This window comes from Martinezella sp. CNPSo 3732, assembly GCF_057784515.1.
Genome location: NZ_JBXSOO010000009.1, coordinates 1 through 57,671 on the forward strand (window position 1 = coordinate 1; position 57,671 = coordinate 57,671).

At 58.7% G+C, this 57,671-nt stretch carries 48 protein-coding genes and 2 pseudogenes (1 of these 50 running past the window's edge); 17 read left to right on the forward strand and 33 right to left on the reverse strand.

Annotated elements, in window-relative coordinates:
* The 5 genes and pseudogenes from purU to AC13RM_RS16590 form a co-directional block, all read right to left on the reverse strand.
* Positions 1-94: pseudogene (purU, locus tag AC13RM_RS16570) on the reverse strand (formyltetrahydrofolate deformylase); the annotation flags it as partial.
* A gap of 52 nt (positions 95-146) precedes the next feature.
* Positions 147-953 carry a 3-methyl-2-oxobutanoate hydroxymethyltransferase gene (locus AC13RM_RS16575; protein ID WP_374820286.1) on the reverse strand — a complete coding sequence of 269 codons (807 nt, stop codon included), beginning with the start codon at positions 951-953 and terminating at the stop codon, positions 147-149.
* Positions 954-976: 23 nt separating this feature from the next.
* Positions 977-2,203 carry an NAD(P)/FAD-dependent oxidoreductase gene (locus tag AC13RM_RS16580; RefSeq protein ID WP_488555315.1) on the reverse strand — a complete coding sequence of 409 codons (1,227 nt, stop codon included), beginning with the start codon at positions 2,201-2,203 and terminating at the stop codon, positions 977-979.
* Between the two features lie 10 nt (positions 2,204-2,213).
* Positions 2,214-2,525: a MocE family 2Fe-2S type ferredoxin gene (locus tag AC13RM_RS16585; protein WP_374820290.1), complete on the reverse strand. Its 312-nt coding sequence runs from the start codon at positions 2,523-2,525 to the stop codon at positions 2,214-2,216.
* 25 nt (positions 2,526-2,550) lie between these two features.
* Positions 2,551-3,636 carry a fatty acid desaturase family protein gene (locus tag AC13RM_RS16590; RefSeq protein WP_374820292.1) on the reverse strand — a complete coding sequence of 362 codons (1,086 nt, stop codon included), beginning with the start codon at positions 3,634-3,636 and terminating at the stop codon, positions 2,551-2,553.
* A gap of 148 nt (positions 3,637-3,784) precedes the next feature.
* Here AC13RM_RS16590 and AC13RM_RS16595 point away from each other — a divergent pair, with 148 nt between their 5' ends.
* A complete protein-coding gene (locus AC13RM_RS16595) occupies positions 3,785-4,813 on the forward strand; it encodes a LacI family DNA-binding transcriptional regulator (RefSeq protein WP_285174928.1) in 1,029 nt (342 codons plus the stop codon).
* A 153-nt stretch (positions 4,814-4,966) separates the two neighbouring features.
* On the opposite strand, the gene AC13RM_RS16600 is transcribed toward AC13RM_RS16595, so the two are convergent.
* The 3 genes from AC13RM_RS16600 to AC13RM_RS16610 all read right to left on the reverse strand — a co-directional run bounded on the left by AC13RM_RS16600 (position 4,967) and on the right by AC13RM_RS16610 (position 8,815).
* Positions 4,967-5,776: a TIM barrel protein gene (locus AC13RM_RS16600; RefSeq protein WP_374820294.1), complete on the reverse strand. Its 810-nt coding sequence runs from the start codon at positions 5,774-5,776 to the stop codon at positions 4,967-4,969.
* Between the two features lie 157 nt (positions 5,777-5,933).
* Positions 5,934-6,962, reverse strand: a complete 1,029-nt coding sequence (locus AC13RM_RS16605; protein WP_374820296.1) for a LacI family DNA-binding transcriptional regulator — start codon at positions 6,960-6,962, stop codon at positions 5,934-5,936.
* Positions 6,963-7,423: 461 nt separating this feature from the next.
* Entirely contained in the window at positions 7,424-8,815 is a 1,392-nt protein-coding gene (locus AC13RM_RS16610) for an MFS transporter (protein WP_374820298.1), read from the reverse strand.
* A gap of 309 nt (positions 8,816-9,124) precedes the next feature.
* Here AC13RM_RS16610 and AC13RM_RS16615 point away from each other — a divergent pair, with 309 nt between their 5' ends.
* Complete coding sequence (locus tag AC13RM_RS16615; protein ID WP_374820300.1) at positions 9,125-9,838, forward strand: GntR family transcriptional regulator; 714 nt, start codon at positions 9,125-9,127, stop codon at positions 9,836-9,838.
* Between the two features lie 338 nt (positions 9,839-10,176).
* Positions 10,177-10,665: an RrF2 family transcriptional regulator gene (locus tag AC13RM_RS16620; RefSeq protein ID WP_374820302.1), complete on the forward strand. Its 489-nt coding sequence runs from the start codon at positions 10,177-10,179 to the stop codon at positions 10,663-10,665.
* Here AC13RM_RS16620 and AC13RM_RS16625 read toward each other — a convergent pair.
* From AC13RM_RS16625 to AC13RM_RS16645, 5 genes are all read right to left on the reverse strand, one after another.
* Entirely contained in the window at positions 10,648-11,670 is a 1,023-nt protein-coding gene (locus AC13RM_RS16625; protein WP_374820304.1) for a mechanosensitive ion channel family protein, read from the reverse strand. The genes AC13RM_RS16620 and AC13RM_RS16625 overlap by 18 nt on opposite strands.
* 73 nt (positions 11,671-11,743) lie before the next feature.
* Positions 11,744-12,160, reverse strand: a complete 417-nt coding sequence (locus tag AC13RM_RS16630; protein ID WP_374820306.1) for a cupin domain-containing protein — start codon at positions 12,158-12,160, stop codon at positions 11,744-11,746.
* 60 nt (positions 12,161-12,220) lie between these two features.
* Positions 12,221-12,973: an SDR family oxidoreductase gene (locus AC13RM_RS16635; protein ID WP_374820308.1), complete on the reverse strand. Its 753-nt coding sequence runs from the start codon at positions 12,971-12,973 to the stop codon at positions 12,221-12,223.
* A 161-nt stretch (positions 12,974-13,134) separates the two neighbouring features.
* The gene (locus AC13RM_RS16640) at positions 13,135-14,049 is read right to left on the reverse strand and encodes an MBL fold metallo-hydrolase (RefSeq protein ID WP_374820310.1); all 915 of its coding nucleotides are present in this window, start codon (positions 14,047-14,049) and stop codon (positions 13,135-13,137) included.
* A gap of 132 nt (positions 14,050-14,181) precedes the next feature.
* Entirely contained in the window at positions 14,182-14,661 is a 480-nt protein-coding gene (locus AC13RM_RS16645; protein ID WP_374820312.1) for a carboxymuconolactone decarboxylase family protein, read from the reverse strand.
* A gap of 127 nt (positions 14,662-14,788) precedes the next feature.
* Between AC13RM_RS16645 and AC13RM_RS16650 the strand changes: the two genes are divergently transcribed.
* Entirely contained in the window at positions 14,789-15,700 is a 912-nt protein-coding gene (locus AC13RM_RS16650) for a LysR family transcriptional regulator (RefSeq protein ID WP_374820314.1), read from the forward strand.
* Positions 15,701-15,752: 52 nt separating this feature from the next.
* Here AC13RM_RS16650 and AC13RM_RS16655 read toward each other — a convergent pair whose 3' ends face one another.
* Complete coding sequence (locus tag AC13RM_RS16655) at positions 15,753-17,123, reverse strand: MFS transporter (protein WP_374820316.1); 1,371 nt, start codon at positions 17,121-17,123, stop codon at positions 15,753-15,755.
* Positions 17,124-17,254: 131 nt separating this feature from the next.
* Here AC13RM_RS16655 and AC13RM_RS16660 point away from each other — a divergent pair, with 131 nt between their 5' ends.
* From AC13RM_RS16660 to ku (AC13RM_RS16670), 3 genes are all read left to right on the forward strand, one after another.
* Positions 17,255-17,812 carry a NuoB/complex I 20 kDa subunit family protein gene (locus AC13RM_RS16660; protein WP_069615666.1) on the forward strand — a complete coding sequence of 186 codons (558 nt, stop codon included), beginning with the start codon at positions 17,255-17,257 and terminating at the stop codon, positions 17,810-17,812.
* Between the two features lie 446 nt (positions 17,813-18,258).
* Positions 18,259-18,534, forward strand: coding sequence for a DUF982 domain-containing protein (locus tag AC13RM_RS16665; RefSeq protein WP_113228823.1), 276 nt, complete (start codon positions 18,259-18,261; stop codon positions 18,532-18,534).
* Positions 18,535-18,811: 277 nt separating this feature from the next.
* Positions 18,812-19,618, forward strand: a complete 807-nt coding sequence (gene ku / locus AC13RM_RS16670; protein WP_374820320.1) for a non-homologous end joining protein Ku — start codon at positions 18,812-18,814, stop codon at positions 19,616-19,618.
* 38 nt (positions 19,619-19,656) lie between these two features.
* On the opposite strand, the gene ligD is transcribed toward ku (AC13RM_RS16670), so the two are convergent.
* The 4 genes from ligD to AC13RM_RS16690 all read right to left on the reverse strand — a co-directional run bounded on the left by ligD (position 19,657) and on the right by AC13RM_RS16690 (position 24,225).
* Entirely contained in the window at positions 19,657-22,257 is a 2,601-nt protein-coding gene (gene ligD / locus AC13RM_RS16675; protein ID WP_374820322.1) for a DNA ligase D, read from the reverse strand.
* A gap of 2 nt (positions 22,258-22,259) precedes the next feature.
* Positions 22,260-23,147 (reverse strand): non-homologous end joining protein Ku, encoded by an 888-nt coding sequence (ku, locus tag AC13RM_RS16680; protein WP_488555316.1) that lies wholly within the window; start codon positions 23,145-23,147, stop codon positions 22,260-22,262.
* A gap of 317 nt (positions 23,148-23,464) precedes the next feature.
* The gene (locus tag AC13RM_RS16685; RefSeq protein ID WP_069615659.1) at positions 23,465-23,626 is read right to left on the reverse strand and encodes a DUF1328 domain-containing protein; all 162 of its coding nucleotides are present in this window, start codon (positions 23,624-23,626) and stop codon (positions 23,465-23,467) included.
* A 71-nt stretch (positions 23,627-23,697) separates the two neighbouring features.
* Positions 23,698-24,225 (reverse strand): hypothetical protein, encoded by a 528-nt coding sequence (locus AC13RM_RS16690; protein ID WP_113228826.1) that lies wholly within the window; start codon positions 24,223-24,225, stop codon positions 23,698-23,700.
* A gap of 237 nt (positions 24,226-24,462) precedes the next feature.
* Between AC13RM_RS16690 and AC13RM_RS16695 the strand changes: the two genes are divergently transcribed.
* Together AC13RM_RS16695 and AC13RM_RS16700 are read left to right on the forward strand one after the other, a co-directional pair.
* Entirely contained in the window at positions 24,463-24,882 is a 420-nt protein-coding gene (locus AC13RM_RS16695) for an HD domain-containing protein (RefSeq protein ID WP_113228827.1), read from the forward strand.
* Positions 24,883-24,984: 102 nt separating this feature from the next.
* The gene (locus AC13RM_RS16700) at positions 24,985-25,599 is read left to right on the forward strand and encodes a flavodoxin family protein (RefSeq protein WP_440478946.1); all 615 of its coding nucleotides are present in this window, start codon (positions 24,985-24,987) and stop codon (positions 25,597-25,599) included.
* Positions 25,600-25,634: 35 nt separating this feature from the next.
* Here the strand turns inward: AC13RM_RS16700 and AC13RM_RS16705 are convergent, their stop codons facing one another.
* Positions 25,635-25,922, reverse strand: a complete 288-nt coding sequence (locus AC13RM_RS16705) for a DUF3175 domain-containing protein (RefSeq protein ID WP_113228829.1) — start codon at positions 25,920-25,922, stop codon at positions 25,635-25,637.
* A gap of 236 nt (positions 25,923-26,158) precedes the next feature.
* Here AC13RM_RS16705 and treS point away from each other — a divergent pair.
* A pseudogene (treS, locus tag AC13RM_RS16710) lies at positions 26,159-27,805 on the forward strand (maltose alpha-D-glucosyltransferase); the annotation flags it as partial.
* Positions 27,806-27,967: 162 nt separating this feature from the next.
* On the opposite strand, the gene AC13RM_RS16715 reads toward treS, so the two are convergent.
* From AC13RM_RS16715 to AC13RM_RS16745, 7 genes are all read right to left on the reverse strand, one after another.
* A complete protein-coding gene (locus tag AC13RM_RS16715) occupies positions 27,968-29,293 on the reverse strand; it encodes an NtaA/DmoA family FMN-dependent monooxygenase (protein ID WP_440478947.1) in 1,326 nt (441 codons plus the stop codon).
* Positions 29,294-29,351: 58 nt separating this feature from the next.
* On the reverse strand, positions 29,352-31,019 hold the full coding sequence (locus AC13RM_RS16720; RefSeq protein ID WP_374820547.1) for a dipeptide ABC transporter ATP-binding protein: 1,668 nt from the start codon (positions 31,017-31,019) through the stop codon (positions 29,352-29,354).
* A complete protein-coding gene (locus AC13RM_RS16725) occupies positions 31,013-31,882 on the reverse strand; it encodes an ABC transporter permease (RefSeq protein WP_374820328.1) in 870 nt (289 codons plus the stop codon). Before AC13RM_RS16725 ends, AC13RM_RS16720 begins: the two co-directional genes overlap by 7 nt.
* Positions 31,879-32,895: an ABC transporter permease gene (locus AC13RM_RS16730; RefSeq protein WP_440478948.1), complete on the reverse strand. Its 1,017-nt coding sequence runs from the start codon at positions 32,893-32,895 to the stop codon at positions 31,879-31,881. The genes AC13RM_RS16725 and AC13RM_RS16730 overlap by 4 nt, the downstream gene beginning before the upstream one ends.
* A gap of 63 nt (positions 32,896-32,958) precedes the next feature.
* A complete protein-coding gene (locus tag AC13RM_RS16735) occupies positions 32,959-34,581 on the reverse strand; it encodes an ABC transporter substrate-binding protein (RefSeq protein ID WP_488555317.1) in 1,623 nt (540 codons plus the stop codon).
* Between the two features lie 47 nt (positions 34,582-34,628).
* Positions 34,629-36,281 carry an ABC transporter substrate-binding protein gene (locus tag AC13RM_RS16740; RefSeq protein ID WP_374820334.1) on the reverse strand — a complete coding sequence of 551 codons (1,653 nt, stop codon included), beginning with the start codon at positions 36,279-36,281 and terminating at the stop codon, positions 34,629-34,631.
* 37 nt (positions 36,282-36,318) lie between these two features.
* The gene (locus tag AC13RM_RS16745) at positions 36,319-37,320 is read right to left on the reverse strand and encodes an MsnO8 family LLM class oxidoreductase (protein ID WP_285174982.1); all 1,002 of its coding nucleotides are present in this window, start codon (positions 37,318-37,320) and stop codon (positions 36,319-36,321) included.
* Between the two features lie 913 nt (positions 37,321-38,233).
* On the opposite strand from AC13RM_RS16745, the gene AC13RM_RS16750 reads away from it, so the two are divergent.
* Positions 38,234-39,229, forward strand: a complete 996-nt coding sequence (locus tag AC13RM_RS16750) for a GntR family transcriptional regulator (RefSeq protein ID WP_285174984.1) — start codon at positions 38,234-38,236, stop codon at positions 39,227-39,229.
* A 12-nt stretch (positions 39,230-39,241) separates the two neighbouring features.
* Here AC13RM_RS16750 and AC13RM_RS16755 read toward each other — a convergent pair whose 3' ends face one another.
* The 3 genes from AC13RM_RS16755 to AC13RM_RS16765 form a co-directional block, all read right to left on the reverse strand.
* Entirely contained in the window at positions 39,242-40,771 is a 1,530-nt protein-coding gene (locus AC13RM_RS16755) for a UxaA family hydrolase (protein WP_440478951.1), read from the reverse strand.
* A 100-nt stretch (positions 40,772-40,871) separates the two neighbouring features.
* Positions 40,872-41,603: a response regulator gene (locus AC13RM_RS16760; protein WP_374820339.1), complete on the reverse strand. Its 732-nt coding sequence runs from the start codon at positions 41,601-41,603 to the stop codon at positions 40,872-40,874.
* On the reverse strand, positions 41,600-42,838 hold the full coding sequence (locus AC13RM_RS16765; RefSeq protein ID WP_488555318.1) for a GAF domain-containing sensor histidine kinase: 1,239 nt from the start codon (positions 42,836-42,838) through the stop codon (positions 41,600-41,602). The genes AC13RM_RS16760 and AC13RM_RS16765 overlap by 4 nt, the downstream gene beginning before the upstream one ends.
* Positions 42,839-43,135: 297 nt before the next feature.
* Here AC13RM_RS16765 and AC13RM_RS16770 point away from each other — a divergent pair, with 297 nt between their 5' ends.
* The 6 genes from AC13RM_RS16770 (at position 43,136) to AC13RM_RS16795 (ending at position 50,835) form a co-directional block, all read left to right on the forward strand.
* A complete protein-coding gene (locus tag AC13RM_RS16770) occupies positions 43,136-44,152 on the forward strand; it encodes an ABC transporter substrate-binding protein (RefSeq protein WP_374820343.1) in 1,017 nt (338 codons plus the stop codon).
* A gap of 80 nt (positions 44,153-44,232) precedes the next feature.
* Positions 44,233-45,723 carry a sugar ABC transporter ATP-binding protein gene (locus AC13RM_RS16775; protein ID WP_374820345.1) on the forward strand — a complete coding sequence of 497 codons (1,491 nt, stop codon included), beginning with the start codon at positions 44,233-44,235 and terminating at the stop codon, positions 45,721-45,723.
* Positions 45,720-46,664 carry an ABC transporter permease gene (locus tag AC13RM_RS16780; protein WP_374820347.1) on the forward strand — a complete coding sequence of 315 codons (945 nt, stop codon included), beginning with the start codon at positions 45,720-45,722 and terminating at the stop codon, positions 46,662-46,664. The genes AC13RM_RS16775 and AC13RM_RS16780 overlap by 4 nt, the downstream gene beginning before the upstream one ends.
* The gene (locus tag AC13RM_RS16785; RefSeq protein WP_374820349.1) at positions 46,661-47,611 is read left to right on the forward strand and encodes an ABC transporter permease; all 951 of its coding nucleotides are present in this window, start codon (positions 46,661-46,663) and stop codon (positions 47,609-47,611) included. The genes AC13RM_RS16780 and AC13RM_RS16785 overlap by 4 nt, the downstream gene beginning before the upstream one ends.
* Positions 47,612-47,646: 35 nt before the next feature.
* Positions 47,647-48,564, forward strand: coding sequence for an SMP-30/gluconolactonase/LRE family protein (locus AC13RM_RS16790; RefSeq protein WP_374820351.1), 918 nt, complete (start codon positions 47,647-47,649; stop codon positions 48,562-48,564).
* 405 nt (positions 48,565-48,969) lie between these two features.
* Positions 48,970-50,835, forward strand: coding sequence for a hypothetical protein (locus AC13RM_RS16795; protein ID WP_440478953.1), 1,866 nt, complete (start codon positions 48,970-48,972; stop codon positions 50,833-50,835).
* A gap of 168 nt (positions 50,836-51,003) precedes the next feature.
* Here AC13RM_RS16795 and AC13RM_RS16800 read toward each other — a convergent pair whose 3' ends face one another.
* The 4 genes in view from AC13RM_RS16800 to bcsA are tightly spaced (each overlapping or abutting the next) and all read right to left on the reverse strand, a layout consistent with a single transcriptional unit that may run on beyond the window.
* Complete coding sequence (locus tag AC13RM_RS16800) at positions 51,004-53,424, reverse strand: cellulose synthase (protein WP_374820355.1); 2,421 nt, start codon at positions 53,422-53,424, stop codon at positions 51,004-51,006.
* Positions 53,415-54,464: a family 8 glycosyl hydrolase gene (locus AC13RM_RS16805; protein ID WP_374820357.1), complete on the reverse strand. Its 1,050-nt coding sequence runs from the start codon at positions 54,462-54,464 to the stop codon at positions 53,415-53,417. Before AC13RM_RS16805 ends, AC13RM_RS16800 begins: the two co-directional genes overlap by 10 nt.
* Positions 54,461-56,971, reverse strand: coding sequence for a cellulose biosynthesis cyclic di-GMP-binding regulatory protein BcsB (locus tag AC13RM_RS16810; protein WP_374820359.1), 2,511 nt, complete (start codon positions 56,969-56,971; stop codon positions 54,461-54,463). The genes AC13RM_RS16805 and AC13RM_RS16810 overlap by 4 nt, the downstream gene beginning before the upstream one ends.
* Positions 56,971-57,671 carry the 3' portion of a UDP-forming cellulose synthase catalytic subunit gene (gene bcsA, locus AC13RM_RS16815; protein ID WP_285175008.1) on the reverse strand. The gene runs 1,489 nt beyond the window's last position, so the window shows 701 of its 2,190 coding nt (coding positions 1,490-2,190); its start codon lies off the right edge, out of view — the gene reads right to left on this strand; the stop codon is at positions 56,971-56,973. Before bcsA ends, AC13RM_RS16810 begins: the two co-directional genes overlap by 1 nt.

Below are 57,671 nucleotides of genomic sequence, written 5' to 3' on the forward strand. Positions count from 1 at the left end.
GGATGTTGCAGCCCTCACCGGCCAGATAGTTCGAGATCGCCGCAACAATCCCACGCGTCGATTTGCACGCAACTGTCAATACATAGGTTTTCATTCGAAATAGCCCAATTTTGTGATAGATGCTTCACCCGAAGTCCAGGGTGCGATTAAAGGGTTTGCGCAGCGAGCATGTGCAGGAACGCCTCAAGCTCTTGCCTGTCGATCCCGACCTGGTGCTTCTTCTCCGGATAGACGCCGGAACGAACGTCCCCGGCAAATTCGGCAAAGGCGGCAACGCGCTCATTCTGCAGCCGGTCGAACTCTGCCGCGAAATCGCGGTAGACCTTCGCATGGCGGGGGCGATGGCCGCGATTGCTGCCAAGGACATCATCGGCAAACAGATATTGCGCGTCACATCCTGTTCCCGCACCCATCGAAATCATCAGCATCGATGTCCTTTGGCTGATGGCGGCCGCAACGTCACCAGGCACAACCTCGATTTCGACGGCAAAAGCGCCGGCTTCTTCCAACGCCTTGGTCTGGCGCCAAATTTCAAAAGCGCTGATCGATGTTTTTCCGACGGCACGGAAGCCACCCGTCCATGTCGCTTTCGAAGGAATGAGGCCAACGTGGCTACAGACGGGAATTCCCTCATCCCGCATCCGTCGAATGATCGCGAGACTTGCAGCGCAATAAACGGCATCGCCTCCGGCTTTCAATGCCTTGAATGCCTCCCGCATATATTCTTCCGCCGAAACATAGTCGCCATATTCCAGGCCCGGTATTGCAAAGGGGCTCGGTGCGGCTTCACGGAATGAGGGGCCCAAAAGTGCTGGTGGGACAGAAAGCATATCGATGCCAGCTCTCTCGGCGGCTTCCGCTTCCTCAAGCGACGTGACGCGCAGCATTGTCAATTGTCGCTTTCCTTTGAGCGACAGGAGATCGGCAACCGTCGGACGATTGTGCTTTTGCATTGGATGTTCCTCGATATGGATGGTTAGGCCGCAAGCAGCGACTTCAGCTTGACCGTGCTTGCCGCCAGAGCAGCTTGATCCGGATGCGCGCGGGCGGCGATCAGCATCTCGGCAAGGCGGATATCACGCGCTATGGCATTGCCGCGTCCGATACCGCTGGCGGCGAGCAGCCTTCCGTCCGCGCCGAGATGGAAGAGGATGAACGCCCCGTCATCGAGGTCGCGCCGTACATGGGCGACCGCTTCATCCGCAAGGCCGGCAATCTGCAATGTCAGATCATATTGATCGGACCAGAACCACGGCACCGAGGATATCTCCGCACCTTCTCCCAGCATGTTGGCGGCGGCGAGATTGGCCTGCTCCTGCGCATTGCGCCAGGATTCGAGGCGAACACGCCTTCCGCCATAGAGCGCCAGCGGAAAGGAGCAGCAATCGCCCGCCGCATAGATGTCGGCAACGGAGGTTTCCAGCCGCTCGTTGACGGCAATGCCGTTGTTGATCGTAAGGCCCGCTTCGGCAGCGGGCGCGGCATTCGGCAGGGCACCGATACCGACGAGCAGCAGATCGGCAGAGATCACGTCTCCGGTCGCCATACGAACGACGACCTTGTCGGCGTCCTCCTGCACCGCTTCGATGACCTGACCGCAGCGTATATCGGCACCCTCCTGACGATGCCGCTCGGTAATTGCCTCGGCGATTTCCTCCGGCACGCCGCGTTTCAACACCCGCTGCAGACCCTCGATGACCGTGACGTCGGCGCCGCGCTTGCGTGCCGTCGCTGCCAGTTCCAGACCGATGAAGCCGCCGCCAATGATGGCAATGTGCTGTCCGGGATTGAGCGCGGCATGCAATGCCACCGCATCCGCATGGGTCCGCAGCATGCGGATGCGACGAGAGGTGCCGTCGGTGCCGGGAAGGCTGCGTGCCGAGGCTCCGGTTGCAAGCAGCAGTTTGTCGTAGCTAAGCGTTTCTCCATCCGCGAGCCTGATGGTCTTCGTGGAAGGAGCGATCGCTGTCACCGTCGTATCGAGCCTCAGGTCGATCGATTGCTCCTGGTAACGCTCCAATGCGGCGACGAATTTTGGCTCGAGCGCCGCATCCGATCCGCCCTTCGAAAGCGGTGGGCGTTCGTATGGGGCCAGCGGCTCGGCGCCGATGAGGGTGATGTAGCCCTCAAATCCCTTTTCGCGAAGTGCGAAGGCAGCGCGGGCGCCGCATTCTCCGGCTCCGACAATGACGAAATGCGCCACGATAGTCTCCTCAGAGCTCGATGAAGACGGTGCCGTTTTCGATCTTGACCGGATAAGTCTGCAGATTGACGCAGACCGGAGCACCTTTGGCTTCGCCGGTACGGTAGTCGAAGCGGCCGTTGTGCTTGGGACATTCGATGATGTTGTCCATGACAAGGCCATCGGCGAGATGGATTTTCTCGTGCGTGCATAAGCCGTCGGTCGCGAAATAATCATCCTCGGGGCTGCGATAGACGGCGAAGGTCCGTCCGTCATGATCGAAACGGATGACATCCTCCTCGTCGATTGCATCAGCGGCGCAGACTTCGATCCAATTGCTCATGTTTTCCTCCCTTGCAATGTCGATGTTATTGAGCCGCGGCCGGTAGCTCGCCGTGGAATTCCTCGCGATAAGGCCGCGCCGTTGGCGGCAGCTCACGCTTCAGGAAATAGTCCTCGTTGCGCAATTGCCGCAGGAAAGCGGGGATCATCTCGCGATAGCCGGACCAGATGGACGGATTGGCGGCCGGCAGATCATGCTTGATCATCGCATGCAGCTTCGGCAGCGCATGATAGGGCACCATCGGGAACATGTGATGTTCGACATGGTAGTTCATGTTCCAGTAGATGAAGCGGCTGACCGGGTTCATCATGACGGTGCGGCTGTTCAGGCGATGATCGATGACATTGTCGGCAAGGCCGCCATGCTGCAGCAGGCCGGTCAGAACGTGGTGCCAGGCGCCATAGAGCCGGGGAAGGCCTATCAGCATCAGCGGCAGGATCGAGCCCATGGCGATCGCTGATGCGATGGTGACGATGTAGATGGCAAGCCAGATGCGGGCGATGCGGATCGCTTTCGGCTGCTCCATCTCGGGAATGAAGGTCTTTTCCGCAGCACTGACGAAGCCGGCAGAATTGCGCAGCATGTCGATCATGGCGTACCAGGCATCGAGGATGCCGAAGAAATTCAGGACGAGGCGGAGAAGATCCGGCGGCCTCATGACGGCAATTTCCGGGTCGCGACCGACGATGACGGTATCGGTGTGATGGCGCGCGTGGCTCCAGCGCCATGTCACCGGATTGCGCATGATCATGAAGCAGGCGATCTGATAGACCGTGTCGTTCATCCAGCGTGTCTTGAATGCTGTGCCGTGACCGCATTCATGCCAGCGGCTGTCCGAGGCCGAGCCGTAGAGCACGCCATAGGCCAGGAAGAAAGGAACGCAGATCCACGACCCCCAGAAGTAGACGCCAAGTGTTGCGAAGACCGCCATGCTGCCAAGCCAGATGATGGTGTCGCGGATCGCTGGCGCATCCGAGCGCTGCATCAGCGCCTTCATATCCTTGCGCGCAACATCTGTATGATACCATTCGGCGGCGGCCAGCCCCGTTTCCACCGCCAGTCTGCCGCTTGCGCCGAGCAGATCATAGTCACGCCTGATTATCGTCGTCATCCCTGCCTCCCGCGATGCGCAGAGCGCCTCGTCCTCAATGCCGGAACGATAGATCGACTTTTTGCTTGCCTCAATGCAGGAATGATGGAATCTATCAAAATCTATCATCAAGATAACGCAGAAATGATGAATTCCATCAGGAGCAGCCATGCGTCGCCCCACCATATCGGATCTCGCCAAGGCGTCCGGCGTCAGTGTCGCCACCATCGATCGTGTGCTGAACGGCCGCCTTCCGGTCCGCGAGCAGACGGCACGGCGCGTCTATGAAGCGGCGCAGGACATCGGTTATCATGCCGTCGGCCTCCTGCGTCAGCGCGTCTTCGAAGACGTGCCACGCTATCAGCTCGCATTCCTGTTGCAGAAGCCTACGCAATCATTTTATCAAGCCTTTGCCAAAGAGATCGAAGCCGCTGCGGCGGCGACGACGACAGCGAAGCTGCAGGTGCAAATCGACTATCCGGCTGTCTCGACACCGAGCGTGATCGCGGAGAAAATGCGAGCGCTGGCAGCGCGTAATCAGGCCGTGGCCGTCGTCGCCCCTGATTATCCAGCTGTCGAGGCGATCGTCGACGAGCTCAAGGAAAAGGGGATTCCGGTCTTTTCCGTACTTTCCGACTTTGCCGCGGGCGTTCGGGAGGGATATCTCGGCCTCGACAACAGAAAGGTCGGGAGATCTGCTGCCTGGACGATCGCGCGCACGGCTCGTAAGCCGGGCAAAGTGGCGTGTTTCGTGGGCAGCCACCGTTTTCACGGCCACGAGTTGCGAGAGCTGGGTTTTCGCTCCTATTTCCGCGAGAATGCGCCGGAATTCGAAGTGCTGGAAACGCTTATCAATTTCGACGCCGTCGACGTCACGCATGAGGCGACGCTCGATCTTCTGCAGAAGCATAAAGACCTTATCGGTCTTTATGTCGCCGGCGGCGGAATGGAGGGGGCGATCGCCGCACTTCGGGAAGAAAATCGGGCAGGTGACGTGACCCTCATCGTTAACGAGCTTGTTCCCGAGAGTAAGGGTGCACTGATGGATGGAACCGTTGCAATGGCGATTTGCACTCCGCTGCCTCTTCTGTGCAGAGAGCTCATCACGCAAATGGTGAGTTCAGTCGAAGGAAGCGCGCAAACGACCGCGCGCCAGACTTTTTTCCCGTTCGAGATCTATATCTCCGAGAATATTTGAATGAAGGAAAGCCGGCGATGGCAGGGTCGCGTTGGCAGTGCCGCTACCCACGCGAAAGGGCTAAAACAAGGAGCTCGATCTTATCGATACCAGATCGGACCGAGCCGGCCACAGCCAAGCTCGGCAGGCTCCCTTGCATCGCCGGCTTGGCGATCACCCGGCCTTTAGGCACGATTCGATGAAATCAAACGAAGCTTGGATCGCTTCTCGTGGGTTGGTGAGGTCGTGCACCAGCGGAGAGAAGCATTCGTAGGAAATCGGTCCGACATATCCGGCAGCCCGCAGAGCCTTGATCTGACCTACATTGTCCAGTCGGTCCAATCCGTCGACGAGAACCCGGTGATCGTCTTCCATCTGGTTCAGCTGCAACGTCGGATCAACGACAGCCGATATGTGGACGATACCCGTGTGACCGGCGAAAATTGGCCCGCCATCCGCCAAGGCGTGATGGAACGTGTCATGGACGAGTTTATAACGGTGCGCCGCGCCGAGCGCGTTGATCGCGTCCACGAGCTCTGCCTTGTAACGCAGCGAGGAACGCTGAAACCCTAGCGGTTCGACCAGTGCGACCAGCTCCGCCTCTTCAAGAAGAGGCAAAATGGCGGCAAGGGACGTTTCGAGATTGGCTTTGCGCTCCTGCGCCTCGGTGCCGATCCCCTCGTTTCGCGGGATCAGGCTGATGGTTTCAGCACCAGCTTCCTTGGCGATTGCAATTAGGTCCCGAACCTTCCGCTCGATATCATCCGACCAAAAATTGAACGGATAGACCTGGGACAGGCCAAAGAGCCGCAGACCTCGGTCCCGAACCATTTTGCCTGCCTCGACCGGCGAAAGGCCGTCAAATAGCTGGCGCTTGAGGTCGTTGCGAACCTCTACTCCCTGGCAGCCGAGAGCAATCGATAGGTCAAGAAAATCGGTGTAGCTAAGATTTGGTGCCGTAATCTGATTGAGTGCCCAGAACATGTTTCCTCCCAAAATCCCGATATTGCTGCTCCGGCGGAGCGTGCCACGCGTCTCTAGGCAATGCCAAAAGGTTCGGTGGCGCGCAATCGGGTGGAATTTGGATTAGCGCATCGCTGAGGTTTCTCACGCCTTCTGCGTGAGGTGTTTCACCTCATTTTCAGATGGAAGGAGGTAGAAAAACTTGTGGCTCCAGAAAATGCGCGTCCGGCATTTGAGCATTACCCTGAAGCACGCTTTGTGCCATCAGCTCGACGGTGTCCCGGCAAAGCTGCGCCAGAGGCGTGCCGATGACCATTGTCGCATAGCCGTCAGAAAGGGCCGCGCGACTGACTGAGGTGAGCTCATTGACGATGAGGGCGACCTCTCCGGGCGTGCGCGTTTCCCGCAGCGCCGCTATTGCGCCTTCCATCCCGCCGCCTGCGACGTAGATGCCTCTCAGATCCGGATGACGCTCAAGCAAGACGACCGCGGTTTCATGGGTCAGTTTCCTTGTTTCAAGATTGATGACCGGTTCCAAGATATCGAGATCCGCGCGCAACTGACCCAGGTAGGAACGAAATCCGGCTTCCTTCAATTCGTGTCCCTGCCAGCGATTACTGCCAAGAAAAATCGCCACTTTTCCGGGCTGGCGGCTTGCGATGGCAATCATCCATGCCGCCAGGCGTCCGACCTTGTGATTGTCGAGACCGATATAAGTTTGACGCGCCCCGTGGCCGAAATCATTCAGCAAGGCGAAGACAGGAGTTCCGTTCTGCCGCAAGCTCTGGGCGGCTTCATTGACAATGCCATGGTTGACCGCAGTGCAAGCTATCGCATCGCTATGCGCGGCAAGTTCCTGCATGATCGCTGCGAAGTCTGCCGGCGACTGAGACGGAGAATATCGAATGGTCACTTCGCCGCGAAAATCCTGACGGTCTGCCACCGCCCGGCTCAGTTCTTCGCTGAAAGACTGATAAAACTCCTGCCTTTCCTTTATGAGCAGAAAGCCAAATCTCACTTTTGCAAGCGGTGCGGTCAGCTGCCGATCAATCAAACCACTCGCATAATAGGCCAGTTTATGCGCTGCTTCTGCGACCTTGCGGACCGTTTCCTCGCGAACGAAGCCCCTCTTGTGAATGACACGATCTACAGTCGCCTTGCTTACCTTCGCCTCTTTGGCGATATCCTCAATTCTTGTCCGCTTCATATAATTCCTGATCGGGTCCTGGGGATTGCTGACCTTGCCTTATTCGCCAGATCCAACAGGCTTCGTCATTGATCGGCAATCTAAGTCAAAGTGAAAGGTGCTCCAAGAGGGGTCAATTGCGCCTCGACCTATCAAAATGTTGATAGTCTACTTCAGTCTCTGTCATCTGGCATGGCTGCAACGGTCGCCATCTGATCGATCATGGAGAAGGGACATTCCCATGTTTCGATATATCCTTCCTGGCCCCTAGGTCCGGCAGGCATCGATATCCAAAAAACGCATCATGGCAGATTGCGCAGAAACTTGAATGCGCTGCGAGAAAACTGACCGTTCGGCGCAAACATCGCTTCTTGATCGATGCTGATATTAGCGATTTCTTCGCCTCCTACCTCAATGCAACGCCGAACTCGCATCCCAGGAAGGCCAAAATCAGTTTGTTCCTCAAACCATCATCTGAGAGCTCAATGATCGCGATCGCCTTTGGCAAGTACGAGCTCGCCGCCAACGGGATCGAATGATGCTTTTGAAATCTCGAACCGTTCGATCTTGCCAACCAGCACCCAGTAACTCACCACCGCACCTATGACGTGCAATCCGACATAGAGGAGGGCGCCGTGGAAGGAGCCGGTCCCTTCGATAATATAGCCGATTGCGACCGGAGTAATGACCCCACCGATACTGCCGGCAGCATTGAACAAGCCGCCGGTCAGGCCGATTGCCTCCTTGGGCGCCGTATCGGCAACGACCGTCCATCCGAGCGCCCCGAAGCCCTTGCCGAAAAAGGCCGCGCACATGATCGCCACGACAATGGCATTCACATCCGTATAGTTGCACAGGATGATGGTGGCGCTGAGGCCGAGCCCGATGGTGATCGGGATTTTCCTGGCAAGACTGAGGGAACCGGACTTGCGCAGCAGCCAGTCGGAGAAAAAGCCGGTGGAAACGCCGCCGATGCATCCGAAGATTGCCGGCAGGGATGCCACGAAGCCGGCCTGAAGCATCGAGAAATGTCTTTCCTGAACCAGGTAGCTCGGAAACCAGGAAATGAAGAAGGTCGAAAGCGTCGCGATGCAATATTGGGCAAGGAAAATCCCGAGCAACATGCGATTTGTCAGAATTTGTCGAGCGATCTGTCGAGTGGGAGTTTGCGCCTCGCTCGCTTTGGGCTTTTCTCCTCCAACATCGGTCAGCGCCCCGCCGGCTTTAATATAGGCGATCTCCGCTTTTGTGACCTGCGGATGGCGGCTCGGCGCGAAATAGGCTCTCCACCAGACGAGCGCCAAAACCAATCCGATCACTCCCATGACCGAGAAGATGTGTTCCCAGCCAAGATAATGGAACAGCGCCCCCATCAGGGGCGTGAAGACTGCAAGAGAAAGATATTGAGCCGAGTTGAAGATTGCGCCGGCGACGCCACGTTCGTCCGATGGAAACCATGCGGCGATGATGCGAGCGGAGGCCGGTGTCACCGGTCCCTCCAGGAGTCCCAGCACGAATCTTAGAACGTAGAGTGCGACTACAGGATAGGCAAAATATCCGACACCGCTGACAAGGGTGATCGCGATTGACCATCCGGCCAGGGAAACCAACATGGCAGCCTTGGCGCCTGTCCGGTCGACGATATAGCCCGATGGGACCTGTGCAATGAAGTAGCTCCACGAGAATGCGGAAAAGAGCCATCCCATATTCACGGCATTGATGCCGAGATCTTTTGCAATGCCGGGGCCTGCGACAGAAAGGGTTGCTCTATCCCCGGTGCTGACCGCCAAGATCACTGTAATGAGCGCCAGCACGATGAACCGTTGGTAGCCGGCGCGGGGCGTGCCAGGTGGAGCGGAAGCATGTGTCTTCATTTAGGAACCTTTCGGAGCATCGGGGCTTTCCGGGTAGTCGGGTGCTTCTTCTGCAACTGAAGGGCAATCGGGGAAGGGTGGCGCCTGAAGCCGGCTATGACCAGCGTCCTAAAGAGCGCCGCCTGTCGGCGGCCGGGACTGGCTGTTCAATTCCGCCAGGCGTGCCAGATCTCTTTGCATGGCAGATCCTCCTCAAGGCTCCTCAACCTCTTTTGGCGATTTCGGCTGCCGAATTGCGATGTCGACAGGAATCTGAAATCTGATATACCAGATGTCACGCTATCGAAGTCATGTCAACGAGATTCAAAAATGATCGAAGCAAAGCAGGGTGTGGGTCGCGTAGCGGCCTTTGAGCGAATTGATCCGGCTTTTCAGCTTACCGTGCGGGACCATGTCTATCGCGCGATTAGAAGTGCAATCCTGTCAGGCGCCTTTGCCACCGGCGAAAGGCTTAACGAGCGACAGCTGGCAGAGCAGTTCGGCGTCAGCACGACGCCGATCAAGGAGGCACTGCGCCAGATCGAAATGGAAGGCTTGGTCGAAACCTTGCCGCGTCGCGGCATTGCGATCAGGTTCAGCATGCAATGGGCCGAAGAGATGATCCTTGCCCGCGCCGCGCTGGAATCGATGATTGCGCGTCTCGCCGCTAAACGCACAGACAAGCCGTCGGGAGCCGAGCTTCTTGCCACGGTGGATTTGATGAAAACGGCCACCAAGTCCGGGGATGCCGATCAGCTGATCGCCCTCAACGAGACGTTTCACGACCACATCCATCGCAGTTCACGCTGTGGCTATCTCGCGAAGCTCATCGAACGTCAGCAATTTTACGATGCAAGCATTCGCCGCATCATTCATCTCGATCCAGCGGAGCGGCAGAAGGCCCTTGATGAACATGCAAGCATTGCAGATGCGATCGTTGCCGGCGATGCGGACTTGGCCGAGCGCTTGATGCGCAATCACGTTGTCCGCTCGGGCGAGACCTATCTCAGCATCGTCTTTGGAAAGCAAAAGGCGCCGGAGTAGATTCTGGTACGATTGGAGGACTTCTTTGTTGAGCTGGTAAAGCGGCGACAACGATCACCCTGCAAGCAGTGACTGGGAAGAATGGTATTTTGAGCCGGCCGTGACCAAACCTGCTTACAGTGTGGGCCTGCGCGAACTGCAATGCAAGTCGGTCGCAAAGAGCCAATTGCATAGGCCATTTTGTTGCAACTCGCAGCCTCCTGAGGATCGTTTCGCGTATGTATGCCCAGTATGCGAGAGACAAATCTGCATCTCGGAATTTGTTTACATGGCGGTCAAATAAGGATATTCTTTATCCTTGATAGATATGTGCCAGCCGTGGGCCTTGGAATGATTTTATGATTTTGAAAAGCCAAGTCGAATGGGCTCTCCATTGTTGCGCCATTCTTGCAGGTTTGCCTGATGGCCGCTATCTCTCCACAAAAGCGCTCGCTGAATTCCATGGGCTTCCCAAGGAATATCTTTCCAAGGCTCTTCAGAGCCTATCTCAGGCCGGGCTTGTCGATACGACACTGGGCCCCTCCGGCGGTTATCGATTGGCGAGACCGCCTGCGGATCTCACTTTTCTGGAGATCGTGGAGGCCGTCGAGGGGCGGCAGCGAACCTTCGTCTGCGCCAATATTCGCGCCAACAACCCTTGCCGCCCGAAGGACTATTGCGAGAGCAGCCCTTGTGCGGTGGCGCGCATCATGTGGGAGGCCGACGAAGCGTGGCGCGAGAAACTGCGCGGCGTCAGATTGTCCGACCTCGTCGGCATCCTGTCGAAGGAGATACCGTCGGAACTCTGGAAAAGCTCCTTCGAATGGGTGCTAGAGCGCGCCGGATGAAATCGCCCTGAGCGCTGCCTGTTCCCTCTGTTCGCCTGCGTGGACGCAGACGAGACTATGTGCCGGCATCGCCAATGACACTCCGTTCGTCCTGCAATGTTCATAGATGAGATCGATGATCTCGTTTTGGGCCGATATGCGGCTTGCCGCACTCGCGACGCGGAAGAACAGTTCGACCTCGATGGCGATTGCGTCGATCGTCTTGAGCGCGACGGCCGGCGGCGGGTTCGTGACGATCCTTTCACAGCCCTGCAGGAGAGCAAGCATGACCTCTTCGACGAGCCGCGGCTTGTGAATGGCGGATATTCGTATCGTCAGCGAGATCTGGTGCGATTCGTCCGGGCGGCTGCGATTGGTGACGCCCTGTTTCGCCAGCACGCTGTTCGGCAGGACGACGACGTTATGTCCGCCCGAAAGCAGATTGGTGGAGCGCCAGTTGGTTTCAGCGACGCGACCTTCGGTGCCGTCGGTGAGCTGTATCCAGTCGCCGATGACGTAGGCGCGACCGAGTGCCAGCGCGATCCCGGAAAAGACATCGGCAAGCGTGTTCTGCAGCGCCAGGCCGATAATAACGACGACGATGCCTGAGGTGGCAATCAGCGGCCCAACGGGTGCGCCGAAGACGAAGCCGATGACGGATAGGGCGACTCCGAGATAGACGATGCCGACGATCAGATCCTGAAGAAGATGCGCCTCCTGCGGCCGGCGGTTGAGGGTGAGATAGATATGGAGGAAGCCGATCATCGTCCAGGCAAGATGCAGCCACCAGAGGATCCTTGCGGACTTGGCAAGCAGGATGCCGGCATCCTGAAGCTCGTCGTAATCAAAGTGATAAGGCGAGATTCCGGCAAGCCAGAGCACGAGGCTCATGCAGCAAAAGAACAGTATCTGCACGACGAGGCGGGCGGTCGGACGACGGCGCCCCTGGATATGCCAGATGAGAATGCCGGCCAGCCCGAGCAGGTTGATCAGGACGAGCGGCAGAAAATGATGTTCGCCAAACATGATAGGGCTCACCGACGATGATTTCCTCAAACCGGGAAGGGACGGGCGCCTCCGGCACTCGTCCCTCATCCAGCTATTTCTTGATCGGGAAAGTCAGTTCCTTCTGGCTGGTATCGACGACGAAGACGGCCAGCAGCTTGGCGGGCTTGGTCTTGCTGGCATTCTCGCTGACGCCGTGGCGGTCGCCCGGCATTTCGGAAAAGTTCTCGCCAGCCTTGAAGACCTTGACCGGGCTATCGTTGACCTGGCTTCGGATCGCCCCTTCCAGGACGGTCGCATAGATGAAGGCCGAATCCGGATGGGTGTGGCCCGAGGAAAAGCCTCCGGGACCGTATTCCACGAGGACGCCCTTGATGCTCTTGCCGGGAACGTTCGGCAGTTCATGCTCGTAGACGAGCGTGACCTTGGCGTCCTTCTCGCCGGCATCATGTGCAACGGCAGTGGTGGACAGGAGCGCGGCTAGGGCGAGGCCGAGAATTGACTTGATCATCGCGAATTCCTTTCTTGAGAGCTGGGCGGTGCGGCGCCTGCGGCGCTGCACCGTGTTCATTCACTTGCGGGCGGAGGTTGCGAACCATTGCTCGAAGGTGATGCGGCCGAGGCGCGGATTGCCGTCGGACACGAGCGAGCCGTCTTCCAGCCTGGCGCCGAAATAGCGGGCTTCCGGATCTGCCACGACCTTTCGGCTATCGCCCATTGCCTTGAGGTAGCGGGCAACGAGCTCATTCAGCCGGACACGTTCCGGACCCGAGATCTCGACGATGCCGTTGATTGCCGCCGAGTTCGCGACAACAGTCATGTTGTCGGCGACGTCGTCGGATGCGATCGGCTGCACATAGGCCGGCGACAGGCGTACCGTATCGCCGACCGTGCCGGACTGGGCGATGCCGCTCAGGAATTCCATGAACTGCGTCGAATGGACGATCGTATAGGGAATGCCGGAGTCGCGGATGATCTTTTCCTGGGCGACCTTGGCGCGCATGTAGCCGCTTTCGGGCAGGCGATCGACACCGATGATGGAAAGGGCGATATGATGCTTCACGCCGGCTGTCTTTTCCGCCGCCACCAGATTGCGGCCTGACGTCTCGAAGAATTCGAGCACCGCCTTGTCCTCGAAGGAGGGCGAGTTTGCGAGGTCCATGACGACAGAAGCGCCGGCCAGTGCTTCGGCGAGACCTTCACCGGTAATCGTATTGACGCCGGTGTTCGGGGCGGCGGCGATGACTTCGTGGCCTTGCTTGCGAAGGCGGTCGGCCGTCTTCGAACCGATGAGGCCGGTTCCGCCGATGATGACGATTTTCATGAGCTTCTCCATTCGCGGCGCCTGGCGCGCCGCATTATTCGTTCGTTTCTCATATGATTGCTTGCGGGTCAGGCCCGTCTGACGGCGCTTTAAATCCGTTCGGGTGGGCAAGGTGCAGCTCTGCAGGCTGTACGCCGGCCCGGCACTCGTCCACCAGAGAGTTAGTAGTCCCAGAACACCGGCACCCAACGGAAGACATCGCCGTCGGCTGCCACATGGCCGACGGAGGGGAACGGCATATGGGTGGCGACCAGAAGTCCGCCCGTCTCGGCCAGCTCCCGCAAAAGACGGACGCGCACGCGCGCAGCTTCTTCCGGGTCGTGTTCGAAGCCGTTGAACCAGTCAGGGTGATCGAAGCCGACTGCGAACACCGCATCGCCGGCAAACATCAGCCGGTCTTTGCCGGAGGCGACGCGGACCACGCTATGCCCGGGTGTGTGGCCGCCAGTTCGAGAGACGATAACGCCCGGCGCGACCTCGTACTCATCATCGAACAATCTGAGGTGGCTGTCGTACTCTTTTCTGAACTGCTTGGCGGCAGCTCGAAGCGCGTCCGGGAAGCCGGGCGGCATGGACACATGAGAGAAGTCGGGGGCCTCCCAGAATTTGACCTCGGCCGCCGCCACATGGATCTTGAGGTCCGGACGCAGTCGCTCCTTCACCCCGCCGACGAGCAGCCCGCCAACGTGGTCCATATGCATATGGGTCAGCACCACGTCGGTCACGGATCCAAGGTCGATGCCGGCGGCTTCCAGTCGCTTGATCAACTGCCCGGCCCGCGGCAGGTTCAACTCCGGGTCCAGTCCCAGGCCGGCGTCGATGAGGATGGTCTGCTTGCCGCTGCGCACCACGACCGCGTTCAGCGCCCAATCGAAAGCGTCCTGCGGCAGGAACATGTCGTTCAGCCATGCCGCGCGCTCGGCAGGATCGGCATTATGTCCCAGCATCTTGGTCGGCAGCGGCAACACGCCGTCGCTGATCACGAGCACCTCGATATCGCCGATCTGCACTGCGTAGCGCGACGGAACCAGTTCGTCAGGGCTTGTTTTAACGGGATGAGAAGTGTCCAGGTCCATGTTTGTCTCCTGTTGATCGAGATCTTGGAACCGATCTGCCCGGCTCCACGGTTGAAACGATTGTCATGAGATGTCTTGGTGGTGGCCGCCGTAACGGCCACGCATCGTTTGCCGAAGCCTTTTGTGAGAGGCTTAGTTGAGGCCAGCTTTGTCGAGGCCGTAGGCCTTGTCGGCCGAGCCCGGCACGGTCTTGAAGGCGATGCTGGCGCGGTTCCAGGCATTGATGACCATGACTACGAAGGTGAGATCGGAGATTTCCTTCTCGGAAAGCTGGCCGCGTACGCGCTCGTAGAGCTCGTCGGGAATGCCGCCTTCATGCAGTTTCGTCACCGCTTCGGTCCAGGCGAGCGCGGCGCGCTCCCGAGGAATGAAGAGATTGGATTCCCGCCAGACGGCTATGTGGTGGAGCCGGAGTTCGCTCTCGCCATGGATCTTGGCTTCCTTGACATGCATGTCCAGGCAGAAAGCGCAGCCGTTGATCTGCGATGCACGGATATGAACGAGATCCTGGATCTTCTGTTCGATGGCGCTGTCCTTCAGAGCCATGCTGAGTTCCGAGAGTTTCCTGAAGAGTTCCGGTGATTGCTGGGCATAATTCAAACGCTGGGTCATGGTCGCCTCCGTTATTAAGGATATAAAGTGTCCTTATGGATAAAAGATATCCTTAATAACTGGACAGTAAAGTCCTTCCGGGCTAAGGTTCGAACATAAGGCCTATGCCGAAAAGTATGGGGTGGGGATGGATATCGTATGCGCGTTGCAAACATTCATGCGGGTGGTGGAGACTGGCTCCTTTTCCGCCGCAGCGATTGATCTCAGGCTGACGCAGCCTGCAGTTTCACGCCAGGTTTCGGCGCTGGAAGCGCATCTCAACACACGTCTGCTGCATCGCACGACCACCGCGCTGGCGCTGACGGCGGAGGGGGAGCAGATCATCCCGATGGCACTCAAGGTCATCGAAGCGGTCGAGGCGCTTAGTGAAACCACATGTCGTGATGGTGGGCGCGTGGCCGGCAAGGTACGACTGGCTCTGCCCACCCCGCTCGGGCTTTACGTCAGCGATCGGCTCGGGATGCTGCTCGAACGCCATCGGGGACTTGCCGTCGACTTGCTCTTTCGCGAGGAACCGTCCGACCTGGTCGAAGAGGGGATCGATCTCGAGGTACGGCTTGGAACGGTTGCGGACTGCAGTCTGATGTGCCGCAGAATTGGGTGGACGACGGCCTTTCTCGTTGCTGCGCCTTCTTATCTGCGAGAGCGGATAGCACCTAAAACGCCCGACGATGTCAGTGCTCATGATTGCATCAGTTACAGTCGCGCCGGAAACGGCCGGGCATGGTCGTTCTCCAATGGCGCCGAGGACGTTAGCGTGCGGATCGCGCCCCGCCTCATCGCCAGCAATGCGGTTGCCGTCCACCGTGCCGTGCTGGCCGGCAACGGGATTGCCGTACTTTCCCACATTCTTGTCGGGTCCGACATCGAGAACGGCAGGCTGGTGAACGTCATGCCAGACTTTCCGCCGAGCCGGGTCGCCATCAGCGTCGTCTACCCATCGCGTCGGAACCTGCCGTTGCGCATCAGGACGGTTCTCGATTTCCTGATTGAGATAGTCGGTAAGGATCCGCTGATGGCGCCTGCGTCGTCTCATTGATTGCTTGGATGGCGCTCGGATTGTCGAACGTCACCCGCATAAAAAGTGGGATTCACGCTCGCTTGAGATATCGCCACGCCGCTATGCTGCCGAAGAGCTGAATACCGCCGCCGCAAAACATGGCGACGATGAACCCGAAAGCGGGCTCCGGGAAGAACGCGTAGACGGATCCGAGTGCGGCCACGCCGATGGTTGCGCCAACCATGCGTGCGACGTTGATCAGTGCGCTCGCAGTTCCGGCGCGTTCACGGACGACACTCGAAACCGCGACTGCTGTGAGAGGTCCGGTCGCCATGCCCATCCCGATACCGGTCAGCAGCAGGCCGAATTCCTCGGCGATGAACAGGTTACCGTCGAGAGCAATGCCGAGCACAAGGTTCCCCAGTCCTATCGTCGCCAACCCGATGCTGATAGTGTGCCGTTTTCCCAGATGTTCCGAGAAGAAGCCAGAAAAGGGTGAGATTGCTACGAAGCTCAGTGCCATGGGCAATAGTGCCAGCCCTACCGCGATTGGAGAGAGTCGATTGAGGCTGAGCGAGGCGAGGGGAAACAGAAAGAGCGTCCCGTACATGCCGAACGTCATGGCGGCCGTTCCCGCCATCGCCCCGCTGAACCGCCCGGTGGAAAACATCGACAGCGGCACGAGAGCCCGCTGATCGAGGCGTCGTTCCACCAGGATAAAAAACGCCAGCAAACCGAAGCCGCAAAGTGCCAGCAGGATCGTCCAGACTATCGGAAAATGCGAGGACTCGATTGCCGCCAGAGTGATGGCAGCCAGCGACGAGATGCCCAATAGCTGACCCAGAGTGTCGAACGATCGTCCCTTCTTATCTGCACTTTCCACGATCCAAAGCAATGCTCCGGCAGCCGCGGCCACGCCGATGGGAACCACGACGAGGAAGACAGCCCGCCAACCGAAATTGTGGATCAGATATCCGCCAAGACTTGGTCCGATGGCAAGCGACATGCCGTTGCAACCGGCCCAGATACCGAGCGCTCGGCCGCGAATCCGCTCGTCCGGATAGATCACTCGAATGAGCGAGAGAGAGGCCGGTATCAGAAAGGCCGATCCGAGGCCGGTTATCGCTCTGGCGCCGATCAGAATCGTGATCGTCGGAGCCAAGGCGCATCCAAGACTTGCGATTGTGAAGATAACGCAACCGATGATGAAAATCAGGCGACGTCCGTAAAGATCAGCAAGCAGACCGCCACTGATCAGAAGTGCGGCGTAGACAAGATTATAGGCGTCGACGACCCATTGCATCTGGGTCACGGAAGCCTGAAGGCTCTTGCCGATTGGTTGGACAGCCAGATTGACAACCGATGTGTCGACCTGCGCAACGATCACGCCCAGGCAGAGAATGGTCAGAGGGGCAGGATGCAGTTCCGAAGGCCGGCTGTCGCGCTGTTCGATTGAATGCATGACATTTCCTCACGGAAACAAACGTCGCGCAGCTTATTTGGTTTCCACCTTGACGGTATCGAAGTGGGTACTCATGCCTGGAACAAGCCTGTTGCGCGCAAGTTCGGAAGCTTTCCACGGGAGAACGGACCATGTCTTCCTACAAAGACCGCCCTGTCATCAGCGATTTTCAACATCCCGGCCAGGCGCCGACCGGCGACCCGTTCATGGGAACGATCAACAATGAACTCGCCGACAAGGGCTTTCTCGTCACGAGCACGGACGAGTTCGTCAGTTGGGCGCGCACCGGATCGCTGATGTGGATGACGTTCGGGCTTGCCTGTTGCGCCATCGAGATGATGCAGATGTCGATGCCGCGCTATGATGTGGAACGCATTGGCGCCGCGCCGAGAGGTAGCCCGCGGCAGTCGGATCTGATGATCGTTGCCGGTACCGTGTGCAACAAGATGGCGCCGGCGCTGCGCAAGGTCTATGACCAGATGCCCGAGCCGCGTTACGTGATCTCCATGGGATCATGCGCCAATGGCGGCGGCTATTATCACTATTCCTATTCGGTGGTACGCGGATGCGATCGGATCATTCCGATCGATATTTATGTGCCTGGTTGCCCGCCAACAGCAGAGGCCTTGCTTTACGGAATTCTGCTTCTCCAGCGCAAGATTCGCCGCAACGGTACAATCGAACGATAGCCGTCGGCCTTACTCTCCGTGGCGGCGTCGCGGCGCTGTGAGGTTAAGATTCTCATGGAATAAGCATCAAGATGCAGCCGTTCCCTTAGCAGGTGCATGGAATATCGAAGCTTCAAGAAATGGAAGAGGCCTGTAATCTGCTGCCGAAACCTTACCGTGTCGTGCTTGAATATGTGGTCATAGAGGGGCGCTCCTATGATGCCGCTGCCGATGCGTGGCGTCAGCTATCTTTGCCGCGGATCCCGAACAGTGCCTTGGCAATATGATCGAGGGCGACCGGCCTCTCGGATAGCACGAACCCGGAAAGTTCAAGTCTGCATCGATTGGCTCTCCACCAAGATGCGATTAATCAGAGAAAGCGGTCGAACAGGCTCGGCTTCGGGAACAAGCGTCCGCGCATATGGTTCGAACACAGGGGAGGGGCATCCACGACATGGGAGGATTGGATGCAGAATGTGATTGATGTGGAATTCAAAATGCTTTGGACCGCACCAGTCTACCTTGCGACCAGCAGTCGAGACGGCTGTCTGATCCAGGGGCCGGAAGACGCGATCCATTTCCTGTCACGAAGATGGCCTTGCGAACGAAGCAGTTCCTATGCGCGTGCGACGGAAAAATGCGTTGCGGCGGTTTCGCACAAGATTCCCGTCGAGGCGTCGCGGGCAGCTTTTGTGATTGCCTGTCTCGACGCGCACCTGATGTCGGCAGGGAAGTCGTCATGAAGACCTGCGGTCTTGTCATCCCCAATGCCTGGTTCTCCATCGCATAGGCGTTTCGAAGGCCGATGACGAACATATCGTGGATCTCTGTCTCTGCCATGATTGGATCCTCCATTGGCTGCTCGTTCTCAAATCAGGGTGAATTGGCGTTGTTCCCGCTGCTTCTGTTGTCCTGGCGAATAGGGGGCGGCAGCATGCATTGAGCCCGGAATTTGACGGCATGGATGGTCGGGGAACCATGCCTGTCAAAGACCGTTCCCTTCCCAATGGAGGAAAACCCATGGCGCCAAGATCATTCTGGAAAGGCTATCTCAAACTGTCGCTCGTGACATGTCCGGTCGCCATGGCTCCGGCGACCACCGTTAACGAGAAGGTTCGGTTCCATACGCTGAACAGAAAGACGGGCAACCGCATCGTCAGCCAATATATCGATTCCGTTACGGGTAAAGCAGTGGATGAAGACGATGAGGTCAAGGGATATGAGCGCGGCGAGAATGACTATGTCATGCTTGAGGATGAAGAGCTCGATGCTGTCGCTCTTGAAAGTACCAGAACGATCGATATCGAAATGTTTGTACCGCGCGACAGCATTGAATGGATCTGGTTCGATACGCCGCATTATCTGACGCCGAACGATGCGGTCGGCGAGGAAGCCTACAGCGTCATTCGTGATGCGATGGCTGCAAGCCGCATGGTCGGCATATCCCGGCTCGTCATGTATCGCCGCGAGCGTGCCGTCATGCTGGAACCGCGAGACAAAGGGATCGTCCTGTGGACCTTGCGATTTGGTGATGAGGTCCGGGATGAAAGGGATTACTTCGAAGATATCCATGCAAAATCGGTCGACACCAAACTGATGAAGCTCGTGGGAGAGCTGATAGACGAGCGAACGAAATCATGGGATCCCGGCATGGTTTCGGATCCCGTCCAGGACAAGCTTCTCGATATCATCGCCGCCAAGAAGAAGGGTCGCAAGCGCCCCGTAAGGGCAAAGCCCGAAGAGGTACCTGCCGCGGGCAATGTCATCAGCATCATGGATGCGCTTCGAAAGAGCCTTTCGCGGGAGAAGGGTGCCAAGAGAAGATAGTCTGCATCATGAGGTTTCCGCCGTGAAGACGGAGCCCGTCATGAGCCGCGCCTGCGCTTCGCGTCGGGCTGATGCAATGGTTCTGCGGCTTTCCTGAACTCGGCCCAGGGATCGGAGCGAAGCGCGGCAAGCCGCGTCGGCACGTTGAGCACGGTGAAATAGTCGGGACCGATGGCAGGGCTCAATTCCTCCCAGGACAAAGGCATGGAGACGGCAGCCCCCGGACGAGCACGGGTCGAATAGGGAGCAACCGCAGTCGAGCCGCGCTGGTTTCGCAAATAGTCGATCAGGATCTTGCCGCGACGTTTCGATTTGGTAATGGTCGAAACATAGCGGCCGGGGCTGTCAGCGGCCATGGCGTCGGCGATGCCCTTGGTAAAGGCTTTCACGACAGGCCATTCGGCTTTGGCGACCAAGGGGCAGACGATGTGCAGCCCTTTGCCGCCGGATGTCTTGACGAAGGGAACCAGGCCCGCCCGTTTCAGCCGTTCGCCCGTCTCTTCCGCGGCCGCGATGACGTCTGTCCATGCGACATTCGGACCAGGATCGAGATCCATGATGATCATGTCAGGCTTTTCCCAATCGGCGACCATCGATCCCCAGGGGTGGATTTCGAGGACAGCGGCCTGTACGAGGCCGATCAGGCCGTTCAGGTCATTGATGCTCACATATGGCTCCTCGCCATGCGGGTCCTTTGCCAATGCGATGTTCCGGTTCATGCCCTTCCAGGCGTGCTTCTGGAAGAAATGCTGACCGCCGATCCCGTTCGGGCAGCGCACGAGTGCAAGCGGCCGGCCGACGACAAAAGGTCCCATGTAGCGCCAGACTTCAGTGTAGTAATCTGCAAGTCCGGCCTTTGTAACGCCCTCGTCCGGCCAATAGAGACGATCGCCATGGGTCAGGGAGATACTGGTTCGCGACTGGTTTTCAGTCGACGTCTTGGCGGCTGATTTCGGTGTTTCGCGAACGATGTCGAGAGGGTTCTTGTCCTCTCTCAAGCCACGGAAGGACGCATGACGCAGATGGCCGTCGGCCGTCCATGCGCGGAATTCGACTTCCGCTACCAGGTCGGGCCGTATGAAGCGCACGCCGCGATGTTCCTCTGCCGTCAGTCTGGATGCGAAAGGGCTTTCCTCCGCTTTCAGGCGGGCGAGCCTTTTGAAGAGCTGCTCGGCGACAGTGTGCGTGTACCCGGTTCCGACACGGCCGACATGCTGCAGCTTGCCATGCTCGTAGACGCCGAGAACCAGCGAGCCAATCGCGTTTCTCGATGTCGTCGACGGCACCCAGCCGCCGATGACGAATTCCTGTCGGGACGAACATTTCGATTTGACCCAGCTCTTGCCGCGGCCGGAGCGATAGGGATCGCTGGCAAGCTTGGAGACGATCCCTTCCAGGCTCAACCGGCAGGCATGGCTCAACAGCAGATCGCCATTTTCGTCAAAATGGCTGCTGAAGCGGAGGATCCCGGTTTCGGACGGGATGATCTTCTGCAGCAAGTCCTTGCGGCTGACCAAGGGGCAGACGGTTAAATCGTAGCCATCGAGGTAGATGAGATCGAATGCGTAGAAGACGAAACGGTCGCTGCGCCCTTCGCTGAGGTCGGCCTGCAGGGCGGAAAAATCCGAGGCGCCGGCGGCCGGCTCGACGACCAGTTCTCCATCGATGATGGCTGTGCCGACGGGGAGCTCCTTGAAGGCGCTGATGATCTCCTTGCCGAATTTCTGGGTCCAGTCGAGGCCGCTGCGCGTCAGCAGCTTGACGCGGCCTGCCTCGATGCGGACCTGAAGCCGATAGCCGTCGAATTTGATCTCGTGAAGCCAGCGCTTGCCCGTGGGCGGCTTGGATACCAGTGTCGCCAGGGCAGGTTCGACAAATGCCGGCAGAGCAGCCTTCCTGACGCCCTTCAAGGCGGATGGCTCAATGGGTGTTGCATCGGCTTTCCGCTCAGATGCGGCTTTGCTCGGCTTCTCTTTACTCTTGTTCTTGTCGTTGAAGCTGTCGTCCCTGGATCGGGCTATCCTACGATCAATCTTGCCGGTTTTTGACGACCAGCCCGGCTTTTCGCCCGCGACCTCATCGATGACCCGTCCCGTCTTTGCCGATTCCGGTCGTTCCTCGAGAATATCGGGCGCACCCTCCGGGCGGGCCGCATCGTCCTCGCCTTTGATCAATAGCCAGTTTTCCCGCTTCTCACGCGGTTTTCCGGTCATGCGAATCAGGTGCCACCGGCCGCCGAGTTTCTTTCCGTGAAGCTCGAATTCGAGATGGCCCTTCGCCAAACCCCTGTGGGGGTCGCCAAGCGGTGTCCACGAGCCCTTGTCCCAGACGATGACGGTTCCGCCGCCATATTCGCCCTTCGGGATCGTGCCTTCGAAACCGCCATATTCCAGGGGGTGATCTTCGGTCTGTACCGCGAGCCGCTTCTCGCCGGCCACCAGACTCGGCCCCCTGGTCACCGCCCAGCTCTTCAGCACGCCATCCAATTCGAGGCGAAAATCATAGTGGAGCCGGCGCGCATCGTGCTTCTGAATGACGAAACTGTTGCCGGTCGATGCGGCCTTTTTTCTGCTCGCGCGGCCCTTTGGTTCCGATGTTCTGGTGAAATCGCGTTTGCGATTATAGATCTCCAACGCCATGATCAGCTCGCCTTGCGCTGTGTCCGCGAGGAAGATGCAGCATGCGACTTTGCTGCCTTGCCGGATGTCGCACCCGATTTCTTGGCGGAATGTCTGGCGCCTGCTTTGCCTTGACCAGCCATGCCGGCGCTCTGGCGCAGAGCCTCCATAAGATCGGTAACCTTGTCGACTTTCGCCGCCTTGCGTTGCGGGATCTTTTTGCCTTCGATCTTGGCTTTTACCAATTCGGCGAGCGCGGCCTCATAGCGGTCGTCGAATTCACTGGCATCGAAACTGCCTTTCTTGGTGGCGATGATATGTCTGGCGAGATCGAGCATTTCGCCCTTGATCTTCATATCGGGCACATCCGCGAAGGCTTCCTGTGCCGAGCGAACCTCATAATCGAAATTCAATGTCGTGGCGATCAGCCCCGCGCCATGGGCGCGGATCATCACTGTCCGAAGGCGGCGAAACAGAACGGTGCGGGCAATGGCGGCCACCTGCTTCTTGCGCATCCCTTCCCGGATCAGCGCGAACGCCTCTGCGCTCGCCGGAGCGGAAGGAGCTAGATAATAGGGCCGGTCAAAATAGACATCATCGATTTCATCGCATGCCAGAAAGGCTTGTACGTGCAGGACCTTATCGCTTTCCGGCACCGCTGCGGCGATTTCCTCTGGCTCAAGGACGATATAATCGTCCTTGTTGAGTTCGTAACCCTTGACCTGATCCTCGCGCGGCACCGGTTTTCCGCTCGCACTATCGATGAATTCGCGCCTGACCCGGTTGCCGGTCGCCCGGTTCAGCGTGTGAAAGGAAATCCGTTCCGAGGTGGAAACTGCCGTATAGAGCGCAACCGGGCAGCTGACCTCCCCGAATTTGAGATATCCTTTCCATTGCGCACGCGGGCTCATGGCATGCTCCATTTTCAAGATGATATTCAAGGGTGGCGAAACGGCATTGGCCGTGGTTTCAGATGTCACCGCTGCGTGACCGGCCTGCTTTCCCGCTATTGGCCCGATATTGGATTGACGTCGTGCGCGGCGTTCCCAGCCTTGCGCCTTGGGACTTATTTTCCCATTTGCCTAGCCAACTGCAAGCGATGTTCGAGCGTAGGCGTCGTATACGGGGCCTATGCTTTCAAAGCAGAACTGTTTCTGCAGCTTTTGCAGCTTCGCCCTGAGACCGGCTTGGCTGGACTCGACGATCATATCCTCCTTTGCCTTCTTCCTCAGCGTCTCATCACATTCATGATCAGCGACACTACGAAGAAGATGAGGAAGATAAAGAACAGGACCTGTGCGATGGACGCGGATGCGCCTGCTATGCCACCGAATCCGAGGGCACCTGCGATCAAAGCTACGACCAGAAATACCAGTGCATAATAAAGCATTTCGCTCTCCATTGGTTGGTGGAAGGAGAACGGAATTGTGAGCACTTTGTTCCGGCGGATACCGGGGAGCGTCACGCTGCAGCGGTTGCCTGTCTCGACCAAGCCTGCTCGCCGCCGCTGCCGGGCGGCGGAGGCTCGGCGGCGTCCAGATACATCTTTGCCGGTGCAGTCAGCACAAACCAAAGGCTGGCACCAAGCAGGAACGAGCCTGCGCCCTCATCACCGGCAGAGACACAGAAGGGGAAGATGACGGCGGTGAGCAAAACGGTCAGGCGTATCGCCCATTCCGTTTCACGCTTGCGGGTGGCTGTCGCCGCTAGCGTCCGATAGGACCGCATATCGTAAATCCGTTCTACCCGGCCCAGAGCCAATAGTCGCAGTGACGGAAGCGAAAGCATCAAGAGCGCGCCGAGTCCGAAAACGTAAATCGGACCGCTTAAAAACAGGCCGCTTGCCGACAGAAGGGCCAGAATGACGATGATGTTCCACAAAGGGGAGAGCTTCTGTGGAGAGTGGCCTGTCTGCCTGTGCCACAGCAGCATGGCTGCCGACCCGCCGCGCAGCAGCGGTCGATCAATGTAACGATTGAGAAATTCCATAATGCGCCCTTCCAAACCCGGCGTGGACAGACATCAGAAAAATCCGGCGCCAGCATGGCAAGATCGCAAATTCGATAGGGCAATTGAGCTTGCTCGATGTTTTTCTATTGCGAGACGGAGGAACTATCCGCGGTCAATAGGGTTCTCTGGCTGTCCACTTGGATTGAGCAGGAAGAGGAGCCGTCTTTCAGCTAATCCGCCAGCACGGGATATCAACGACCCGGAAAGGTCTTATCCGTGAAACATCTTGATCAAGCCATCCATATCGCGCTCGAGGCTCATGAAGGGCAGACCGACAAGACGGGACGGCCTTTCTTTGAACATTGCCAACGCGTCGCGCTCCAGGTTTCCGGTGATGAGGCCCGCACTGTTGCCTATCTTCATGATGTCGTTGAAAAGGGAAGAGGATGGACGCTCGATCGCCTGAAAGAGGAGGGCTTCCCGACAAGGATTCTATCTGCCGTCGATGCTTTGACGCGGCGGCCGGACGAGCAGGACGAGCAATTCATCCATCGTGCAGCAGCGAATGTGCTGGCTTGGCCCGTCAAGCGTGCCGACCTTGAGGACAATCTTTGGCAAAGCGAGCAGATAGGCAAGGACGCTGCAAAATATCAGCGCGGCTTGGACATCCTGCTCGAAATGGTGGGCCGAAAGTAGGCAACGGCTAAAGCGCGGTATTAAAATCCGCATGCTGAGCTCCTTCGGGAACCATAGTCCTTCTCCCATGTTGGGATCGTTGACTAAACGAGGAGCGCGATCATGGTTCTGAAAGCCTTAGCACTGAACGCAACTTTGAAAACCGGCTCCAGTGAACCATCCTCGACGGATCGAATGCTTTCTCTTGTGGGAGAGGCTCTCGCGAGGGAGAAGGTGGAGATGGCGACGATCCGTCTCGCCGACCATAATATTCTGCCGGGCGTCAAATCGAACGAGGGTGCGGCGGATGCATGGCCAGGAATCCGTCGTATGATCCTTGAGGCCGACATTCTGATCCTCGGCACGCCGATTTGGATCGGACAGCCATCGAGCGTGGCAAAACGCGCGTTGGAACGTATGGATGCCTTTCTGTCGGAAACGGACGAACGGCATAGGATGGTGTCGTACGCTCGCGTCGCCGCGGTGGTAGTCGTCGGCAACGAAGACGGCGCTCATCATGTATCCGCGGAAATCTATCAGGCCTTGAACGATGTCGGTTTCACGATCCCAGCCAACGCTGTCGTCTACTGGGTGGGGGAGGCGATGGGCAGCACCAATTTCATAGATCTGGAGGCAGTTCCAGACAAGGTCACCAGCACGGTAAACATGCTGGCACGCAATACCGCCCATCTCGCGCGATTGTTGAACGAAAGCCAATATCCCGGCATCGGCAATTGATCTGCCGACGCCTGCCAAAGGAAGGATTGCGAGCCTCAGGGATCGCGGCCAAAATCCTTGCGGAGTTCAGTTTTTGCTTTCTCCAACGTTGCGCGCCGGGATTTCGAGAGCTGATCGCCCGCGCGATTGATATAGAAGTTCAACATCGACATGGCGGATCGAAACGGACTGGATTTGCGGCGGTTGCTCTTTTCAGCGGATTCTTTGAGTGAATCGGCAATTTTCTTGGCGCTGCGTTCGTTGAATACGCCTTTCTTCAGGTCCATGGCATCACTGGTCTCATTGACGCGCTGCGACCATTTCTTCGATTTACCTTTGGGCATTGCTGCATTCCTCGTTGAAATTCGCGGTGCCGCCAGCAACCCCGAGAGGCTGAGCTTGCCGGCGCTGGAATCCCAACAAGCCAGCTGCCGTCATGTTCCCCGTCATGGGCGCGCACATCGGCATCAAGCCCGTAGATTTCCCTAGGGCAATCTTGAAGAGACGACAGGCAACATTAGTTTTGTGGTCAGAACCTGTCGCGCCTGACCGAAACAATGGTTGCCGAGGGAGCTGCCGATTGAGCGAAACCGAACGCGAGCTTCGCTATGCGTCCTGGCATAAGGATGCCGTCATCTACCAACTCCATGTGAAGTCGTTCTTCGACGCCGATGGAGATGGATTTGGCGATTTCGTGGGATTGACGCGCAGACTGGATTACCTGGCATCGCTCGGTGTCAACGCGATCTGGCTTTTGCCGTTTTATCCATCTCCCCGCCGTGATGACGGCTATGATGTGCTCGACTATGAAAGCATCAGCCCCGAATTCGGCACGCTCGACGATTTCAAGAGGTTCGTGGAGGCCGCCCATGCCCGCAGGATGCATGTCATTACGGAGCTGGTCCTCAACCATACTTCCGATCAGCATCCCTGGTTTCAGCGTGCCCGAGACGCGCCGGCCGGGTCGCCGGAGCGGGATTTCTACGTCTGGTCGGAGACCGACGACAAGTTCGCGGAAACGCGCATCATTTTCGTCGATAGCGAGAGATCCAATTGGACCTGGGACCCGGTTGCAAACGCCTATTTCTGGCATCGCTTCTATTCCCATCAGCCGGATCTGAACTATCACAATCCTGCCGTCATCGAAGCGGTTTTGGATATCATGCGTTTCTGGCTCGATCTTGGCGTGGACGGCTTTCGCCTCGACGCCGTTCCGTATCTCGTGGAGCGAGAAAACACCAATAACGAGAATCTTCCTGAAACGCACAGGCTGCTCAAGCACATCAGAAAGACGCTCGAGGCAAGCTACCCCGGCGTCATACTCCTCGCAGAAGCAAATCAATGGCCGGATCAGGCACGGGACTATTTCGGAACAGGGGATGAATGCCACATGGCCTTTCACTTCCCGCTGATGCCGCGAATCTTCACCGCGGTTGCAATGGGAAATTCCCAGCCGATCATCACCATGGTGCAGCAAACCCATGGCATCCCCGAGGAATGCCAATGGGCCATTTTCCTCAGAAACCATGACGAGTTGACCTTGGAAATGGTCACCGAGGCCGAGCGTAATTTTCTTTGGGACACCTATGCTTCCGACGAACGCGCCCGATTGAACCTCGGCATCCGGCGCCGCTTGTCACCGCTCATGGATCAGGACCGGCGTCGCGTCGAGCTTCTCCACATGTTGCTGTTCTCCTTGCCCGGTAGCCCTGTGCTTTACTATGGCGATGAGATCGGCATGGGCGACAATGTCGATTTAGGAGATAGAGATGGTGTTCGCACACCGATGCAATGGTCCAGCGGCAAGAACGCCGGATTTTCCGGCGGCGATCCAAAGGCCCTCGCACTGCCGCCCATCGATAATCCCCGTTTCGGTTTCCGGGTGATCAACGTCGCCGCGCAGGAGAAGGACCCGCATTCGCTTCTAAATTGGGTCCGTCACATCTTGGCAATCCGATCGGCGCATCAAGCCTTCGCAAGGGGCGCAATTTGCTTCGTGAGCACAGAAAATCCGGCCGTCATCGCCTATGTCAGAGAATATGCCGGTGAATGCGTTCTCTGCGTCGCGAACCTGTCAAATATCGCTCAGGCTGCCATGCTCGACTTACATCAATATTCAGGCAGCCGTCCCAAGGAGCTGTTTGGGAAGACGGCATTTCCGACTGTGGGCGAGCATCGTTATCCCATCATGTTTCAGCCCTACGGTTACTTCTGGTTTCAGCTGAAGCGCTGATCGAGGTGAGGTTTCCAGCCAACAAAGCATTGTCGGCTCACCCTTGTTCCTCCTTTTGAGAACGGCAACTCTGGTTGCACGACGATCTTCGCCTCATTCAGCGGTGACTGGCCAAAGGCTTATCGCAGGACGTTGCGACCATCTGCCGGGGACGGATCAGGCGCGTCTGGCCGAGTTCAACGCGCCGTCCACGACTACATAGGGCGGGAGCTCCAGATTCGAGCGGAAATCGTCTCCGACATAATCGGTGTCGATGATCGACCGCCGTCGCAACTCGGGCAGCAGTCCGTTCACCAGCAGATCCTCCTGGTCCGGATTGCCGAAGCCGTGCAGGGAGAGAACATCGAGAATTCCGGCCTGAAAGCGCTCCTCGATCGCATCGGCAAGCTGCTCGGGCGTGCCGGCGACCGACCAGTGGCCGGTTTCCTGCGCCTGAATGATGAGCTGCCGCAAGGTCAGTCCCTCACGCGCATAGCGGCGGAAGATTTCCACGCGTCCGCGCCGCCGGTTGATGCTGGTAACCTCGGGCAGGAGCGTTTCCGGCAGGGGCTTGTCGAGCGGCAATTCGGATAGATCGAGATCGCCGCCGAGCATATCAGCCAGTTTCAGGCGCCCCTGCTCGTAGTCGATCCGTTCGTGCTTTTCCTTCAGGCGCCTGGCGACGTCTGCGTCTGAATCGCCGATCACCGAGTGGAAGGAGTTCATGATGAAGGGCAGGCCTGCCGCGCGCCCGAAGCTTGCTGCGCGGCGGCGTAGCTCGGTGGCAAAAGCGACAGCATCCTCAAGCTTGGGCTGAGAGGTATAGACCACCTCGGCATATCGCGCGCCGACGGTGACGCCGGCTTCTGACTGGCCCGCCTGAAACTGGACGGGACGGCCCTGCGGCAAAGGCGGCACGTTGAGGGGGCCGTCGACCCGGAAGTGCTTGCCGCGATAGTTGATCGGATGGAATTTTGCCGGATCGATACCGATTGCCCCGGACGCCTTGCGTTCGGCGGCATTGCGTTCATTGGCATCATAAAGCGCATTGACGATTTCGATGAATTCCGCAGCGCGCTCGTAGCGCTCCTCCGGACTTGGCAATGTCTCGCCGAAGTTCTCTTCGCCGACCGAGGAGGTCACGGCATTCCAGCCGGCGCGCCCGCCGCTTGCATGATCCAGCGTGCCGATCTGGCGTGCCAGATTGTAGGGATAGTGGAAAGTCGTCGAGACAGTAGCGATCAGGCCGATGTGGGATGTCACCTGGCTCAAGGCGGCAAGCGCGACGATGGGCTCCTGGATGCCGGCGGTTCCGGCAAGTCCCGCCGGATCGATATGGAGCAGGTCGGCCGTGAACAGCCCGGTGATCTTTTCCGCTTCCGCCTTGCGGGCGAGTTCGACGGCACGCTTGATGCCGGTGACGGGACTTGTGTCGTTTCCGGCGGAAATGACGCTGCTTGCTCCGGTCAATGTCTTCAGGCGTCGGGGACGATTGTGGGTCATCGCGAATTTCCTTGGTCGTTTGAAATTCCGGTCTGCGCCGGTGTGTGAATTGTGTTTTTCAGGGCAAGGCCGGAACCGCCTCGATGAGCGTGCGCGTGTAGCTGTGATGTGGCCTGGTGAAGACATCCTCCACCGCGCCCGCTTCGACGATGCGTCCCTCCTTCATCACGAGAACACGGTCCGTCAGGTGATGGACGACGCCGAGATCGTGGGAGATGAAGAGGAGCGACGTTCCGGAGGCCGCTTGAAGTTCGGCCAGGAGATCGAGCACCTGCGCCTGCACCGATACGTCGAGCGCACTGACCGGCTCGTCGGCCACGAGAAGACGCGGGCGCGGTGCAAAGGCGCGTGCGATCGCGACGCGCTGACGCTGGCCGCCGGAAAGCTCGCGTGGATAGCGCTTCAGGAACGCCTCGGTCAGACGAACCGAGTCAAGCACCTCAAGCACGCGTTCGCGGCGCGCTGCGCCGAAGATGCCGGCGCTATCGAGGCTTTCGCCGATGATCTTCTCGACCGTATAGCGCGGATCGAAGGAACTGAGCGCATCCTGCGCGATGAGCTGCATGCTGGAGCGCCTGGAGCGGCGCGCGGCCTCCGTGACATTGCTCCAGCCGCCGCCGTCAAGACGAACCGATCCGTGATCCGGTTCGACGAGGCCGAGAACGATTTTCGCGACCGTCGTCTTGCCGGAACCGGATTCACCGACGATGCCGAGGGCTTCGCCGGCTGCGAGGTCGAAGGAGACGTCGTTGACGGCGAAGATGCCGCCCGATCCGCCATAGCGTTTGATGAGATTGCGGGCTGACAGAATGTGGTTGTGGCGATCGATTGCCTTTGCAGGCAGGGGGACGCGTTGCCATGCATTTGGCCTGGGCGCGGCTTGCACCTGCTCGCTCTCCGCTTGTGTGACGGACGCCGGCGATAGCCGGAACCCCTTGGAGGCGGCCGAAGGCACGGCATCCAGCAATTGCCGTGTATAGGGATGGCGAGGGGTCTTCAATATCTGTTCCGTCGAACCCTCTTCGACAATACGGCCGTCGTTCATGACGAGCACGCGATCGGCAAGATGGGAGACGACGGCCAGATCATGGCTGATCAGGAGAAGCGTATGGCCGGCCTTGCGCCGTTCGAGAAGCAGGTCGAGGATCTGCTTTTGAACCGTCGCATCCAGTGCCGTCGTCGGCTCGTCGGCGATCAGCAGTGAAGGCCCGCGTGCTATTGCCGTGGCGATGAGAGTGCGCTGGCGCAAGCCGCCCGAAAGCTGATGCGGGTATTGCGGCAGCCGCCGATCCGGATCGGGGATGCCGACCGACTGCAGCAGCAGGCGGCTGTCTTCGCGTCGATCGGGCCGGCGAAAGAGACTGCGCCCTCCGAAGGCGTCGGACAGTTGCTGCGAAATCCGTCTCAGCGGGTCGAGGGAGATGAGGGCATCCTGAAGAACGAAGCCGATTTTTTCGCCGCGAAGGCGCTGCCATTGCCTTTCATCGAAGTCGCGAACATCGTTTCCATCGATATCGAAACGGTCGGCGCCGACAACAGCATCCGGGCCGGCAAGACCGATGATCGAGCGCGCCGTCACCGATTTTCCGGAGCCGGATTCTCCGACAAGCGCGACGGCTTCGCCCTTGTCGATCCTCAGGTCGATGCCGTGGACCACCCTGTTGTCGCGGCCGTCCCGAGGAAAGCCGATCGTCAGATTGCGGATGTTGAGTACCGGGGTCACGATGGCCTCCTGCCTTCAAATGCAAGTTGCCAGCGTCTTCCAAGCACGCTTATGGAGATGACCGTCAGCGTAATGGCGAGACCTGGCCAAACGCCGATCCACCACGCCACGCGAAGATAATTGCGTGCCTCCGCCAGCATTGCTCCCCATTCCGGGGCGGGCGGCTGCGGACCCATGCCGAGAAAACTGAGGCCTGCGGCCTGTATGATCGTGGTCCCGAGACCGATCGTTGCCAGGATGGGCACCTGGGCCAGCGCATGCGGCAGGATATGGCGGGCCACCAACACGCTGCGTCTCAGTCCGAATGTTCTTGCTTGCTCCACATAACCGCTTTTGGCGATCACGAAGGTCTGCGCGCGCACGACCCGTGCAAAGCGCGGCACGGAGGCGAGGCCGAGTGCGAAGATGAGGTTGATCGTGCCGGGTCCTGTAAAGGAGATCAGCACGAGAGCCAAAAGCAGGTCCGGGAACGACGAAATCACGTCCAGAAAGCGCGAGATGGCCTCATCGACGAGACCGCGGGCAAGGCCCGACAGAAGCCCGAGAAAGGCTCCGGCGATCGCCGCGATGGCTACGGCGCTGACGCCGATGAGGATGGAGTAACGCGCGCCGTAAACAACCCGCGAGAAGACATCTCTGCCGAGATGATCCGTGCCGAACCAATGTTGCGTCGACGGCGGCAGCTGCGCCTGCAAGGGATCGGCGGCGATCGGATTGGCGGCGGTCAGAACGTGCGGCCAGATGGTTGCGATCGCCACTAACAGCAGGAAAATCGCCGAAAGGGCAAGCCCAGGATTTGCGACGCGCCAATAAAGTCGCTGTTGGCGCTGATCGGTTTCCTGTTCGGGAGACGAGGAGACGCTCAATGGCCGGCCTCCGCATTCTGATTGCGCAGGCGGGGGTCGAGCAGAAGGTAAAGCACATCGACCAGCGTGCTGAGGATGACGTAGATGAAGGCCGACAGGATGGCGACGGCGAGCACGACTGGCAGGTCATGCGCCAGCACGGCGTCGACTGTAATCCGCCCAAGCCCGGGTCTGCCAAACACCGCTTCGGTGATGACGGCGCCGGACAGCAGATTGCCGACGAGCCAACCGGCAAGCGTCACGGCGGGAAGTGCGGCGTGCCGCAGGCCGTGACGCAGCCTCAGCACGAAGTCATTGGCGCCCCAGCTCTTTACCGTCAGCATGAAGGGTTCTTCCAAGGCCCGTTCGAGCCCTTGGCGAAGCACCTGTCCGATGACGGCGCCGAGCGAAAGACCAAGCGACAGGGCCGGCAGGACCAGCGCCGAAAACGTCCGGTCACCGGCGACCGGAAAGATCTTCAAGGTGAAGGAAAATATGAACAAGAGCACGATGCCGAGCCAGAAGGACGGCGTCGAGATGAGGATCAGTTCAAGACTGCCCGCGATGCTGCGCGGCAGCCGACGGCCGGCCGTCAGCAGGGCGCTAGCAACGGCAAAGACGATGGCAACGACGAGAGCGGCCGCAGTAAGCTTCAATGTCGGCAGCATCTGCGATAGAACGAGGCCGGAAACATCCGTCTGCAGGATATAGGACCGTCCGAAATCGCCATGTAGAATACGCTGGAGATAGGTCAGATATTGCGTCAGCAACGGCTTGTCCAAGCCCCATTCAAGGCGGATGGCCGCTTCTACCTCCGGCGTGCGCAATTGCTCGCCGATCAACAGGCTGACAATATCGCCGGGCGCCAGATGAATGCTGATGAAGCTCAGCGTCACCGCTGCCCATAGGACCGCGATGGCCGATCCAATTCGCACGAGGATCTGCGATGTCAGGCTGTTGCGCTTCAGCCGGCGCCTGCGTGAAAACCATGCCGAAGGGCTCTGGTCGAAAGCCGTCGTATTGTCAGCGGTCATGCTCGGTCACTCCTCCACCGTCCCCGACCACTTGCGTTGCCGGGGATGTGTTGACGGTACGGTTCATTCGCTGCGCCAGATGTCGTAGGCGCTCTCCGGCAATTGCTTGAAGGGCCGGAAGCTGATGCCCTTCACATAGCTTGCAGCCGCCACCTGGTCCTCGGGCTCATAGAGCGGCAGGGCATAGGCCTGGTCGAGAATGGCGAAGCGCTGCAGCTTCGAATAGAGATCGAAGCGCTTCTTCTGGTCCAGCGTCGAAGCGGCCTCGTTCAGCCATTGCGACAGTTCGGGTGCGAAGGCGCGGCTGTAATTGATGCTGCCGCCCTTATCGAGCGGCAGATAGTGATACTCGATGTCGATCGCATCCGTCGGCGTATTGGAATTAGCGATCGAGCCGAACTGACCGGTCTTGCGCCGATCGGTATAGGTGCCGGCATCCACGAAGACGATCTTGAGGTCGATGCCGGCATTCTGGCGTGCCTGTGCCTGCAGGGCCTGCAGCAGGACGTCACGCTGATCGCGCACCGTCGCCTGAGCCTGGATGACCTCGATGGTCAGCCGCTTGCCGTCCTTCGTCCTGAAGCCATCGGCGTCCCGCGCGTTCCAGCCAGCCTCGTCAAGGAGCGCATTTGCCGCTTTGGGATCGGGTTTATATGCCGCCTCGATGCTCTTGTCGTAGAATTGCGGATCGATCGGCGATGTGATGCCCCATGCGCGGGTGCGTTCTCCGCGATAGACGGCTTTCAGCACCGCATCGACGTCGATCGCTGATATCAGAGCCTTGCGCACCTTGAGATCCTGGGTCGGTCCCCAGGTGACATTGAGGAACAGCGAATAGGGCGTGCCGGTATTGAGGGCCGTCTGGTAGCTGAAGTCCGAATTGTCCTTGAAAAGGCTGGCATCGTTGCCGGCGATCCCTTCGATCACGTCGACCTGGCCGGAGGTGAGTGCCCCGGTCCGAACGGAAGATTCGGACAGGAAGCGGTAGGTCACCTCGTCCAGATAGGCCGGGCCATTATGAGCCGACGTCTTGGGTGCCCAGTTATAGGCTGGATTCTTGACGAACTGAATGTCCTGTCCCTTGGCATAGCGCTTCAGGATGAAGGGACCGGTTCCCGCGATCTCCGGTCCGCCGGATTTCAGCTGCGTCGAATTGAAGGCCGCGGGCGAAAGGATTTCCAGGCTCGCGGCATAATCGAGAAAGGGCGCATAGACCTGGTTCAACGTGAAGGAGACGGTATGGTCGTCCAGTGCCTTTGCTTCGACGGTGCGCGAGACCGGGCCGGCGCTCACGCTGCCGCTATAGGCCGCGTCCTTGAGCTTGGTGAAATTGGTGATGACTGCCTGTGCATCAAGCTTCTGCCCGTCGGTGAAGGTGACATTGTCACGAAGCTTGAACGTGTAAGTCTTGCCGTCGTCGGAGATCTTGTATTCGGTCGCAAGCCAGGGAACGTAGCCACCATCTGCAGTGCGCGCCAGCAGCGACTCATAGGCGTTGCGCAGCAGCAGCTTGGTCTTGTCCTGTCCATTGAGCTGAGGATTGAGCGTGGCCGGCTCCGTCTCGACGCCCCATGTCAGCTTGCCGCCGCTGATCGGCGTGCCGTCCCCAGCCATGCCAAGGCTTGGCAGCGCCCCCGTCACCAGCATGGCTGCCGTTAGGCCGAGAAAATGTCTGCGCATAAGCATTCCGAGTATCTCCTTGAAATATTCTCTTTGAAAGGAACAGCCGCGGCTCAGGCTGGTTGATCGAGCCAGATGTCGTAGGCGTTTTCGGGAAGGCGCTTGAAGGGACGGAATCCCACTCCCTTGACGGCAGCCGTTGCTGCAATCTGATCTTCGGGAACATAGAGCGGCAGGCCGAGCGCCTGCTCGCGGAGTGCGAAACGCTGCAGCGCCGAATAGATCCCGAAGCGCTTCTTGACGTCGAGCGTGGAGGCTGCCTCGGCAAGCCAGGCGGATATTTCAGGCGCCACGGTGCGGCTGTAATTGATCGATCCACCCTTCTCGCGAGGCAGATAATGAAAATAGAGGGTGAGGCCGTTTTCCTGCGTCGTGGTCGAATTCGGAATGATGCCGTATTGGCCGTCGTTCTGCCTGTTCGTATAGGTTCCGGCGTCGACATAGCGCAAGGCGACATCGATGCCGGCATTCTGTCTGGCCTGTGCCTGGACGGCCTCGAGAAGAACGTCGCGCTGATCGCGCAAGGTCGCCTGCGACTGGACGATCTCGATTGTCAGCCGTTTGCCGTCCTTCGTCCGGATGCCATCGCCGTCTCTGCTCGTCCAGCCGGCCTCGTCGAGCAATCTGTTGGCGAGATTGGTATCGAAGCCGTAGCTGCCTTCGATACCCTTGTCGTAGAAATCCGTGTCGGCAGGCGTCAGGACACCCCATGCGCGCTTGCGTTCGCCGCGGTAGACGGACTGAATGATCCGCTCGACATCGATCGCCGCAAGAAAGGCCTTGCGTATCTTGACGTCGCTCGTCGGGGTATTGGTGACATTCAGGTAAAGCGTATAGGGCGTGCCGGTATTTAGCGCGCTTTGATAGGTGAAATCGGAATCGTCGCGGAAAAGTGCTGCGTCATTGCCGGAAATGCCCTCGATGACATGCACTTGGCCCGAGGTCAGCGCGCCGGTGCGGACCGCGGATTCGGGTAGGAAGCGATAGACCACTTCATCGAGATAGGCCGGCCCCTGATGACCCGCATTGCCGGGAGCCCAATTATAGGCCGCGTTTCGAATGAAACGGATTTCCTGACCTTTGACATAGCGATCGAGGATGAAAGGGCCGGTGCCCGCGATTTCGTGCCCGCCTGCCTTTAGTTGCGAAGAGGAAAATGATTTCGGCGAGAGGATCTCGATGCTGGTCGCGCCATCGAGGAAAGGCGCATAAACATCGTTAAGCTTGAGTACGACCGTGTGAGGATCGAGCGCGATCGCCTCGGAAATGTGGGAGACGTGACCGGCACTGATGCTGCCGGAATAGATCGGCTCTTTCAGTTTCAGGAAGTTCGTTACGACGGCTTCAGCGTCGAATTTCTCCCCGTCGCTGAAGATCACGTCATCGCGGAGGTTGAAGGTATAGGCCCTGCCGTCCTCGGATACCGCATAGTCTTTCGCCAACCATGGCACGTAGCCGCCATCCGGGGAGCGGGCGAGAAGGCATTCGTAGGCATTGCGCAGGATGAGTTTCGCCTTGGCCTGGCCGTTCAGATGCGGATTGAGCGTGGTCGGTTCCGTTTCGACGCCCCAGATCAGGGACCCGCCGTGCGCCGGCTTGTCATCCGCCAGCGTTTCGGCCGCTTGCAGTCCGGTGGACAGAGACAGAGCAGCAATCGCTGAACTCTTCAAAAAATCTCTTCTGGTTACCACGGTATTCTTTCCCATGTCATTTTGGCCCATGTCATTTTGGACCGCCTCCCAATCAGGCCGCAGCGGCCTTGCGCGTGCCGGCCAGCAATTCGATGGTGCTGAGACGGTGCGCACCTTCGGAAACCGGGCAGTCGATCACAAATTCTTCGATGCCGAATCCCTTGTGCAGGCGCTGCAGTTCCAGATGGACGTCGGCCGGCGTTCCTCGAATGACCCGTGGGCTTCTCTCCTCGATCCGATAATCCGTCGCGCCCGCCTGGCGAACATATTCGAGCGCCTGCTCGTGGCTGCCGACATTGACGCTTTGTCCATCCTTGATTTGCAGGTGGAACCGGCGTGTATCGCCTAGGAGGCTGTTGGCAACTGAGGCCGTCTGCGCCGTTACGACGCTGACGGCGAGCAGTGCAGTTTTGCCACCCGCCTGCCGGTAGGCCGACAGCGACTGCGAGATCGCTTCGTCGTCACCATGGATGTGACCCGCATAGACAAAGCCCCAGCCGAGACGAGCGGCCAATCTCGCGCTGTCCGGGCTCGCGCCGAGCAGGAAGCGGCCGGGCGGCTCGTCGGGCGCGGGAAAGGCGGCAAGGTCCTCTGCTTTGCGTTCGGCGTCCTGTTCATGGCGCAGGAAACCATCCAGTTCGGCCAGCTGCGCTTCGAACGATGGCTTGCGCGAGGGATCATATGCTTTCTGAAGAGCACCAGTCGAAAGCGGAAGACCGCCTGGCGCTTTGCCGACCCCAAGGTCGACACGTTCCGGCGCTAGCGCCGCCAGCAGGTTGAAGTTCTCGGCAACCTTGTAGGCGCTGTAATGCTGCAGCATCACGCCGCCGGAGCCTATACGGATGCGCCTCGTATGTGCCAGCAGGTAGCCGATCAATACTTCGGGGGAAGAGCTTGCAAGTTTGGGGGAGTTGTGATGCTCGGCAACCCAGAAGCGCCGATAGCCCAATTCTTCGGCTCGTCTGGCAAGCGCCAGGCTGCGCTGTAATGCTTGCGACGCGCGTTCGGCGCCGTCAATCGGGCTCTTGTCGAGAAAACTCAGGGCGTAAGACATCTGTCCTCATGTGGCATCGGCAACATCAATTGCTATAATCTATATTTTTAATAGATTATTAGATCGAGCAATGATGTTTTAATCGTCGCCTGCACAATGAAAGATCATGCCGTGCGACATCCTCCTGAAATTATACGTCCTGAGGCAGCGAAGCATTGGATGATCGAGAGACGGCAGGGTCGATCGGTGGGTTCCCGATGATAGGCTTCAGCTATCGGTAGGAGGCATTCCCGTGGCTGATATGTCGACCACGGGAATTTTCGTCCGTCGGCAAGGACTGGGCATTGGATCTTCGGCTACGGAGGTGAGTGAGATGGATTTGCCTAAACATCCTGACGATTATCGGAACCAAAAGCGCACGCTCGCGTAGATTTAGACGACGAGCCTTCGTTCGGTTCTGGCGAGGAGCGGAATGCCCTGAACCGTTTCAATACCCAGGAAGGGTAATTTGCTTTCCACGGCGACACGCAGAGTAACTTCGAAAGGAGGACCTGATGTCGAATTATACACCTTTGGTCCTGTTTTTCATCTCTGCGGGGCTGCTGATTTGCATGATTGGAATCGGCTTGGCTTCCCTTATTCAGTGAAAATATCCCGGTGACGCCTCTGGATGTGCGGAATCTGGTGGTCGTGACCAAAGAGGGTCGAGAACAACTGAACGATTGAAGCCGGAATCCGGGAAATGCCGGGCGTCAATTGCTGTTAAGCGAATTTCGGCCCCACCAGCGACATCGGATTTTCCTGGAAGGATCGAAAGCGTGTTATGGATATTCGCGTCAATGCTTCTAAGCAGGGTGAGTAAGGCAATCGAATTTTTCCATCAGTTATCGGAGCCGCTTTGGAATCGTTGCGCTTCCGTTAGTGAGATGCTCTCCGTAGAAGTTGCAGCCTCGGACGCGAAACATGGGACGACATGGGCATATCACGGTTAGAGAATGGCAGTCCGCGCAAAATCAGTCTCTATGAGGAGCTCTTTGGGCGGCTGAAGGCCGAGATTCTCGATGGGGCAGTGCCCGAGGGCGCAGTGCTGACCGAGGCTGCCCTTGCGGACCTGATAGATAGCAGCCGGGCGCCGGTACGCCAGGCGCTGCAGCTCCTCTTCGAGGATGGATTGATCACACGGTTTGACGGTCGCGGTTTTATTGTCGGCAAGACGGGGACTCTTCCGAAGCGGATCAAACTTGCGGACTATCTCGGCAAATTGTTCGCTGAGGATGACGACAGGCCAGTCTTCGCCTGGCAGGCGCTCTATGAAGATGTCGAAAGCATCGTTGTCTATCGCTCCTTCTTCGGCCGTTATCGCATCAATGAAAACGAGCTCGCACGGCATTTCGGCGTCGGGCGTGGGGTAGCACGCGATGTGTTGCTGAAACTTGAAACGCTCGGCATTACGGAGAAGGACGATAATTTCCGCTGGTCGATCGTACCGCTCGATAGCCAGCGCATTCGCGACCTCTACGAGGTGCGCGAGCAAATCGAGCCGGTGGCGCTCGCAAGCGCCTTGGGCGGACTTTCGGCAGAACATGTCGATGCGATGCTGTCACGGCTGGCACTGGCGCTCGCGGATTACCCCGATGTCTCGGCCTCGACCATGTACGAACTGGAACTGGACCTTCATCTGCGCAGCTTGCAGGCTTGCCCGAACAAGGAGTTCCTGAGCATCCTGAAGCGGACGCATTGCATCCTGACCCTCAGCAAGCACATCGTCGGCAGCCGCATCAAGAGGCCGGAATACGAGCCGTTTCTTGCGGAGCATATCGGTGTCTTCAAGATGGTGCAAAAGCGGGACGAGGAGGGACTTCGCAAAGCCATGCGCGATCACATCAGCAATTCGCAGCCCAATGTGCAGGCGCGTGCTGCTTATATCCGCGAGCACTATCAGCCGGACGAATACAGTTTCATCCTCTAATGCGCTACGGCATCACGTGATGGCGCCGACCTGCCAGGGAACGAATTCATTGTCGCCATAGTCGAAGGTCTCGCTCAGCGTCTTCTTGCCGGAGGCGACAGCGATGATTTCCTCGAAGATACGTTCGCCCGCCGCCTCGATTGTGTCGTCGCCACTAACGATGTCGCCACAGTTGATGTCCATATCCTCGCGCATATGGTTGTACATCTCGGTATTGGTGGCGATCTTGACGCAGGGTGCCGGCTTGAAGCCGGAGACGGAGCCTCGGCCCGTCGTGAAGCAGATCACATTGCAGCCGCCGGCGACCTGGCCGGTGACGGCAACCGGATCATAGCCGGGCGTATCCATGAAAACGAAACCAGGTTCGTCGACAATCTCCGAATATTCGTAGACGGCCTTCAGCGGCATAGAGCCGCCCTTGGCGACCGCCCCGAGCGACTTCTCAAGGATGGTCGTCAACCCGCCGAGCTTGTTGCCGTAGGAGGGGTTGTTGTTGAGCTCCGCACCGTTGCGGCGGGTATAGTCGCGCCACCAGTCGATCCGGGAGAGCAGCTTTTCGGCGACCGCGGGCGTGACCGCTCTGCGCGTCAGCAGATGTTCCGCGCCATAGATCTCCGGCGTTTCCGCCAGAACCGAGGTGCCGCCATTTCGCACGAGGAGATCGGAGGCATAGCCGAGCGCCGGATTGGCCGAAATGCCCGAATAGCCATCGGAGCCGCCGCATTCCAGCGCGAGCTTGATGCCGGAAAGCGACTGGACGGTGCGCGTGGCGGAATTGACCTCCGGCAGCATGTCCTTGATCATCTCCGACGCGGCGGCGATCGTCTTGCGGGTGCCGCCGAGATCCTGGATCGTCATGGTGCGCAGTCGATTTCCCTCCTCCAGCTTGTAATGCTCCAGGATGGGGGCGATCTGATTGGTTTCGCAGCCAAGCCCGATCATCAGGATACCGCCGAAATTCGGATGCCGCGCATAGCCCTGCAGGGTACGGGCCAGGTAGCGATAGCCCTCCGACTGGGTGTTGATGGCGCAGCCGCCGCCGTGAGTGAGCGCCACCACGCCATCGACATTGTCGAAGCCCTCGAGCCCGCCGGTGCGATTGAAATGTTCGGCGATATATTTCGAGACGGTTGCCGAGCAATTGACCGTCGTGATGATGCCGATGAAATTGCGCGTCCCAACGCCGCCTGCGCCGCGGTCGAAGCCCATGAAGGTCCGACAGTCCTCGCGCGGCAGCATGCCGGTCTCTTCGATATCAACGCTGAACTGATAGGGATGATCGGATTCGATCACCGCCAGGTTCTGCAGATGGACGTGGCCGCCGGCGGGGATGAACTGTGTCGCGACGCCGATCGGCTGGCCGAATTTGCGGATCTCCTGGCCGGCCTGGATGTCGCGAACCGCCACCTTGTGGCCACGCGGGATCTGGTCTGCAGCAATCAAGCCGTCGATGCCGGTCGGGCTGCCGGCGCGGATCATCACGCGAGCGACCGCGACATCGTCGATTGAGTTGAGCAGGATGACAGGCGAAACGGCGGACATGGGAAGTTCCGTATGGTTGGATTAATGTCTATTGCTAGCAATAGACAATTATTCGAGGGAAGACGTCAAGCAAGATCGACGGAGCGGGCAGGGCTTGCTTTCAGTCGCGGGGTTGGCGCGCCAGCCAGGCGGAAAGATCGGCTTCCGCACGTTCGAGCGCGCTATGGTTGAGAAGTTTTCTTAAGAAGGCCACGGCAACCGCGCGCGCTCTCAAATTGAAACGGCCATCATCATCCTGACCGCCGAGCGGCTGATAGACGCCGAGTTTCACATAGAGCTGCTGCAATCGGTTCTGGACGCTGCGGACCGAGAGATTGCGCCTCTGGGCGATGGCGCGATCGGTCAATCCAAGAGCGATATCGATCAGAATCTCATATTCGGCCTCGGTGAACCCGTTGACATTGCCGAGGCTCTTTTGCTGCATGCCGCGCACTTCGCGGTCGATCACGCACTGGCTTTCGATGAAGATGCTGCGAAGCGCCAGCTTCAGGCGGTCGTCCGAGGCCGATTTCAGGACATAGCCATAGACGGCGCCGGCAGGCACGATGCGCGAAACGCCGCGAACATAGGCCTCGTCCGAATAGTTCGACCAGAACAGGATGCGCGTCTCTGGTCGCTCCTTCCAGATCGTGCGGGCCGCCTCGATGCCATTGCGCTGGCTCATCTGCAGATCCATGACGATATGGGCGGACTTCAAATCGCGCGCCAGCCGTTCGCCCGCATTGCCGTTTTCCGCCTCCAGCACGCCGTCGCATTCGGGAAGTGCAGCGCGGATCGCCTCATTGAGATAGGAGCGATGGAGCGGGTCGTCCTCGATGATCAGAACCTTCATGCGGCAGCTCCTCCAGCCGTTTGCGCGATGGCAGGCAGGCTGACACTGACGATCGTTCCAGCGGCCGCCACAGCCGCCTTGATCGTGAAGCGCGCTGAAATCAGGCGCGCACGCGTCCGCATGTTTTCTATACCGCCGCCGGATAATCTGCGGGTATTTCCAAGGCCGACACCGTCATCGACGACATCAATGGTGACCGCACCCTCTGCCGCTTTCAGATGAACCGCGATGCTCTCAGCCTGGGCATGGCGAATGGCGTTGTTGATGGCCTCCTGTGCGATGCGGAACAGGGCAATCGACACCGATTGTTCAAGACAGTCGATCGCGCCGCCAGTCTCGTCGTTCAGTGTCCAAGTCAAAGTCGCGCCGCTCTCCTGGATTGACCGTTCGAGATGGTTTTCGATCGCCTGCGCAAAGCCGAACAGTTGAAGGACGGAAGGCTTGGCCTCTTCGATGATCTGGCGAAGATCGTGCATGCTGTGCTGCAAACCGCGAAAGAGCGGCTCAAGTGCCTCGCCGGTGACATCGGGCTGTCGGGCAAGCCGTTCCAGCCGCCGGGAGAGGCGGGTCAGATCGGCGAGAATTTGGTCGTGCAGGTCCATGCCGATGCGCTGACGCTCCGCTTCCAGCGCTTCGGTCAGCTTCAGAGCGCCGAGACGAAGCCCCTCCTCGCGGGCGCGGGCCTCCGCTTCCACGATTGCCGAGCGTTTAGCCTGGTCGGCCGCGCGGATAGCGAAAAAATGGGGTGCTAACAGATCGGCAATCACGCGAGCGCTTTCGACGTGCTGCATGGTGTAGAAGCTGGTCTGATGGCTTGAGCAGGAAAGCGCGCCGATGACATGACCCTGTACTTTCAGCGGCACGTGCAGACGGCTATGCAGCGATTGATGAAAGATCGGATGCGAGAAAGCGCCCTGAAAATGGAATTGCGGATCGTTCCAGGCATCGTCGGTTAAGAGGTAGTCTGTCTCGCCCCAGAGAAGCGTGCGGATGGGGCTGTTGCTCACGGGTGCGGGAAAGCGGCGACCCCAGTCCGTTTCCAGTCCGCTTTCATAGGCGGTATGAAATTGCTCGTCCGTCAGGATGATGCAGACGTCGAGATGGTCATGCGGGATGACATGGCTGATTTCGGCGGCGACGGCCTGGATGACCGAGTGAAAGTCGAGCTGACCTGCAAGAAGCCTCGATGTATTGAGATAGTGGTCGAAGACCGATTGCGGCGCCAGATCGCGCAAGGACAAGCCCTCCCAGGCAATGCGCCGACCTCTGCTCCTCCGGCCGCGCAGCATGCAAATTTCCGACGCTATTAAGCGCCGATCCGAGCGATCCGTCTTGCGGACTTGCGCATCTTTTCTGCGGGATCCCGCAAGCTCCCGCCCTTTAAGCGCCTGTACAAGCGTCACAATCTCGGACATCCTGTTTCTACTGACAGGGCAACCTTCAGTGCAAATATTATTTTCGATCGTTCGTTGAGGAGCGCGCTCGGAAATCTTGGCCTGGAAGATGAAGTACAGGCGCTTTGGGAGGAAAAAATGAATATTGCCAAGATGCTTATGGCATCCGCCGTCATCGCTTGCGTTGCCGCGCCGGGTGCTGCTTTTGCAGATACGTCATCCAAGAAAATTGCCTTGTCGAACAATTATGCCGGCAACTCCTGGCGCCAGGCCATGTTGACGAGCTGGCAGAAGGTGACGGGCGAAGCGGTCAAGACCGGTGTCGTTGCCGCCGCTGATCCGTTTACGACGGCTGAAAACCAGGCAACTGAGCAGGCCGCCCAGATCCAGAACATGATCCTGCAGGGCTATGATGCGATCGTCATCGATGCTGCCTCGCCGACGGCGCTGAATGGTGCGATCAAGGAAGCATGCGATGCCAAGATCGTCGTCGTTTCCTTCGACGGCATCGTCACCGAACCCTGCGCCTGGCGCATTGCCGTCGATTTCAAGGGCATGGGTGCCAGCCAGATCGAGTATCTCGCCAAGAAGATGCCGAAGGGCGGCAATGTGCTTGAGATCCGCGGGCTCGCCGGCGTCTCCGTCGATGACGAGATCTCAGCCGGTATCCATGCGGCTGCCGCCAAATATCCGCAGTTCAAGATTGTCGGCTCCGTCCATGGTGATTGGGCGCAGGACGTCGCGCAGCGCGCCGTTGCCGGCATTCTGCCGAGCCTTCCCGATATTGCCGCAGTCGTGACTCAGGGCGGTGACGGTTATGGTGCCGCCCAGGCTTTCGCCGCCGCCAAGCGCCCCATGCCGACGATCGTCATGGGCAACCGCCAGGATGAACTTGCCTGGTGGAAGAAGGAGAAGGATGCCAGCGGCTACGAGACCATGTCCGTCTCGATTGCCCCCGGTGTGTCCACACTCGCCTTCTGGGTCGCCCAGCAGATATTGGATGGCCAAGAGGTGAAGAAGGACTTGGTCGTTCCGTTCCTGCGCATCGATCAGGACAATCTCGAAACCAATCTCGCCAACACGCAGGCGGGCGGTGTCGCGAATGTCGAATATACGCTCGATGACGCCAAGAAAGTCATCGCCGCGGCGAAGTAACCGATATTTACGAGCCGTAGAGACGGCGCCGCCGATAAAAAGGCGGCGCCTGCCGATGCAACGCCCGAACCGGACGATTCATGATTGCAGCCAAAGACAATGCTTTGAAGAGACAGGATGCCGGCCCGCAGGCCGTCGTCTCCGCTCGTGGCATCAAGGTGCATTTCGGCGCGGTAAAAGCGCTTGATGGCGCCGATCTGACGGTTCATGCCGGCGAGTGTATCGGGCTCGTCGGCCACAATGGCGCCGGCAAGTCGACGATCGTCAACGTCATCAATGGCGGCCTCAGCCCGCACGAGGGCAGCGTCACCTATGAGGGAGACGACAGCGTGCACGGCGTCAATGCGGCGCGCGCCCACGGGATTCGCTGCGTTTTTCAGGAATTGTCGCTCGCCCCAAATCTCACCGTCGTCGAGAACATGCGGGTGGTCCATCGCGGCCTTGCCGGCTGGAACTGGCGGCGGCAGGCGGCGGCAATCGTTCGCGCCAAGCTCGACGAAATTTTCGCCGGCCACAGGATCGACGTCATGCGGACGGTTGGTGAACTCTCGATTGCCGAGCGGCAGATGGTGGAGATCGCGATCACCTTTTGTGCCGTCGGCGAGACGCCGAAGCTGGTCATTCTCGATGAGCCGACCTCCTCGCTCGATGCGGGCCTTGCCGCGCAATTGATGACTTATGTGCGCAGTTTTGTGCAGGCGGGCGGCGCAGTCATGCTGATCTCGCATATTCTTGGCGAGATCCTTTCGACCGCAAGCCGAATTCTGGTTATGAAGGACGGCCGCGTCGTCGCCGATCGCACCGCTCAAGATTTCACCGTCCACAGCCTGGTCCAGGCAATGGGCAGTGTCGTCAAGGAACAGGACCGCTCGCGCAGGGGCGAGGAAGGCGCCGCATCGTCTCCTCTACTGGCGCTGCCGGCGCGAGGGGGCAGGGGCATTGGCTTCAATGCCCGCAAGGGCGAAGTGATAGGACTTGCCGGGCTTGCTGGTCATGGCCAGACCGACATGCTGCTCGATCTCCATCGCTCGCTTTCGCACAACTGGTTTCCAGGCAGGCAAGGCAATATCGCTTTTGTTGCCGGCGACCGGAGCCTGAACGGCACGTTTCCGCTTTGGAGCATCCTGAAAAACCTCAGCATTGCCTCGCTTGGCGATTTTTCGCGTCTGTCGGTCGTTGATCGCGGGCGCGAGGATCGCCTCGGTGCAGACTGGAAAGGCCGTATCGAAATCCGGACTCCGACGATGGCAAATGGCATTTTGTCCCTGTCCGGCGGCAATCAGCAGAAGGTTTTGTTTGCCCGCGCCTTGGCGACGACCGCGCCGATCGTGCTGATGGACGATCCCATGCGCGGTGTCGACATCGGCACCAAGCAGGAGGTCTACAGGATCCTGAGCGACGAGGCTTCGGCTGGCCGGACGTTTATCTGGTATTCGACCGAAATGGACGAGATACGGCTCTGCGACAGGGCTTATGTCTTTCGCGACGGCGCCATTGTCGCGGAGCTGGTTGGAAAGGACATCACGGAAGAAAATGTCTTGGCGGCTTCCTTTGACGGGGAGGGCGCATGAGCCGTCCGTCCTCCGCTACCTTGCGCCTGCTTATCCCGGCGCTATCGCTTGCCGTTCTGCTCGCCGCGGTCTTTTATCTGCAGCCGCGCGCCATGAGCTATATCGGCCTCAATCTGCTCTTCAACCTCGCCGTGCCGATTGCTTTGGCGACGGTTGCGCAGATGATGATCATGTCGGTCAACGATCTCGATCTCTCGATGGGGACCTTCGTCAGCTTCACGGCGTGTGTGGCGGCGACCTATCTGCAATCTGCTCCGCTCATCGGTATCCTCATTCTGGCGGTCGCAATTGCCGTCTATGCCGCAATCGGCATCGTCATCTATATCAGGGATCTTCCGTCGATCGTGGTGACGCTCGGCATGAGCTTCGTCTGGGGCGGGCTGGCGGTCCTGCTGCTGCCGGCACCGGGCGGCACCGCACCCGATTGGGCGCGCTGGCTGATGACTTCGAAGCCGCCGCTAATCCCCATTGCGATCATAGCCAGCATCGTCATCGCGCTGTTTGCCCATCTGATCGTCATGCGCTCCTCCTTCGGGGTATTGATCCGCGGCGTCGGCGGCAATCAGCGATCGCTGCAGCGTGCCGGCTGGTCCGTCGTCAGCCTGCGTGCCGCGGCCTATGCGCTGGCGGGCTTCTTTGCCGTGTTGGCAGGCATTGCGCTGGTCGGGCTGACCACTTCGGCGGATGCGAATATCGCACTGCGTTACACATTGCTGTCGATCGCCGGCGTCATCCTCGGCGGCGGGGAGTTTACCGGCGGCCGCGTCTCGCCGGTGGGGGCCGTCATCGGTGCGCTGACATTGACCCTGGCGGGCTCCTTCCTGTCGTTTCTGCGAATATCGCCTGACTGGCAGATCGGCGCGCAGGGCGCAATCCTGATTATTGTGCTCGCCCTCAGGCTCTTGCTCAATCGCGTCGAAAAGCGGGAGAAACAATCATGATCGCGCTTGCCGTGCTCAGCCGCAAACCCTGGATATGGTCCTTTGTCGCCGCAATCGCGGTGTGGATCATCACCGTTCTCTTTACCGGCGGTGCCAGTTCCATCGGCCTGTCGCAGGCTGCACTCACATTTGCGGCATTCTCTGTTATCGTCGGCATTGGCCAGATGTTCGTCATCACGCTCGGGCCGGGCAATATCGATCTTTCCGTGCCGGCGACGATGACGCTTGCTGGCACGATCGCGCTGAAACTCATGAATGTCGAAGACAGCATGATCGTGCCCGGCCTGTTGGTGTCGGTCGTCATCGGCCTCGGCATTGGTCTCGGCAATTATGCCCTGATCAAGCTGCTGCGCATTCCGCCGATCATTGCGACACTCTCCATGAGTTTCATCATTCAGTCGACCGCCATCTGGAGCAATCGCGGCCTGCGGATCAAGCCGCCCGAATATCTGGCTGATTTCACCACGTCAGGTGTGTTCGGCATTCCAAATGTCGCCATCGTCGCCCTGCTGCTCTCGGCACTTGCCTGGATCCTTCTGGAAAAGACGATCTATGGCCGCTGGATCTCGGCGATCGGCCAGAGCATGTTCGCCGCGCGCATGGCCGGCATTCCCGTCGACGGAACGCGGCTTGCGACCTATGTGCTCTGCGCTATCCTCGCCTCGATCTGCGGCTATCTGCTGGCGAGCTTCTCCGGCGGCGCAGCCCTTAACATGGGCGCGGAATATCTGTTGATGTCGATTGCCGTCGTCATCATCGGTGGGACGGCTGTTGCCGGCGGCGACTCGAACGTACCGGGCATCTGGGGCGCCTCGCTATTCATGTTTCTGGTCGTCTCCATGCTGAACACCTATGGCTTCGGCGCAGGCCCAAGGCTTGTTCTGACCGGCCTGATCATTATTGCCGTCATTCTCGTTGCCGGCGGTCGCCCCGCTGGCGGCCGCTGACACTTTTCTCCCAAGATCCCTACAGGAAAACTGCGATGCCGACCGACGCCTCCATTTACGAAATCTACGACACGCGCTTCCGCAATCTGATCGTCCCGAGCGCCGGCCTGGAGGAGCTTTACTCGGATTGCCGTTGGGCAGAGGGACCAGTTTGGTTTGCGGACGCCGGATGCCTGATCTGGAGCGACATTCCCAATGAGCGCATGCTGCGCTGGGTGCCGGGCGGCCATGTCTCGGTCTTTCGCTCACCCTCGAATTTCGCCAATGGCAATACGCGCGACCGTCAGGGGCGGTTGATATCCTGCGAACATGGCGGCCGTCGTGTGACGCGCACGGAGATCGACGGTTCGATTACCGTGCTTGCCGACAGCTATAAGGGCAAGCGCCTGAACTCACCCAACGACGTGATCGTCCGCTCGGACGGAACGATCTGGTTTACCGATCCGACTTACGGCATTCTCTCGAATTACGAGGGTTACAAGGCGGAGCCGGAGCAGCCGACCCGCAACGTCTACCGCCTCGATCCGTCGACGGGGGCGTTGGACGTAGTGGCGGATGATTTCCGTCAGCCGAACGGCTTGGCCTTCTCACCGGACGAGACGAAACTCTATGTCGCCGACTCCGCCGCAAGCCACGACGTCAGCGCCCCCCGTCACATTCGCCTCTTCGACGTCGTGGACGGCAAGAAACTCGCAAACGGCCGGGTCTTCTGCAACATCGACACCGGCATTCCGGACGGCTTCCGGGCTGACATCGACGGCAACATCTGGACAAGCGCCGGCGACGGCGTTCATTGTTTTGCGGCCGATGGAGCTTTGATCGGCAAGATCAAGATACCGCAGACGGTTGCTAATCTTACATTTGGTGGTCCGAAGCGGAACCAGCTTTTTGTTGCGGCAACGCGGTCGCTTTATCGTGTCTTTACTACTGCAACTGGAACGCAGATACCTTGAATGGCTGGAGTGTTGCAGATAGGGCGGCGTCGATTGATGGGTCTTGCTCCGGTGTTGACATCTTGAGACCCGCATCTGCCTAACTGACCCATATGTACAAGTGGCATCGCCCGCGTGGCAGCCTAAGATTAAAAACTCCAATTAGTCGCCTCGCTCCCTCTCAGCGCATAATCCACGGTTCTTGACCATGTGGTGGGGGTGGCTTTAAATGCCTGGCCTGGGAGGAAAGCGGTTGCTACTATTGGATACTAGTGGCGCGTCTTGCCGAAATAGATAAACTTCGGAACAGATCGCGCAGCTTAAGGTTCTATTCATCTGTTTGCTTGCGCTTCTTCTGAAGCTTGAGTGGTTCTCTAAAAATAATTGATGATGGGCTGATTTCCGGCCAAGCAGATGGATAAAAGTATGTGGGCCTCTAAAACAGATTATGCGAAACTTTACTCGCCTGAGTACTTTGGAAAGTCGTCTGGGAGTGCCAGCTACAATGGCAGCGATTTTGAATGCGTTTTTTTCAATCTCTGCAAGGCCAATAATATTGATTCATTGGTCGATGTTGGCTCTGGAAGTGGAAAGCTTAAGCAGTCGGCCGTATCGGCGGGGATGACGGTCTTCTCATGCGATTTTGACCCCGTAGATAAAGATGCTTTTCATTTTGATCTTTCGCTTGAAGATGCAGATGCCGCAGCCACATTATATAATCAAATAGGTGATCGGGTCGGATCTGCAGAGTATATTACGACATGTCTCGACGTTTTAGAGCATATTGATATTGAGGATGTCAGTAATGCTCTCTGGAACCTGCACACGATAATAAGAAATCTCGCTGTCGTATCCGTGTCCACGCGTCCAAGCAGCCGTGGAAATAAGTATCATTCTACTGTTCTGCCTCTAACAACGTGGAAATACCTGTTTGAGCTTTCCGGGTTCGAGATTGTCGATCCGCATTTTTGTTCCGAAGGTCGCAGAATTCTACCGCTCACTAGCAATGATCCGCTGCTAGGACTTGTCTCTCATTGGGCCCAGGCTGATATTTTCAAGGATCGACTTGATGGAGAGCCGACCTATCTTCTTTTGCGGAAAGCAGAGCGACCAACCGACAAAGAAAGCCGCTTGATAAAAATAGACGCAGTGCTCGATATTGCCTATAGAAAGGAAAAACGACTTGCTTTTCATGAGCGACGTTTACAAGCTATTGCTTTAAATATAGGTCATTTCCAGGACTTTCTGACTCTTCGTCCTCTGCTAGACATTATTCCAAGAGGGCAATGCTCCGCGCTAATTCGACGCGACGTGCTTAAATCCGACGAAATGTCAATGATCGTGGGGCACTTCGAGCGCAATGGGATTCCGGTAGTAATCTATCGAACAGTTGCCGAGATCGATTGGCGAGGACCGTCCGTCCACACCCTTGTTTCCGGCTCCGAATCAACGGCGGCAGTCGGTCATGCATTAAACGCGCAGGTTGTCGAGGCTGCAAAGTTGTGGGGCATTAAAACGGTGTTGCTACAGCATGGGATATGGATTGAACCCATGCAAGATCGCGAAATCAATTTTGCCTCCGACACTATTTTAGCATGGGGCGCGGAACATGAGCGGTTTAGAAGCGGCGAGCATTCTGTAGCCGGGATTTCCAGATCTTATAGCGCGCTGAACAGTCGTCGCTTTAAAGCGGCAGGCTCGCCGAAATTTCATGACTCGTTGCTGCAAACGAACTCGGATGTCCTCCGATGGCGGTTGGGTATCGATATATCGAACTACAGCGAATATGTTCTTCTAGGAACGAACCTGAAATGGCCTCAGCATCAGGATGAAAGGTCGCATATTTTAGCGGGCATACGCCGGATGATTCAAAGCAATCCGGAAAAGTTATTCATTATAAAACCTCATCCGTCTGAACGGCATCCTGAATATGCTGAATTGAGAGCAGACAACACACTTGTGCTGGACGACATCCTGCTGGGGTGTATCGATTTGTCGGTATCGAGGCTGTTGGGCGGAATTTCAACAGTTGTGTCTTCTCTTTCGACCTTGTTGCTTGACGGTGCTGTGTTGGGTCGCCGTTGCATCCAGTATGATACCGGAAACAGGCTTCACTATGAATTATGCAAGCCGATTTCCGTTAACGATCTGCATCTTGCGATAAAGAACCCTCTCGCAGCTTCGTTCAGCAGCAAAGATTTTGCATCATACTATAATGATGCGGGCAACGATCATTTTTATGAAGTATTTGCCGAAGCTGTTGGCGATCAATCCTCCAGCGGGCGCAGTTGAGGCGACGGCAGGCGCAAGCAGTGCTTGAGCGGGATAAATAATGTCTCTGCTACCGATGGAGCATTTACAGAAATGCTATCGCATCTCCCTTGGCTTCATCTGCCGTATTTTAATACTGGTGTGAGCACTCTTGCTGCGAGATGTATGACGGCTTTGCTCGCTGGTACCTCAATACTCCCCCCGCGGCGGATGTAGCGTAAGCTGGAGGTCGCGCAAGCCACGGCTGCCGTCGCGGCTGCCTGTTGCGGCGACGGCGGTGAAGATGCGTTCGGCATCGTCGTACATTTTCAGATTGAGGTAGCAGTATCCGCGCAGCACCATCAGATCGGCGCGTTCCTGCTGCAACTGTGCGCGCTGGTCGAGATAGAGCAATGTCTCGTGATAGCGCTTGCCCTCGAAGGCCGAGAGTGCGCGGTCGGCCAGTATGGCGACCTGCAATTCGGCGGCCCGCTGGTGGTTCATCGGCGCCTTGGTCGCAGCGACTGCCGCGTCATTGGCAAGGCCGGCCCGCAGATAGGCGAGGCTCTGTCCGTAGGCTGCTTCTTCGCGCGATTTTGGATCCGTGTTGCTCAAGGCGACATCAAAGGCTTCCACTGCTTCCATCGGTCGATTGAGGTTCATCAGGCACCAGCCGCGCGAAAGAGCATTGGCGGGCGTCAGCAGCTGCGCATTGACGGTGGTATTGCATCCCGCGGCCTGCCGTGTCGAGCGGGTAGCCACCCGGGCACGCGTATCCGGCTCGGCATAATTCGGGGAAGGAGCACGGCGGGCAGGGGTTATCTGTTGCACCGGGATCTGCCCGTTGACGTAAGGCTGCGTTACAGGAGACTGGGGTGCGACCCGAGAGGCCATCGGCTGCACATTCTGCGGCCCACCTTGCTGCATCGTCGTTTGCGGTAAGGTTTGGGGGGCAGGTTGCAGTGCCTGATTGGGAGACGGCAGCGGTTCTGACGTCGGCGTGCGCGGCGCCGGCTCGCCGAGCACGGCGATCCGCTGGGAGCGACCGGCCCACAGTCTCTGGACTTCGGCAACGCCCACACGATCGTTCAACTGGTTGCGCGTAATGGCAAGGCCGTAGGCGGAAGGCTCGTCGTCGGGTTTCCAGCGCAAAGCCGTCTCAAACCAGCGAGCGGCGGCCTGCGGCTGGTTCATCGAGCGCGCAAACCACCCGAACTGCTGGGCCGTCGGGACATACTTCTGCTTCACGACCTCCGCGGCGATACGGCCGAGAACATCTTCGCTGAGATTGGCCGGCGGCTGCAGCGCCATCAGATTGGCGGTTGCCGCAAGGTAGGTCGCCATCGCGTCTTTGGATTCGTTGCGCCATTTATACATGGCGTCTTCGGCTTCCTGCGGTTTGCGGTCGGCAATCAGCACCAGGGCTAGCCCCTGCGAGATCGTCGCCGAATCTTCCTTCTCATGCGCGGCTTTGAACCATTGCTCGGCGTCAGGATAATCGCTGCGGCGCAGATAGTACCAACCGAGGAGCGCATCATCGGATGCAAGTCCCTGGCTGCGGGCGACACGCTCCACCTGAGACAGATAGTCTTGCGATACAGTCAGCTTGGGATCGTCATTGCCCTGCGCGACGAAACGGCGAGCCAGATCGGTCCTGATACTATCGAATTCCCGCCCGCCATTGCCGTCTGGTTTTTCCAGAGACAATAGATTCTGCATTGGCTGATAAGGCAGCAGAGCCGCCGCCTTCTGAATGGTCGCAAGTCTCTCCTGCGGATTGGTGCAGGTCTTCAGAATATATTTGTAGGCATCCTCGCCGCGGGCTGCACGATCGGTGCGGATGAAAGCTTCGGCGACACGCCAGAGAATGTCGATATCACTGCAGGTCAGCAGGCTCGGCGTTCTGGCGCCGATGTCGATCACAGTCTGATATTGCTTCAGATCGGATGCGTTGACGAGCCGCGTGCGTGCCTCCGCGATATCGAGACGCTCCAGCAGATCGGCGGGCGGCTGCCAGCCGGATTCGGTTGTCTGGCGGTCGGCAATGGCCTTGCGCACCTCGGCATAGCGGCCCTCCGAATAGAGCTGCCACATGGCTTCGAGCTGCTTGTCGCTGTTTTGCGGGATGGCCAGCGGATCGGCAGGCGGCGTCCAGTTCGGATAGAGCGTCTGCAGCCGGGAGATTTCTGCCTGGAGCCGCGCCTTGTCGCCACGGCTTGCAAAATAACGCAACGCGCTTTCGTCGACCTTCGGCTGGTTATCCGCAGCTTGTGCCGGGTTGGCCTGCTGGGGCATTGGCGGTTGCGTTGATTGCGGCTGCGCCTGCTGTGGAGTGGCCTGGGCGATCGAATCCGCAGCAGTCGTATTTGCCGACTTCGAGGGAGTGTCGGAGAGAACAGCCGACGGTGCAGCCGCCTGTATATGGTCGGCAAGCGTCTGCAAGTCGACGGGCTGTCCGGAGCTGCCGCCGGCCGAGCTGTTATCAGCGGCAAGCATCGTCTGCGGTTCAAGGCGTGCCGACTTGGCCAGCTTGATCTTGTCTTCCGGCGAATCGTGATCCTTCGTCGCGAGCGTAAAACCCGCTACGGCGACGGCCATGAAAGCCATGATCAAGGTGGACTTTATAAACACTCCGGATGTTTCTCCGTGACGAAAGCCAGGCTCAACAGCTGCAAGGTGGCCGGATAGTAAAGCGATGGGGCGAACTGCCGAACCGAAGCAGGCAGTTTCGCTCCGCTCACCACACACGCCACAACATCGTTAACAATTCTATAACCCGGATCTGGGAGCAGGTCCTTGGGTTTACCCGTCGTCAGATCGATCGTTGCAGGCTCATCCTCCCCGACGGTCATGCCCTGCTGCAGACGCGAAAGCAGCGCCTTGTCGCCGATGCCTGCGCGCGCCAGGTAAAGCGGGATTCTGACGCTATTATAACCGAATTCCGCCTCGAAGCCGCCTGCGGGTTCCGGCTTCGCTTTGAGGCTGACCCAATCGGCGGGAAGCTTGCGCGGACCGAATTGTAGGGCGCGCAGCAGGGCAAGGCCGTCGTCGCTGAGCTTATGCCAGCGATCGGAAGGCACCAGCAGTGCCATGACGGGAATCGCCTCGAAGACCCAATAGGAGGGATTGATAACTGGTCCATCCTTGCGGCCGGGCGGCAGATAGCCCTCGACGCCAGGAATGAGCAGTGTCCGCCCTGCGGAACTGATGACGACATGCGACAGGATCGACTTGGCCATGCTCGCAGCCGCCCGCAAATAATCCTTATTGTTCCAGGCTGATCCCGCCAGGGCAAGCGCGTAGGCAATCAACAGATCGCCGTCGGACGCATTGTTCGTGTCCGTCACATGCGGGGTGACGGCCGGATCCCATTTCCAGACGGCAAGGCCGTCGTCGCGCAACAGCAGTTCCGTGCGGGTAAAATACCAGATCTGTTCGAAATCGGCCGGATTATTGGCGAGGTAGGCAAGCAGCATACCATAGCCTTGCCCCTCGCTGTGGCTAATGCCGCCATTGCCGTTGTCGACGATACGTCCGTTCACATCGAGAAATTTCGCTTTGTAGGCAGTCCAGGCCTGCGGATCGACCGCCGCGCGTTGAGCAGCAGCCGGCTGCGCTGCCGCAAGGATAGCAGCACTGCAGACCACAAGGACAAGGCTCCGAAGTTTCATTCGCGCCTGCCGATCTTGGAAAGAACGCTTGCCGTGCTCACCCCGAGCAGGAACGAACCGACCACGAACAGGAAGGCGTAGGACAATATGTTGCTGGAAAGCCAATTTGCGGCGATCAGCCGATAATTCGTCAGCGACCAGGGTTGGGAGACGACAAAGCTGAACCGGCTGACGGGCACGGTATCGATCTTTCCCGTCTTGCCGGAATAGACGGTGATGCGGCCGCTGATCTGCGACCAGGTATTTTGCGCGGTCATCGCCTCGGCGCCGGCGCGCAGGTCTCCGGCACTTGGCGCGGTGACAACGGTCCAGGTTGCGTCGTTGGTCGGATTTGCCTCCTGTGCGATCAGGAAGCTATTGGCATTCGATGGGGTGAACACCTGCTCCGAACTGGGGATGAAGCGAAGCGAGCTCAAGGTGATATCGAAATTGCGGTGCATCCATTGCTGGAAGCTCTGTATCTGTCCCTGCAGCAATCCGCCGCTGATGCGGGAGCGCCAATCGGCAATGGTCACGGAAGCCTCCGGTATGCCACCTTGGCCAGGGGCGGGCGGGCGCCAGGCCACCTGGCTCGAGGCGGAGATGTTCATTTGTGTAAGGATCGTCGACGGCAGCTGCGAGACGGAACCAATGAACAGCGCATGGCGGTTCCCGACCGTACTCGGCGAGGCGGTGGGTTCGAGCGCGATAGGGTGGCCGGCGACAAGTGCCATCTGGCCGAGGAGCGTCGCGGTCGCCGACAGCGTGTCCGTGTCTGCCCGATCGATGAAGAGTGCGGTCGGCTCGGTTTGGCGATTGTAGGGATAGCCAGTGCCGGCAAGGGCTGCGAGGTTGGGCCGCTGTGCGATCCTGGCAAAATCCGGAACGGTGAACTGGCTGGTATCGAACAATGCAAAGCGGGGTGTCGTACTTGAGGTCGCTGCCGGCGCGCAGGCAGTGTCTTCTTCTGCCAGCAACATGGCTTCCAGCGTGATCGTGTTCAGACCCGGCTTGAAATGCCGCATGGTGATGCGGATGGGCAATTGCCGGAAGATGCCGCCGCCGGTCACCGTGATCGGCTTGGTCGTGGCGATACTGCCGTTGACATAGACGTCGACGTGACTGCCCGGCTTTACATCCTTGGCATAGGCCGCATCGAGCAGGATGGTGGCCTCGCCATAGGCATTGGCATAGAAATCGGACGGGATTGCCACGTTGAAGCTTGTATGGAAACGCCGCCCGGAAAATTCCGTCGTCCTGACGCCCAGCTGTTCGAAGGAAAGGCTGGTGCCTGAGTAGATAAGCGGGGCGTCGGGTGCGGACCATCGTTGCGTTACCAGCAGATCGCGGCGGGTATCGGGGTCGCGATCGGTCGGCGAAACAACCATGTCGATCGCAGATGCGATCGCCTGCCAGGACGGGCCGCTGATGAGGAGAAGCTGCTGACCGCTGTGTGGGTCCGTCGCAAACGTCGCCAAGGCTCCATTTTGCGCAGCGGTCGGAACGGTAAAAACGGGCTGCAGTTCCGCTGGCGTGCCGACGACGATGGTCATTTTGCCGGGGCCAGATGTGGGTAGGGCATCCGTGTCGAACGAAAAGGTTTCGTTCGGCATTCCGCTCAAAAGCGCTAGTCCCTGCGCGAGACGCAGGATCGGTTTGGTGGTTCCCGGTTGAGCCAATGCCGGCACGACAAGATTGAACTGTGTCGTGCCGGTGCCGTCGACACCGATCGCGCGAATGGCGTCGGTGGTGGAGAGTTTCTCCGCTTCGCGACTGGCGAAGCTGAGATAAGTTCTTGCGGGATCGATATCGGACCAGAGCTCGTAGGTCGACGGGATGTCGCAGTCGACACGGTGGCGCTGCGTCGCCTCGAAGGTCAATAGATTGGCGCCGGGCTGCAGCAGCCCGCGCGGAATATCGAAGCTGATATCCGACTCGTTGTCCGAGGAGCCGATCTGCTGCTGATGGACGGCACGGTCGTTCACGAGGACCGTAAGCTGCGATGCCTCGGGGGCAACGACCACTGCGTTCTGGTAGGCAAAGGTAAGTTTCGCGGGCGCCGCCGCCTGCTCCGGCGTCAGATAGATAGACCAGGACTTGCGATCGGCTTCCCCCTCCAATCGCAGCTTCGCGTAGGGAACGACATAGCGGCGGAATGCCGATGGGTCGGTGCTGGCGGTTGTCTGTTTCGCCTTCGGCGCGACTTGCGGCGTCGTCTGGGCGGGGACGACTGGGGGTGAGACCTGCGGCGCTGCCGTTTGCGGAGTAACGGCCGGCGACGTCATGATCAAAGGCGGAGCAGCTTGAGGAGTGACGGTCTGTGGTGCAACGGTCTGAGGAACCGTGACCGCAGGCACCGCTGGCTTCGGCGGTTCTGTCTGCGGCACGGCAGTTTGCGGAGTTATGATCTGAGGCGCCGTCGGCGCTTCGCCCTTCGGCCGCTCGCCGGACATGTCGAAAGGCGTCGTCTGTGCCTGTGCCGTAACGGCGACAAGGAGAAGCAGGAGGGCAGGGAGGGCGCGGTTCATCAGCTTCTCGCCTTCGCATCCTGCCGCTGCTGCGTGCGTTCCGAGCCAACACCCCTGAATAGATAGATCAGGCCGCGGCTGGTCTGATAGAGCGACATGCTCAGGAACCAGAAGGTTCCGCGGATGATGCCCGGATTGCGCCGCCGTGCCTGCTGGAACTTCGTCCATTGATCGGAATTGGCGAAGACGAGGTCGGCAATCAGCCGATGGTCGGCAGCACCCCGTGGAACATATTGGCAGCCGATGGCGGTAATGTCGCCCATCTGCTCGATATTGCGAACGACGACCGACAGGGTCACCATGTCGGCGCCGCTATAGGGCTGGAAGCGTATGATCGCTTCCGAGCCGACCTTGACCGGTTCCAGATCCTTGTTGAAGACGTTCAACCTGGCGCCATGAACGGACACGTCCTCGATGGAAGCGGAGTTCCACCGGCCGTCGATCCCAAACTCGCTGCGCCGATCGACCCTGACGCGCCGCGAAGAGGCACGCTCCCCGCGTTCGGAGACGACGCCGAGCGCACAGCCGGAAAGGACGAGGTTGATGATGTTCCAGCCGCCGACGACGAGCGTGACGTCGGCCTTATAAGGCTCCGCATAGATACGATATATGGTGACCGCCAGCGCGATGATCTGAACAGCGAAGATGACGAAGAACGGACGGCTGATTTCCGAAAGTCGGCTGACGGCGATGGATTCGT

What these genes read in the sequence shown, in the direction of transcription:
- AC13RM_RS16575 (WP_374820286.1), bottom strand. Translation starts at nt 953, where the DNA reads ATGCAAAAGCACAATCGTCCGACGGTTGCCGATCTCCTGTCGCTCAAA.
- AC13RM_RS16585 (WP_374820290.1), bottom strand. Translation starts at nt 2,525, where the DNA reads ATGAGCAATTGGATCGAAGTCTGCGCCGCTGATGCAATCGACGAGGAG.
- AC13RM_RS16590 (WP_374820292.1), bottom strand. Translation starts at nt 3,636, where the DNA reads ATGACGACGATAATCAGGCGTGACTATGATCTGCTCGGCGCAAGCGGC.
- AC13RM_RS16595 (WP_285174928.1), top strand. Translation starts at nt 3,785, where the DNA reads ATGCGTCGCCCCACCATATCGGATCTCGCCAAGGCGTCCGGCGTCAGT.
- AC13RM_RS16600 (WP_374820294.1), bottom strand. Translation starts at nt 5,776, where the DNA reads ATGTTCTGGGCACTCAATCAGATTACGGCACCAAATCTTAGCTACACC.
- AC13RM_RS16605 (WP_374820296.1), bottom strand. Translation starts at nt 6,962, where the DNA reads ATGAAGCGGACAAGAATTGAGGATATCGCCAAAGAGGCGAAGGTAAGC.
- AC13RM_RS16610 (WP_374820298.1), bottom strand. Translation starts at nt 8,815, where the DNA reads ATGAAGACACATGCTTCCGCTCCACCTGGCACGCCCCGCGCCGGCTAC.
- AC13RM_RS16615 (WP_374820300.1), top strand. Translation starts at nt 9,125, where the DNA reads ATGATCGAAGCAAAGCAGGGTGTGGGTCGCGTAGCGGCCTTTGAGCGA.
- AC13RM_RS16620 (WP_374820302.1), top strand. Translation starts at nt 10,177, where the DNA reads ATGATTTTGAAAAGCCAAGTCGAATGGGCTCTCCATTGTTGCGCCATT.
- AC13RM_RS16625 (WP_374820304.1), bottom strand. Translation starts at nt 11,670, where the DNA reads ATGTTTGGCGAACATCATTTTCTGCCGCTCGTCCTGATCAACCTGCTC.
- AC13RM_RS16630 (WP_374820306.1), bottom strand. Translation starts at nt 12,160, where the DNA reads ATGATCAAGTCAATTCTCGGCCTCGCCCTAGCCGCGCTCCTGTCCACC.
- AC13RM_RS16635 (WP_374820308.1), bottom strand. Translation starts at nt 12,973, where the DNA reads ATGAAAATCGTCATCATCGGCGGAACCGGCCTCATCGGTTCGAAGACG.
- AC13RM_RS16640 (WP_374820310.1), bottom strand. Translation starts at nt 14,049, where the DNA reads ATGGACCTGGACACTTCTCATCCCGTTAAAACAAGCCCTGACGAACTG.
- AC13RM_RS16645 (WP_374820312.1), bottom strand. Translation starts at nt 14,661, where the DNA reads ATGACCCAGCGTTTGAATTATGCCCAGCAATCACCGGAACTCTTCAGG.
- AC13RM_RS16650 (WP_374820314.1), top strand. Translation starts at nt 14,789, where the DNA reads ATGGATATCGTATGCGCGTTGCAAACATTCATGCGGGTGGTGGAGACT.
- AC13RM_RS16655 (WP_374820316.1), bottom strand. Translation starts at nt 17,123, where the DNA reads ATGCATTCAATCGAACAGCGCGACAGCCGGCCTTCGGAACTGCATCCT.
- AC13RM_RS16660 (WP_069615666.1), top strand. Translation starts at nt 17,255, where the DNA reads ATGTCTTCCTACAAAGACCGCCCTGTCATCAGCGATTTTCAACATCCC.
- AC13RM_RS16665 (WP_113228823.1), top strand. Translation starts at nt 18,259, where the DNA reads ATGCAGAATGTGATTGATGTGGAATTCAAAATGCTTTGGACCGCACCA.
- ku (WP_374820320.1), top strand. Translation starts at nt 18,812, where the DNA reads ATGGCGCCAAGATCATTCTGGAAAGGCTATCTCAAACTGTCGCTCGTG.
- ligD (WP_374820322.1), bottom strand. Translation starts at nt 22,257, where the DNA reads ATGGCGTTGGAGATCTATAATCGCAAACGCGATTTCACCAGAACATCG.
- ku (WP_488555316.1), bottom strand. Translation starts at nt 23,147, where the DNA reads ATGAGCCCGCGTGCGCAATGGAAAGGATATCTCAAATTCGGGGAGGTC.
- AC13RM_RS16685 (WP_069615659.1), bottom strand. Translation starts at nt 23,626, where the DNA reads ATGCTTTATTATGCACTGGTATTTCTGGTCGTAGCTTTGATCGCAGGT.
- AC13RM_RS16690 (WP_113228826.1), bottom strand. Translation starts at nt 24,225, where the DNA reads ATGGAATTTCTCAATCGTTACATTGATCGACCGCTGCTGCGCGGCGGG.
- AC13RM_RS16700 (WP_440478946.1), top strand. Translation starts at nt 24,985, where the DNA reads ATGGTTCTGAAAGCCTTAGCACTGAACGCAACTTTGAAAACCGGCTCC.
- AC13RM_RS16705 (WP_113228829.1), bottom strand. Translation starts at nt 25,922, where the DNA reads ATGCCCAAAGGTAAATCGAAGAAATGGTCGCAGCGCGTCAATGAGACC.
- AC13RM_RS16715 (WP_440478947.1), bottom strand. Translation starts at nt 29,293, where the DNA reads ATGACCCACAATCGTCCCCGACGCCTGAAGACATTGACCGGAGCAAGC.
- AC13RM_RS16730 (WP_440478948.1), bottom strand. Translation starts at nt 32,895, where the DNA reads ATGACCGCTGACAATACGACGGCTTTCGACCAGAGCCCTTCGGCATGG.
- AC13RM_RS16735 (WP_488555317.1), bottom strand. Translation starts at nt 34,581, where the DNA reads ATGCTTATGCGCAGACATTTTCTCGGCCTAACGGCAGCCATGCTGGTG.
- AC13RM_RS16740 (WP_374820334.1), bottom strand. Translation starts at nt 36,281, where the DNA reads ATGGGAAAGAATACCGTGGTAACCAGAAGAGATTTTTTGAAGAGTTCA.
- AC13RM_RS16745 (WP_285174982.1), bottom strand. Translation starts at nt 37,320, where the DNA reads ATGTCTTACGCCCTGAGTTTTCTCGACAAGAGCCCGATTGACGGCGCC.
- AC13RM_RS16750 (WP_285174984.1), top strand. Translation starts at nt 38,234, where the DNA reads ATGGGCATATCACGGTTAGAGAATGGCAGTCCGCGCAAAATCAGTCTC.
- AC13RM_RS16755 (WP_440478951.1), bottom strand. Translation starts at nt 40,771, where the DNA reads ATGTCCGCCGTTTCGCCTGTCATCCTGCTCAACTCAATCGACGATGTC.
- AC13RM_RS16760 (WP_374820339.1), bottom strand. Translation starts at nt 41,603, where the DNA reads ATGAAGGTTCTGATCATCGAGGACGACCCGCTCCATCGCTCCTATCTC.
- AC13RM_RS16770 (WP_374820343.1), top strand. Translation starts at nt 43,136, where the DNA reads ATGAATATTGCCAAGATGCTTATGGCATCCGCCGTCATCGCTTGCGTT.
- AC13RM_RS16775 (WP_374820345.1), top strand. Translation starts at nt 44,233, where the DNA reads ATGATTGCAGCCAAAGACAATGCTTTGAAGAGACAGGATGCCGGCCCG.
- AC13RM_RS16780 (WP_374820347.1), top strand. Translation starts at nt 45,720, where the DNA reads ATGAGCCGTCCGTCCTCCGCTACCTTGCGCCTGCTTATCCCGGCGCTA.
- AC13RM_RS16785 (WP_374820349.1), top strand. Translation starts at nt 46,661, where the DNA reads ATGATCGCGCTTGCCGTGCTCAGCCGCAAACCCTGGATATGGTCCTTT.
- AC13RM_RS16790 (WP_374820351.1), top strand. Translation starts at nt 47,647, where the DNA reads ATGCCGACCGACGCCTCCATTTACGAAATCTACGACACGCGCTTCCGC.
- AC13RM_RS16795 (WP_440478953.1), top strand. Translation starts at nt 48,970, where the DNA reads ATGTGGGCCTCTAAAACAGATTATGCGAAACTTTACTCGCCTGAGTAC.
- AC13RM_RS16805 (WP_374820357.1), bottom strand. Translation starts at nt 54,464, where the DNA reads ATGAAACTTCGGAGCCTTGTCCTTGTGGTCTGCAGTGCTGCTATCCTT.
- AC13RM_RS16810 (WP_374820359.1), bottom strand. Translation starts at nt 56,971, where the DNA reads ATGAACCGCGCCCTCCCTGCCCTCCTGCTTCTCCTTGTCGCCGTTACG.